Origin of the sequence: Pseudomonas sp. HMSC066A08, assembly GCF_001813025.1 — a bacterium.
Lineage (GTDB): Bacteria > Pseudomonadota > Gammaproteobacteria > Pseudomonadales > Pseudomonadaceae > Pseudomonas > Pseudomonas aeruginosa.
The window spans coordinates 1-53350 of the sequence record NZ_KV811348.1; the positions used below are offsets into that span (position 1 = coordinate 1).

At 66.8% G+C, this 53350-nt stretch carries 58 protein-coding genes and 1 pseudogene (1 of these 59 cut by a window edge); 27 read left to right on the forward strand and 32 right to left on the reverse strand.

Annotated elements, in window-relative coordinates:
* The 10 genes and pseudogenes from HMPREF2886_RS34400 to edd all read right to left on the reverse strand — a co-directional run.
* A pseudogene (locus tag HMPREF2886_RS34400) lies at nucleotides 1–142 on the reverse strand (porin); the annotation flags it as partial.
* Between the two features lie 43 nt (nucleotides 143–185).
* Nucleotides 186–1346 carry an ABC transporter ATP-binding protein gene (locus tag HMPREF2886_RS23755; RefSeq protein ID WP_033978717.1) on the reverse strand — a complete coding sequence of 387 codons (1161 nt, stop codon included), beginning with the start codon at nucleotides 1344–1346 and terminating at the stop codon, nucleotides 186–188.
* A 32-nt stretch (nucleotides 1347–1378) separates the two neighbouring features.
* A complete protein-coding gene (locus HMPREF2886_RS23760) occupies nucleotides 1379–2224 on the reverse strand; it encodes a carbohydrate ABC transporter permease (protein ID WP_033971634.1) in 846 nt (281 codons plus the stop codon).
* Nucleotides 2217–3149 carry a carbohydrate ABC transporter permease gene (locus HMPREF2886_RS23765; RefSeq protein ID WP_003091471.1) on the reverse strand — a complete coding sequence of 311 codons (933 nt, stop codon included), beginning with the start codon at nucleotides 3147–3149 and terminating at the stop codon, nucleotides 2217–2219. The genes HMPREF2886_RS23760 and HMPREF2886_RS23765 overlap by 8 nt, the downstream gene beginning before the upstream one ends.
* A gap of 100 nt (nucleotides 3150–3249) precedes the next feature.
* Nucleotides 3250–4512, reverse strand: coding sequence for an ABC transporter substrate-binding protein (locus tag HMPREF2886_RS23770; protein WP_033971636.1), 1263 nt, complete (start codon nucleotides 4510–4512; stop codon nucleotides 3250–3252).
* Nucleotides 4513–4531: 19 nt separating this feature from the next.
* Nucleotides 4532–5047, reverse strand: a complete 516-nt coding sequence (locus HMPREF2886_RS35350) for an endonuclease domain-containing protein (protein ID WP_079387377.1) — start codon at nucleotides 5045–5047, stop codon at nucleotides 4532–4534.
* A 39-nt stretch (nucleotides 5048–5086) separates the two neighbouring features.
* A complete protein-coding gene (gene gtrS, locus HMPREF2886_RS23780) occupies nucleotides 5087–6508 on the reverse strand; it encodes a two-component system sensor histidine kinase GtrS (protein ID WP_079387378.1) in 1422 nt (473 codons plus the stop codon).
* Between the two features lie 23 nt (nucleotides 6509–6531).
* On the reverse strand, nucleotides 6532–7260 hold the full coding sequence (gltR, locus tag HMPREF2886_RS23785; RefSeq protein WP_003091475.1) for a two-component system response regulator GltR: 729 nt from the start codon (nucleotides 7258–7260) through the stop codon (nucleotides 6532–6534).
* A gap of 34 nt (nucleotides 7261–7294) precedes the next feature.
* Nucleotides 7295–8290, reverse strand: coding sequence for a glucokinase (locus HMPREF2886_RS23790; RefSeq protein ID WP_070748500.1), 996 nt, complete (start codon nucleotides 8288–8290; stop codon nucleotides 7295–7297).
* Nucleotides 8291–8392: 102 nt separating this feature from the next.
* Complete coding sequence (edd, locus tag HMPREF2886_RS23795) at nucleotides 8393–10219, reverse strand: phosphogluconate dehydratase (protein WP_070748502.1); 1827 nt, start codon at nucleotides 10217–10219, stop codon at nucleotides 8393–8395.
* A gap of 129 nt (nucleotides 10220–10348) precedes the next feature.
* On the opposite strand from edd, the gene gap reads away from it, so the two are divergent.
* Nucleotides 10349–11353, forward strand: coding sequence for a type I glyceraldehyde-3-phosphate dehydrogenase (gene gap / locus HMPREF2886_RS23800; RefSeq protein ID WP_033978720.1), 1005 nt, complete (start codon nucleotides 10349–10351; stop codon nucleotides 11351–11353).
* A 6-nt stretch (nucleotides 11354–11359) separates the two neighbouring features.
* On the opposite strand, the gene HMPREF2886_RS23805 is transcribed toward gap, so the two are convergent.
* The 6 genes from HMPREF2886_RS23805 to HMPREF2886_RS23830 all read right to left on the reverse strand — a co-directional run bounded on the left by HMPREF2886_RS23805 (nucleotide 11360) and on the right by HMPREF2886_RS23830 (nucleotide 15845).
* Nucleotides 11360–11542: a DUF1289 domain-containing protein gene (locus HMPREF2886_RS23805; RefSeq protein WP_003091481.1), complete on the reverse strand. Its 183-nt coding sequence runs from the start codon at nucleotides 11540–11542 to the stop codon at nucleotides 11360–11362.
* Between the two features lie 114 nt (nucleotides 11543–11656).
* The gene (locus tag HMPREF2886_RS23810) at nucleotides 11657–12187 is read right to left on the reverse strand and encodes a hypothetical protein (RefSeq protein ID WP_039027973.1); all 531 of its coding nucleotides are present in this window, start codon (nucleotides 12185–12187) and stop codon (nucleotides 11657–11659) included.
* An 81-nt stretch (nucleotides 12188–12268) separates the two neighbouring features.
* Complete coding sequence (scpB, locus tag HMPREF2886_RS23815) at nucleotides 12269–13267, reverse strand: SMC-Scp complex subunit ScpB (RefSeq protein ID WP_033971644.1); 999 nt, start codon at nucleotides 13265–13267, stop codon at nucleotides 12269–12271.
* A gap of 139 nt (nucleotides 13268–13406) precedes the next feature.
* Nucleotides 13407–14159: a segregation and condensation protein A gene (locus HMPREF2886_RS23820; protein WP_003124353.1), complete on the reverse strand. Its 753-nt coding sequence runs from the start codon at nucleotides 14157–14159 to the stop codon at nucleotides 13407–13409.
* 172 nt (nucleotides 14160–14331) lie between these two features.
* Nucleotides 14332–14961 carry an L-threonylcarbamoyladenylate synthase gene (locus HMPREF2886_RS23825; RefSeq protein WP_003091486.1) on the reverse strand — a complete coding sequence of 210 codons (630 nt, stop codon included), beginning with the start codon at nucleotides 14959–14961 and terminating at the stop codon, nucleotides 14332–14334.
* Nucleotides 14958–15845 carry a PHP domain-containing protein gene (locus HMPREF2886_RS23830; RefSeq protein WP_003091487.1) on the reverse strand — a complete coding sequence of 296 codons (888 nt, stop codon included), beginning with the start codon at nucleotides 15843–15845 and terminating at the stop codon, nucleotides 14958–14960. The genes HMPREF2886_RS23825 and HMPREF2886_RS23830 overlap by 4 nt, the downstream gene beginning before the upstream one ends.
* A gap of 215 nt (nucleotides 15846–16060) precedes the next feature.
* Here HMPREF2886_RS23830 and HMPREF2886_RS23835 point away from each other — a divergent pair, with 215 nt between their 5' ends.
* The 7 genes from HMPREF2886_RS23835 to HMPREF2886_RS23865 all read left to right on the forward strand — a co-directional run bounded on the left by HMPREF2886_RS23835 (nucleotide 16061) and on the right by HMPREF2886_RS23865 (nucleotide 20718).
* The gene (locus tag HMPREF2886_RS23835; protein ID WP_003091488.1) at nucleotides 16061–16648 is read left to right on the forward strand and encodes a septation protein A; all 588 of its coding nucleotides are present in this window, start codon (nucleotides 16061–16063) and stop codon (nucleotides 16646–16648) included.
* A gap of 1 nt (nucleotide 16649) precedes the next feature.
* Nucleotides 16650–16949 (forward strand): YciI family protein, encoded by a 300-nt coding sequence (locus HMPREF2886_RS23840; RefSeq protein ID WP_003091489.1) that lies wholly within the window; start codon nucleotides 16650–16652, stop codon nucleotides 16947–16949.
* A gap of 175 nt (nucleotides 16950–17124) precedes the next feature.
* Nucleotides 17125–17487, forward strand: coding sequence for a translation initiation factor 2 (IF-2, GTPase) (locus tag HMPREF2886_RS23845; protein WP_070748504.1), 363 nt, complete (start codon nucleotides 17125–17127; stop codon nucleotides 17485–17487).
* Nucleotides 17488–17497: 10 nt separating this feature from the next.
* On the forward strand, nucleotides 17498–18175 hold the full coding sequence (locus HMPREF2886_RS23850; protein WP_039027972.1) for a response regulator transcription factor: 678 nt from the start codon (nucleotides 17498–17500) through the stop codon (nucleotides 18173–18175).
* 128 nt (nucleotides 18176–18303) lie between these two features.
* Nucleotides 18304–18744, forward strand: coding sequence for a Spy/CpxP family protein refolding chaperone (locus tag HMPREF2886_RS23855; RefSeq protein WP_003091492.1), 441 nt, complete (start codon nucleotides 18304–18306; stop codon nucleotides 18742–18744).
* 114 nt (nucleotides 18745–18858) lie between these two features.
* Nucleotides 18859–20196, forward strand: coding sequence for a sensor histidine kinase (locus tag HMPREF2886_RS23860; protein ID WP_033971646.1), 1338 nt, complete (start codon nucleotides 18859–18861; stop codon nucleotides 20194–20196).
* 42 nt (nucleotides 20197–20238) lie between these two features.
* Nucleotides 20239–20718, forward strand: coding sequence for a hypothetical protein (locus HMPREF2886_RS23865; RefSeq protein ID WP_033971647.1), 480 nt, complete (start codon nucleotides 20239–20241; stop codon nucleotides 20716–20718).
* Here HMPREF2886_RS23865 and HMPREF2886_RS23870 read toward each other — a convergent pair.
* The gene (locus HMPREF2886_RS23870) at nucleotides 20699–21259 is read right to left on the reverse strand and encodes a nitroreductase family protein (RefSeq protein WP_033978723.1); all 561 of its coding nucleotides are present in this window, start codon (nucleotides 21257–21259) and stop codon (nucleotides 20699–20701) included. The genes HMPREF2886_RS23865 and HMPREF2886_RS23870 overlap by 20 nt on opposite strands.
* 64 nt (nucleotides 21260–21323) lie before the next feature.
* Entirely contained in the window at nucleotides 21324–21695 is a 372-nt protein-coding gene (locus tag HMPREF2886_RS23875; protein ID WP_033971649.1) for a YkgJ family cysteine cluster protein, read from the reverse strand.
* A gap of 157 nt (nucleotides 21696–21852) precedes the next feature.
* Here HMPREF2886_RS23875 and HMPREF2886_RS23880 point away from each other — a divergent pair, with 157 nt between their 5' ends.
* The 5 genes from HMPREF2886_RS23880 (at nucleotide 21853) to HMPREF2886_RS23900 (ending at nucleotide 26891) form a co-directional block, all read left to right on the forward strand.
* The gene (locus HMPREF2886_RS23880; protein WP_003114825.1) at nucleotides 21853–23307 is read left to right on the forward strand and encodes a TrkH family potassium uptake protein; all 1455 of its coding nucleotides are present in this window, start codon (nucleotides 21853–21855) and stop codon (nucleotides 23305–23307) included.
* A 66-nt stretch (nucleotides 23308–23373) separates the two neighbouring features.
* Nucleotides 23374–24519: an MlaE family ABC transporter permease gene (locus HMPREF2886_RS23885; protein WP_033971650.1), complete on the forward strand. Its 1146-nt coding sequence runs from the start codon at nucleotides 23374–23376 to the stop codon at nucleotides 24517–24519.
* Complete coding sequence (locus HMPREF2886_RS23890) at nucleotides 24516–25310, forward strand: ABC transporter ATP-binding protein (protein ID WP_003114823.1); 795 nt, start codon at nucleotides 24516–24518, stop codon at nucleotides 25308–25310. Before HMPREF2886_RS23885 ends, HMPREF2886_RS23890 begins: the two co-directional genes overlap by 4 nt.
* A gap of 1 nt (nucleotide 25311) precedes the next feature.
* Complete coding sequence (locus tag HMPREF2886_RS23895; RefSeq protein ID WP_003091500.1) at nucleotides 25312–26250, forward strand: MlaD family protein; 939 nt, start codon at nucleotides 25312–25314, stop codon at nucleotides 26248–26250.
* A complete protein-coding gene (locus HMPREF2886_RS23900; protein WP_042168065.1) occupies nucleotides 26247–26891 on the forward strand; it encodes an ABC-type transport auxiliary lipoprotein family protein in 645 nt (214 codons plus the stop codon). The genes HMPREF2886_RS23895 and HMPREF2886_RS23900 overlap by 4 nt, the downstream gene beginning before the upstream one ends.
* A 22-nt stretch (nucleotides 26892–26913) precedes the next feature.
* On the opposite strand, the gene HMPREF2886_RS23905 is transcribed toward HMPREF2886_RS23900, so the two are convergent.
* Nucleotides 26914–27927, reverse strand: a complete 1014-nt coding sequence (locus HMPREF2886_RS23905) for an AraC family transcriptional regulator (protein WP_039027969.1) — start codon at nucleotides 27925–27927, stop codon at nucleotides 26914–26916.
* Between the two features lie 142 nt (nucleotides 27928–28069).
* Here HMPREF2886_RS23905 and HMPREF2886_RS23910 point away from each other — a divergent pair, with 142 nt between their 5' ends.
* Nucleotides 28070–28387, forward strand: coding sequence for an Mpo1-like protein (locus HMPREF2886_RS23910; protein ID WP_003114819.1), 318 nt, complete (start codon nucleotides 28070–28072; stop codon nucleotides 28385–28387).
* Nucleotides 28388–28603: 216 nt separating this feature from the next.
* Nucleotides 28604–29995, forward strand: a complete 1392-nt coding sequence (locus tag HMPREF2886_RS23915) for a protein CyaB (RefSeq protein WP_003124349.1) — start codon at nucleotides 28604–28606, stop codon at nucleotides 29993–29995.
* Here the strand turns inward: HMPREF2886_RS23915 and HMPREF2886_RS23920 are convergent.
* Nucleotides 29985–31040 (reverse strand): glycosyltransferase family 4 protein, encoded by a 1056-nt coding sequence (locus tag HMPREF2886_RS23920; protein ID WP_070748506.1) that lies wholly within the window; start codon nucleotides 31038–31040, stop codon nucleotides 29985–29987. The genes HMPREF2886_RS23915 and HMPREF2886_RS23920 overlap by 11 nt on opposite strands.
* Complete coding sequence (locus HMPREF2886_RS23925; protein ID WP_003091510.1) at nucleotides 31037–31849, reverse strand: UDP-2,3-diacylglucosamine diphosphatase; 813 nt, start codon at nucleotides 31847–31849, stop codon at nucleotides 31037–31039. The genes HMPREF2886_RS23920 and HMPREF2886_RS23925 overlap by 4 nt, the downstream gene beginning before the upstream one ends.
* Nucleotides 31850–31995: 146 nt before the next feature.
* On the opposite strand from HMPREF2886_RS23925, the gene HMPREF2886_RS23930 reads away from it, so the two are divergent.
* From HMPREF2886_RS23930 to HMPREF2886_RS23940, 3 genes are all read left to right on the forward strand, one after another.
* Nucleotides 31996–32760, forward strand: a complete 765-nt coding sequence (locus tag HMPREF2886_RS23930; protein ID WP_003114816.1) for a helix-turn-helix domain-containing protein — start codon at nucleotides 31996–31998, stop codon at nucleotides 32758–32760.
* A 64-nt stretch (nucleotides 32761–32824) separates the two neighbouring features.
* Entirely contained in the window at nucleotides 32825–33160 is a 336-nt protein-coding gene (locus HMPREF2886_RS23935) for a tRNA-binding protein (protein WP_003109191.1), read from the forward strand.
* Nucleotides 33161–33169: 9 nt separating this feature from the next.
* Complete coding sequence (locus HMPREF2886_RS23940; protein WP_033962407.1) at nucleotides 33170–34069, forward strand: DMT family transporter; 900 nt, start codon at nucleotides 33170–33172, stop codon at nucleotides 34067–34069.
* A gap of 103 nt (nucleotides 34070–34172) precedes the next feature.
* Here HMPREF2886_RS23940 and azoR3 read toward each other — a convergent pair whose 3' ends face one another.
* Complete coding sequence (gene azoR3 / locus HMPREF2886_RS23945; RefSeq protein WP_033971660.1) at nucleotides 34173–34814, reverse strand: FMN-dependent NADH-azoreductase AzoR3; 642 nt, start codon at nucleotides 34812–34814, stop codon at nucleotides 34173–34175.
* A 146-nt stretch (nucleotides 34815–34960) separates the two neighbouring features.
* The gene (locus tag HMPREF2886_RS23950; RefSeq protein WP_003091533.1) at nucleotides 34961–35278 is read right to left on the reverse strand and encodes a hypothetical protein; all 318 of its coding nucleotides are present in this window, start codon (nucleotides 35276–35278) and stop codon (nucleotides 34961–34963) included.
* 199 nt (nucleotides 35279–35477) lie between these two features.
* On the opposite strand from HMPREF2886_RS23950, the gene HMPREF2886_RS23955 reads away from it, so the two are divergent.
* The 5 genes from HMPREF2886_RS23955 to HMPREF2886_RS23975 all read left to right on the forward strand — a co-directional run bounded on the left by HMPREF2886_RS23955 (nucleotide 35478) and on the right by HMPREF2886_RS23975 (nucleotide 40218).
* On the forward strand, nucleotides 35478–36407 hold the full coding sequence (locus HMPREF2886_RS23955; RefSeq protein ID WP_003091534.1) for a PA3225 family LysR-type transcriptional regulator: 930 nt from the start codon (nucleotides 35478–35480) through the stop codon (nucleotides 36405–36407).
* Nucleotides 36408–36413: 6 nt separating this feature from the next.
* Complete coding sequence (locus HMPREF2886_RS23960) at nucleotides 36414–37241, forward strand: alpha/beta fold hydrolase (RefSeq protein WP_033971662.1); 828 nt, start codon at nucleotides 36414–36416, stop codon at nucleotides 37239–37241.
* Nucleotides 37223–37786: a peptidylprolyl isomerase PpiA gene (gene ppiA, locus HMPREF2886_RS23965; protein WP_070748508.1), complete on the forward strand. Its 564-nt coding sequence runs from the start codon at nucleotides 37223–37225 to the stop codon at nucleotides 37784–37786. The genes HMPREF2886_RS23960 and ppiA overlap by 19 nt, the downstream gene beginning before the upstream one ends.
* 62 nt (nucleotides 37787–37848) lie before the next feature.
* Nucleotides 37849–39681 carry an ABC transporter ATP-binding protein gene (locus tag HMPREF2886_RS23970; RefSeq protein WP_033978728.1) on the forward strand — a complete coding sequence of 611 codons (1833 nt, stop codon included), beginning with the start codon at nucleotides 37849–37851 and terminating at the stop codon, nucleotides 39679–39681.
* A gap of 270 nt (nucleotides 39682–39951) precedes the next feature.
* Complete coding sequence (locus tag HMPREF2886_RS23975) at nucleotides 39952–40218, forward strand: DUF2790 domain-containing protein (RefSeq protein ID WP_033971663.1); 267 nt, start codon at nucleotides 39952–39954, stop codon at nucleotides 40216–40218.
* Between the two features lie 32 nt (nucleotides 40219–40250).
* Here HMPREF2886_RS23975 and HMPREF2886_RS23980 read toward each other — a convergent pair whose 3' ends face one another.
* The 7 genes from HMPREF2886_RS23980 to HMPREF2886_RS24010 all read right to left on the reverse strand — a co-directional run bounded on the left by HMPREF2886_RS23980 (nucleotide 40251) and on the right by HMPREF2886_RS24010 (nucleotide 47482).
* Complete coding sequence (locus tag HMPREF2886_RS23980; RefSeq protein WP_033971665.1) at nucleotides 40251–41375, reverse strand: GNAT family N-acetyltransferase; 1125 nt, start codon at nucleotides 41373–41375, stop codon at nucleotides 40251–40253.
* A gap of 289 nt (nucleotides 41376–41664) precedes the next feature.
* Nucleotides 41665–41823 (reverse strand): DUF3309 family protein, encoded by a 159-nt coding sequence (locus HMPREF2886_RS23985; RefSeq protein WP_003109182.1) that lies wholly within the window; start codon nucleotides 41821–41823, stop codon nucleotides 41665–41667.
* A 108-nt stretch (nucleotides 41824–41931) separates the two neighbouring features.
* Nucleotides 41932–42558, reverse strand: a complete 627-nt coding sequence (locus HMPREF2886_RS23990) for a 3'-5' exonuclease (RefSeq protein ID WP_033971666.1) — start codon at nucleotides 42556–42558, stop codon at nucleotides 41932–41934.
* Nucleotides 42555–44354: a CBS domain-containing protein gene (locus HMPREF2886_RS23995; RefSeq protein WP_070748509.1), complete on the reverse strand. Its 1800-nt coding sequence runs from the start codon at nucleotides 44352–44354 to the stop codon at nucleotides 42555–42557. The genes HMPREF2886_RS23990 and HMPREF2886_RS23995 overlap by 4 nt, the downstream gene beginning before the upstream one ends.
* 89 nt (nucleotides 44355–44443) lie before the next feature.
* Entirely contained in the window at nucleotides 44444–46099 is a 1656-nt protein-coding gene (locus HMPREF2886_RS24000) for a cation acetate symporter (protein ID WP_033971668.1), read from the reverse strand.
* Entirely contained in the window at nucleotides 46096–46407 is a 312-nt protein-coding gene (locus HMPREF2886_RS24005) for a DUF485 domain-containing protein (protein ID WP_003091547.1), read from the reverse strand. The genes HMPREF2886_RS24000 and HMPREF2886_RS24005 overlap by 4 nt, the downstream gene beginning before the upstream one ends.
* Nucleotides 46408–46624: 217 nt before the next feature.
* Entirely contained in the window at nucleotides 46625–47482 is an 858-nt protein-coding gene (locus HMPREF2886_RS24010) for a glycine betaine ABC transporter substrate-binding protein (RefSeq protein ID WP_033978730.1), read from the reverse strand.
* A 293-nt stretch (nucleotides 47483–47775) separates the two neighbouring features.
* On the opposite strand from HMPREF2886_RS24010, the gene HMPREF2886_RS24015 reads away from it, so the two are divergent.
* From HMPREF2886_RS24015 to HMPREF2886_RS24030, 4 genes are all read left to right on the forward strand, one after another.
* Nucleotides 47776–47997, forward strand: a complete 222-nt coding sequence (locus HMPREF2886_RS24015) for a DUF2061 domain-containing protein (RefSeq protein WP_070748511.1) — start codon at nucleotides 47776–47778, stop codon at nucleotides 47995–47997.
* Between the two features lie 142 nt (nucleotides 47998–48139).
* On the forward strand, nucleotides 48140–49501 hold the full coding sequence (locus HMPREF2886_RS24020; RefSeq protein ID WP_033971673.1) for an alpha/beta fold hydrolase family protein: 1362 nt from the start codon (nucleotides 48140–48142) through the stop codon (nucleotides 49499–49501).
* Nucleotides 49502–49504: 3 nt separating this feature from the next.
* A complete protein-coding gene (locus HMPREF2886_RS24025) occupies nucleotides 49505–50308 on the forward strand; it encodes an MlaA family lipoprotein (protein ID WP_033971674.1) in 804 nt (267 codons plus the stop codon).
* A 139-nt stretch (nucleotides 50309–50447) separates the two neighbouring features.
* Nucleotides 50448–51305, forward strand: coding sequence for a pirin family protein (locus tag HMPREF2886_RS24030; RefSeq protein WP_033971675.1), 858 nt, complete (start codon nucleotides 50448–50450; stop codon nucleotides 51303–51305).
* Between the two features lie 63 nt (nucleotides 51306–51368).
* On the opposite strand, the gene HMPREF2886_RS24035 is transcribed toward HMPREF2886_RS24030, so the two are convergent.
* Entirely contained in the window at nucleotides 51369–52538 is a 1170-nt protein-coding gene (locus HMPREF2886_RS24035) for a patatin-like phospholipase family protein (RefSeq protein ID WP_003091575.1), read from the reverse strand.
* Between the two features lie 67 nt (nucleotides 52539–52605).
* On the reverse strand, nucleotides 52606–53350 hold the 3' portion of the coding sequence (locus HMPREF2886_RS24040) for a lipid A biosynthesis lauroyl acyltransferase (protein ID WP_033971676.1). Its footprint extends 194 nt past the window's final position; only the last 745 of its 939 coding nucleotides appear in the window; the start codon falls outside the window, past its right edge; it ends in the stop codon at nucleotides 52606–52608.

A 53350-nucleotide genomic window follows, 5' to 3' on the forward strand; every position in this document is an offset into this window, starting at 1 on the left:
CGCCCCAGTCGCCGAGCATCCATTTCGAGTTCGGCGAGAACGCCTCGGCGGCGTGCGCCGCGCTCCCCAAGCCCAGCGCTCCAAGGGCAAACAGGCAGCCAACGGTCCTGGCGGCCGGTCTGGTTTTCTTGTTCTTGTACATTTCCAGCATCCTCGTGGTTGTGGTCTAGGCAGTACGAAAGGAATCAGGAGTTCTTCTGGCGATTGCCGTTCAAGGCAGTGACCTTCTCCGCCGCCGCGCCCGCCGTGCGCACGGCCACGCGCTCGCCGCTCTGCGCGTCGAACAGCAGGACCCGCGCGGGATCGAAGCGCAGGCTCATGCCGCTGCCCGCGGCCGGCGCGACGTCCGGCGCCAGGCGGCAACAGACCTTGACCTGGTTGACGCTGACGAAAACCAGGGTGTCCGGCCCGGTCGGTTCGAGCACCTCGACCTCGGTACGCAGGTCATGGGCAGCGCTGCCATCGCCCAGGGCGATCTGCTCCGGCCGTACGCCGAGGATCAGCTCGCGTCCCTCCTCCAGGCCGGGCTCCAGGCTCAGCGGCAGTTCGATACGGTCCTGGCCGCTATCGAGCAGGCCGGTCCAGCGTCCGTCCCGGCGCTGCAGGCGCAACGGAATGAAATTCATCGGCGGCGAACCGATGAAGCTGGCGACGAACAGGTTGGCCGGGTCGTTGTAGATCTGCTGCGGCGTGCCGAACTGCTGGATGACGCCGTCCTTCATCACCGCCACCTTGTCGCCGAGGGTCATGGCCTCGATCTGGTCGTGGGTGACATACACGGTCGTGGTCTTCAGCCGCTGGTGCATCAGCTTCAGCTCGGTGCGCATTTCCACCCGCAGCTTGGCATCGAGGTTGGACAGCGGCTCGTCGAACAGGTAGACCTTGGGCCGCCGCGCCAGCGCCCGGCCCATGGCCACCCGCTGCTGCTGGCCGCCGGAGAGCTGAGAGGGCTTGCGTTCGAGCAGGTGCTCGATCTGCAACAGCCTGGCCACCCGCGCCACCTCCTCGTCGATGGCGGCCTGGGGCATCTTGCGGATCTTCAGGCCGAAGGCGATGTTCTCGCGCACGCTCATGGTCGGGTACAGGGCGTAGGACTGGAAGACCATGGCGATGTCGCGGTCCTTGGGGCTCATGCCGCTGATATCCTGGCCGTCCACCAGGATCGCACCGCCGGTGATGCTCTCCAGCCCGGCGATGCAGTTCATCAGGGTCGACTTGCCGCAGCCCGAGGGCCCGACGAGGATCAGGAATTCGCCGGAGTCGATCTTCAGCCGGATGTCCCTGAGGGTATCGGCCAGGCCGCTGCCGTAGCTCTTGTGCAGGTTGCGCAGTTCGAGGGTTGCCATGTTTCGTTCGTCTCCGGGGTCAGCGACCCGTCTCAGCCTTTCACGGCGCCGGCGGTGAGGCCGCGCACGAAGTACTTGCCGGCCAGTACGTAGACCACCAGCGTGGGCAGCGCGGCGATCATCGCCGCGGCCATGTCGACGTTGTATTCCTTGACCCCGGTGGTGATGTTCACCAGGTTGTTCAGGGCCACGGTGATCGGTTGCGCATCGCCGCTGGCGAACACCACGCCGAACAGGAAGTCGTTCCAGATCTGGGTGAACTGCCAGATCAGGCAGACCATCACGATGGGCGTGGACATCGGCAGCAGGATGCGCAGGAAGATGGTGAAGAAACCGGCACCGTCCAGGCGCGCAGCCTTGACCAGGGCATCCGGGATCGCCACGAAATAGTTGCGGAAGAACAGCGTGGTGAAGGCCAGGCCGTAGATCACGTGGACCAGCACCAGGCCACTGGTGGTATTGGCCAGGCCGAGCTTGCCGAGGGTGAAGGACATCGGCAGGAGGATCACCTGGAACGGCAGGAAGCAGCCGAACAACAGCGCGCCGAAGAACAGCTGGGAACCGCGGAAGCGCCACATCGACAGCACGTAGCCGTTCAGCGCACCGATGAAGGTGGAGATCAGCACGCCGGGCACGGTGATCAGCACCGAGTTCCAGAAGAACGCGCCGACGCTGTCCCAGGCCTTGATCCAGCCGATGACGGTGAAGGTGTCGGGCAGCGACAGCAGGTTGCCGGTGCGGATGTCGTCCGGCGTCTTGAAGCTGGTCAGCAGCATCACCAGCAGCGGCACCAGGTAAAGCGCGCAGGCGCCCCAGAGGGTCAGGTGCACGGCCAGGCGGCTGACGCTGAAGCTCGGGTTCAGGGACGCGTCACGCATGGCGCTTGCCTCGCAGTTCGGAATACAGGTAAGGCACCACGATCGCCAGTACCGCGCCGAGCATCAGCATCGCGCTCGCCGCGCCGAGCCCCATCTGGCCGCGGGTGAAGGTATGCGCATACATGAACATCGCCGGCAGGTCGGAAGAATAACCCGGGCCGCCGGCGGTCATCGCCGCCACCAGGTCGAAGCTCTTGATCGCGATATGGGCGAGGATCATCAGCGCGCTGAAGAACACCGGGCGCAGGCTCGGCAGGACGATGCGCAGGTAGATGGTCGGCAGGCTCGCACCGTCGACCTGGGCGGCGCGCACGATGGCCGGGTCGACCCCGCGCAGGCCGGCGAGGAACAGCGCCATGACGAAGCCGGAGGCCTGCCACACGGCGGCGATCACCAGGCAGTAGACGACCCGCTCCGGGTCCACCAGCCAGTCGAAGCGGAAACCTTCCCAGCCCCAGTCGCGGAGCAGCTTGTCCAGGCCCAGGCCCGGATTGAGCAGCCACTTCCAGGCGGTGCCGGTGACGATCATCGACAACGCCATGGGATACAGGTAGAGGGTACGGATGAAGCCTTCGCGGCGGATGCGCTGGTCCAGCAGCACCGCGAGGAACACTCCGAGCACCAGGCAGATGGCGATGAACGAGCCGCCGAAGAGCAGCAGGTTCTTGCTCGCCACCCACCAGCGGTCGTTGTCCCACAGGCGCTGGTACTGGCTCAGCCCGGCCCACTTGTAGCTGGGCATGAAGCGCGAGTTGGTGAAGGACAGCAGCAGCGTCCAGCCGATGTAGCCATACATGCAGAACAGCACCACGACCACGCTTGGCGCCAGCACCAGCTTCGGCAGCCAGCCTTGCAGGCGATCGAGCGGCGAGACGCGACGAGGCGCTACCGGAGCCGTGGGATAGACAGGGGAATTGGTCGCCATGCGTTTTCTCGCGTGCGAAGGAACCCACCCGTGCCGCTCGGCGGCACGGAGCCAGTCGGGAGGATCGAGCGGAGCCCAGGCCGGGCTCCGCGCCAGGGACTTACTGCGCCGCCGCCTCGATGGCGGCCGCCAGTTGCTGGGCGGCCTTCTGCGGATCCGCGGCGGGGTCGTTGAAGAAGTTGGTCACCACGTCGAAGATCGCCCCCTGCACGTAGCTGGAAGCAGCCATGCTGTGGGCCATGCTCGGCACCAGGTTGCCGTCCTGGGAAGCCTGCTTGAAGTCCTTCATCGACTGCTGGGCGCAACTGTCGAACGGCGCCATGTCGGCGTCCAGGCGAACCGGGATGGAGCCCTTGTTGAGGTTGAAGTCCTTCTGGAAGGACGGATCGAGCACGCTGCGCGCGAGATCTTCCTGGGCCTTGCGGTTCTCCGCGTTGCTCAGCTTGAACATCACCAGCGAGTCGATGTTGTAGTCGAAGGCCTTCTGCGTGCCGGGGAACGGCAGGCACTGGTAGTCCTTGCCCGGCACCTTGCCGGCGGCGGTGAATTCGCTCTTCGCCCAGTCGCCCATGATCTGCATGCCGGCCTTGCCGTTGATCACCATCGCCGTGGCGGCGCTCCATTCGCGACCGGCGGCGTCGGCATCGACGTAGCCGCGGAGCTTCTTCAGCGCGGCGAACACCTCGACCATCTGCGCTCCGGTGAGGGTTGCCTTGTCCTGTTCGACGAAGGCCTTGCGATAGCCTTCCGGGCCCATCTTGCTCAGCACCAGGTTCTCGAACACGGTACCGTCCTGCCACGGTTGGCTACCATGGGCCAGCGGTGTGAAACCGGCGGCCTTGAGCTTGTCGGCGGCGACGAACAGCTCGTCGAGGGTGGTCGGCGGGGTCGCGCCGGCCTTCTTGAACACTTCCGGGTTGATGTAGAGCCAGTTCACCCGGTGTACGTTGATCGGCACTGCTACGTAGTCGCCGTCGTACTTCATGATCTGCGCCACCTGCTTCGGCAGCAGGGTGTCCCACTTGCCTTCGGCGGCCACCGCGTTGAGGTCGGCAAGCAGGCCCAGTTCGCCCCACTCCTGGATATCCGGCCCCTTGATCTGCGCCGCGGCCGGCGGATTGCCGGACACCGCGCGGGTCTTCAGCACGGTCATCGCCGCCTCGCCGCCACCGCCGGCCACGGCGAAGTCCTTCCAGGTGTGGCCCTTGGCTTCGACCAGCTTCTTCAGGGTTTCGGCGGCGCGCTTCTCGCCGGCGGAGGTCCACCAGTGCAGCACTTCGACTTCGCCGGCCTGGGCCAGCAGCGGGGAGAGACAGAGGGAGGAAAGACAGATGACGGCAGAGAGGCGACGGATCGCATTCATGAGGAAAACCTTCTTCTTGTTATTCGGAGCAAGTCTGCGCTTGCAATGCTCCGAGTCTATTCAAGCGTTCCGCGTCGCGGGTAACGAAGCGATCCGGGTTTGTCACGGAGTGGTTACATTGGGATTGAGGCAGAGCAGGAAAATCTAGGCTTGGACTCGGCAAAGCGGTTTCGCGACAGAAACCTCCGACAACACGAGAAGGTTCCTTCGTGCCGCCCTCTCCCCACGACTCCACAGCCCTCAGAATGACCTCCAGCACCACCTCCCTGCGCGCCAGCACGTTGTCGTTCCAGAATGACCCCCGGCTCTCCAGCCAGGCATCGGCCGGCGAACCCACATGCTGCCCGCCATCCCGTTCGATCACCAGCATCCGCTCACGGCAGACGAAATCGACGATGTACGGCCCGAGAACCTTCTGCCGACGAAACTTCAGCCCGAGCAATCGATGCCCGCGCAAGCACTGCCATAGCGCCCGCTCCGCCTCTGTCTGCCGCTGCCGCAGAACGCGGGAAAAACCGTTTCGGGAAAACCTCATGCCTACCTGCCTCGTTCAAGGGCCCGGCAGGCCAGCCCATCACTCCAGCCCCAGGCGCGGCAGGCGCAGGCTGACCCGCAGGCCGCCCTCGCGACGGTTCTGCAAACTGACCTCGCCGCCATGGGTGTGCGCGATGTTGCGCGCGATGCCCAGGCCCAGCCCGTAGCCCTGCCCTCGCGGAGACAGGCGGAAGCGCGGCTCGAAGATCTGTTCCAGGCGCTGCTCGGGCACGCCGGGGCCGTCGTCGTCGACATGCAGCACCACCGCTTCCGGCCCGTCCTCCAGGCTCAGGCGGGCGCGTTCGCCGTATTTCAGCGCATTGTCCAGCAGGTTGCCGATACAACGCTTGAGCGCCAGGGGCTTGCCCGGATAAGGCTCCGCGGCGCGACCGACGACCTCCACCCGGCCATCGGCCAGGTAGGGCTCGGCGATGTGCTGGAGCAACAGGTCGAGGTCGACCGGCTCGACGTTCTCGTGGATATCGGTGTCTTTCACGCACTGCAGCGCGCCCTTCACCAGCAGTTCCAGCTCGTCCAGGTCGCGCCCGAACTTCTCCTGCAAGCGCTCGTCCTCGAGGAGTTCTACCCGCAGGCGCAGGCGGGTGATCGGCGTGCGCAAGTCATGGGAGATGGCGCTGAACAACTGCCCGCGCTCGTTCAGGTAGCGGTCGATGCGCTCGTGCATGGTGTTGAAGGCGCGCGCCACCTCCACCAGTTCGCTGGCGCCGCGTTCCTCCAGCGCTGCCGACGGACTGCCCAGGGCCAGGTCGCGGGCGGCGCGCGCCAGGCGCTTGAGCGGACGGCTCTGCCAATGCATCAGCAAGCCGGTGAAAAGCAGCAGCAACAGGCTGGTGAAAACGATCGAGAGCACCTGCTGCGACTGCAATCCCTCGGGTTCCAGGCTGACGTACGGCGCCGGCATCAGGCTGGCGATGTACAGCCACTCGCTGTCGCCGATGCGGATCTGGGTAACCAGCACCGGCGGGTTCACCGGTTCCAGGGTCAGCGCGTAGTGCGCCCAGGAACGCGGCAGCTCGTCGAGCTTCAGCGCGCCGTTGAACAGGCGCAGCTCGTCGGGACTGACGAACTCGACCTGCAGCTCGACCTCCTTGCCCAGGCGTTGGTGCAGCACATCCCGGACGATCTCCAGCACCGCCTGCTTGTTCGGCGTGTCCGGCAGGGCGCGCATCTCCAGCGGCCGGTCGTTCAGCGAGACGAAGAAGCGCGTACCGCCCATGCTGCGCAACTGGTCGAGCACCAGCGGACGGTAGCCGAGCGGCAGGGAACGGAAGTAGCTGACGCTGGCCGCCATCGAGTAGGCCAGGCTGCGCGAGCTGGTGAGCAGGCCCTCGCGCTGGCTGGAGCGCAGGTGCGACAGCCAGAACAGGCTGGAAAGCCCTTGCGCGACCAGCACCGCGAGCAGGGTCAGGAGCAGCATGCGCCCGAGCAGCGAGCGCGGCACCGGCGACCAGCGCCGCCGTTCGCTCATGGCTGCAGGTGCGGCCGCACCTGCGCCGCCAGCAGGTAGCCACTGCCGCGCACGGTCTGGATCAGCCGCGGCGCCTTGCCGGTATCGCGCAGGCGCTGGCGCAGGCGGCTGACCGCCATGTCGACGATACGCTCCAGCGGCAGCACCTCGCGGCCGCGGGTGGCATTGGCGATGGTGTCGCGGTCGAGGATCTGCTGCGGATGGTCGAGGAACAGCTTGAGCAGGGCGAAATCCGCACCGCTGAGGAAGAACTCCTCGCCGTCCTCGTGGAACAGTCGGTGGCTGACCGTGTCCAGCCGCCAGTCCTCGAAGGCCAGTACGTCGCCACCACGCACCTGGGTGAACTGCGCGCGGCGCAGCAGGGCCTTGATCCGCGCCAGCAGCTCGCGCGGGCTGAACGGCTTGCCCAGGTAGTCGTCGGCGCCCAGTTCCAGGCCGATCACCCGGTCGGCCTCGTCGGAACTGGCGGTGAGCATGATGATCGGCATGCAGGCCAGGCGCTGGTGGGAGCGAATCCAGCGACAGAGGCTGAAGCCGTCCTCGTCCGGCAGCATCACGTCGAGGATCGCCAGGCTCGCCTCCTCCTCGCACAGCGCCTGGCGGAAGTCGGCGCCCCGCGAGACGCTGCGGACCTGGAAGCCGGCACGGCTCAGGTAGGTCTCCAGCAATTCGCGGATCTCCTGGTCATCGTCCACCAGCAGGATCGATCGTCCGTTCGCGCTCACGAGGTTCCTCCTTATGCGGTTGCTCGACGCCGACTCAGCCCTCGGCGTCCAGGGCCTGCTGCAGGGCGACACCGGCGCCGAGCAGGCCCGGATGTTCGGCGGTCATGACCCACACCGGTACGTCCTGCAGGTAAGCGCCGCTGGTCTTGCCACGGCTGGCGAAGGCCTCGGCGAAGCCGCTGGCGATGAAACGCTCGAGGAAACGCGGGACGATGCCGCCGGTAATGTAGACGCCACCGAGCGCGCCGACGGTGAGCACCGCGTTGCCAGCGACCCGCGCCAGCCACAGGAAGAAGCGCTCCAGCACGGCGTCCGCCTGGGCGTCGCCGGCCATGGCCAGGGCACCGACTTCCGCCGCACTGCTCGCGCGGACGGCGACCCCGTCCAGGGTACAGCTGATTTCATAGAGGGCGAGCAGGCCGTTGCCGGACAGTGCGCGCTCGGCGGAGACGTGTCCGTAGCGCGCCTGCAGGCCCTGCCAGAGCGCGAAGTCGCGCGGCGAAGTGACCGGCAGGTCGACGTGCCCGCCCTCGCAGGGCAGCACTTCCCAACGTCCCCCGCCCAGCGGCAGCAGGCTGCCGACGCCAAGGCCGGTGCCGGGACCGATGATCAGCCGGGCGCGATCCGCCTGGGCGCTGCCGGCGCGGACCTGCACCAGCTCGTCCGCGCCCAGCCGCGAGGCGGCCCAGGCCATGGTGCTGAAGTCGTTGACCAGCAGCAGGTGATCCAGCCCCAGCTCCTCGCGGAACGCGGCACGATTGATCACCCAGTGGTTGTTGGTGAAACGGAAATCCGCCGCCCCGACCGGACCGGCGCAGGCCAGGCAGACCGAGTCGATGTTCGCCACCGATTCGCCGATCCGCGCCAGGTAGTCGCGTACGGCCAGTTCAGGCCGCGGGTAGTCGGCACAGGCGAGCACCTCGATGGATTCCAGGCGCTGCCCGCGCCAGAGCGCGAAACGCGCATTGGTGCCGCCGATATCGCCGACCAGGCCGAGGCCGCCGGCGCTTCTCTTGTTGTCGTTATTCATCGTCGTTGAACCGCAATGCCCCGCGCCAGGGCGGGGCGGTCGGCAGATGTTGCCGGAGAGACAGCCGCCAGCCAAGCGCCGGCGGACATCGACCTATCAGAATCAGCGCCAGCCGGTGAGGCTCTCGGTAAAGCTGCAGGCGCCCTCTTCCGCGCTGCTCATGGCGTTGCGCATGAAGGCGAACAGCTCGCGACCGCAACCCAGGTTGCCGTCCTGCGGCGCCGGCTCCAGGCTGCGCGCCTGCCATTCGGCGTCGTCGACCAGCACCCGCAGCTCGCCGCTCACCCCATCCACCCGTACCCGGTCGCCGTCGCGCAGGCGCGCCAGGGGACCGCCGGCGATGGCTTCCGGACTCACATGGATGGCCGCGGGCACCTTGCCCGACGCCCCGGACATGCGCCCATCGGTGACTAGCGCCACCTTGAAGCCACGATCCTGCAGGACCCCGAGGAAAGGGGTGAGCTTGTGCAGCTCCGGCATGCCATTCGCCCGCGGACCCTGGAAGCGCACCACGGCGACCAGGTCGCGCTCCAGCTCGCCGGCCTTGAAGGCCGCGGCCAGGCTGGCCTGGTCGTGGAAGATCCGCACCGGTGCCTCGACCACCTGGTGTTCCGGCGCCACCGCCGAGACCTTCATCACGCCGCGACCGAGGTTGCCCTCCATCAGGCGCAAGCCGCCTTCGGCGGAGAACGGCTTGTCCAGCGGACGCAGGATGGCTTCGTCGAGACTCCGTTCAGGCCCTTCGCGCCAGACCAGCCGGCCATCCTCGAGGAACGGCTCACGGGTGTAGCGGCGCAGGCCGGGGCCGGCGACGGTCTGTACGTCCTCGTGAAGCAGCCCGCCGTCGAGCAGTTGGCGGATCAGGAAGGACATGCCGCCGGCCGCCTGGAAGTGGTTGATGTCGGCCTGGCCGTTCGGATAGATGCGCGCCAGGGTCGGCACCACATGGGACAGCTCGGACATGTCCTGCCAGGTCAACTGGATGCCCGCCGCCTGGGCGATCGCCAGCAGGTGCAGGGTGTGGTTGGTCGAGCCGCCGGTGGCGAGCAGCGCCACCACCGAGTTGACGATGGCCTTCTCGTCGACGATCTCCGCCATCGGCACGTAGTTGCCGTTCTCGGGGGTCAGCCGGCTGGCCTGGCGCGCCGCTTCGCGGGTGAGTTCGTCGCGCAGCGGGGTGTTCGGGTTGACGAAGGAGGCACCGGGCAAGTGCAGGCCCATCACCTCCACCAGCAACTGGTTGGTATTGGCGGTGCCATAGAAGGTGCAGGTGCCGGGTGCATGGTAGGAGGCCATTTCCGAGGCCAGCAACTCTTCGCGAGTGGCCTTGCCCTCGGCGAACAGTTGGCGCACCGCGGCCTTTTCCTTGTTGGAGATGCCGGTCGGCATCGGCCCGGCCGGGACGAACACGGTGGGCAGGTGGCCGAAGCGCAGCGAGCCGATCAGCAGGCCCGGCACGATCTTGTCGCAAACACCCAGGCACAGCGCCGCATCGAACATGTTGTGAGACAGCGCGATGGCGGTGGACATGGCGATCACGTCGCGGCTGGCCAGCGACAGTTCCATGCCCGGCTCGCCCTGGGTCACACCGTCGCACATGGCCGGCACGCCGCCAGCGAACTGGCCGACCGAACCGATCTCGTGCAGCGCCTGCTTGATCAGCCCCGGAAAGCGCTCGAACGGCTGGTGCGCCGAGAGCATGTCGTTGTAGGCGGAAACGATGGCCACGTTGGCCTGGTTCATCAGCCGCAGGGTCTGCTTGTCGCTTTCGCCACAGGCCGCGACCCCGTGGGCGAGGTTGCCGCACGGCAGGGTGCCGCGGTGCGGCCCCTTGCTGGCCGCCGCCCGGACCATCTCGAGGTAGCGCTGGCGAGTGGCCGCGCTACGGGCCTGGAGGCGGCGGGTGACTTCGAGCACACGAGGGTGCATGGCAGATTCTCCTACAGACTATCAATTGTTGTTTTTACAACATAATCATCGGTTGAAGGATGTTTACTTTTCTTTCTGGACGAAATGTAATGGTTTTTACCACAACAATAGAAAAGAGACGACCTCATTATGACTATCCGCCTGGCCATCAACGGCTTCGGTCGCATCGGCCGAAACGTTCTTCGCGCCCTGTATACCGGCCACTACCGCGAACAGTTGCAGGTAGTGGCGATCAATGACCTCGGCGACGCCGCGGTCAACGCCCACCTGTTCCAGTACGACAGCGTCCATGGACGCTTTCCCGGCGAGGTCGAGCACGATGCCGAAAGCCTGCGGGTGATGGGCGACCGCATCGCCGTCAGCGCCATCCGCAACCCGGCGGAACTGCCCTGGAAGAGCCTCGGCGTGGACATCGTGCTCGAGTGCACGGGGCTCTTCACCCGCCGCGACAAAGCCGCCGCCCACCTGCAGGCCGGCGCCGGCAAGGTGCTGATCTCGGCGCCCGGCAAGGACGTCGACGCCACCGTGGTCTACGGCGTCAACCACGAGGTGCTGCGCGCCTCCCATCGGATCGTCTCCAACGCCTCCTGCACTACCAACTGCCTGGCACCGGTGGCCCAGGTACTGCATCGCGAACTGGGCATCGAGCACGGCCTGATGACCACCATCCATGCCTACACCAACGATCAGAACCTCTCCGACGTGTACCACCCGGACCTGTACCGCGCACGTTCGGCGACCCAGTCGATGATCCCCACCAAGACCGGCGCCGCCGAGGCGGTCGGCCTGGTCCTGCCGGAACTCGCCGGCAAGCTTACCGGGCTGGCGGTGCGGGTGCCGGTGATCAACGTGTCGCTGGTCGATCTCACCGTGCAGGTGGCCCGGGATACCAGCGTAGACGAGGTCAACCGCCTGCTGCGCGAAGCCAGCGAAGGCTCTCCGGTGCTCGGTTACAACACCCAGCCACTGGTGTCGGTGGATTTCAACCACGACCCGCGCTCGTCGATCTTCGACGCCAACCACACCAAGGTCAGCGGTCGGCTGGTCAAGGCGATGGCCTGGTACGACAACGAGTGGGGCTTCTCCAACCGCATGCTGGACAGCGCCCTGGCGCTGGCCGCCGCCCGCGACTGACGCGCCTCAGCGGAACTTGCGCCGACCGCGCGCCTGCAACGCCAGCAGGCGCAGGTCGGCCTCGGCGAGGATCAGTCGCTGCTCGGCCTTGTCCGCGCGCTTCCAGGCGCGGATTTCCTGGCGCGTACGCCCGCAGCCGCGGCACACGTCGGCATCGAACTCACAGATATTGATGCAAGGACTCTTCAAGCGTTCCCCCTTTTTCGGCGCGGACCGCAACCGGTCCTCGCCCGTCACTTCACGACAGGCGGCGGGCCGGCGTCCAGGAGGGAATGACTATCGGGCCGATCGAGCGGCCCGCGGTCACTCGGCCTCGGCGTCGCGCAGGCTTTCGTAGGCAGGTGCGGCATAGATGCCGGCCTCGACGCAGAGCGCCATGACCCGCGGCAGGTCCTGGGTATAGACCAGCACCGCCTGCAACTCGTCGTCCAGCGGCTCGCTGAAATCCACCAGCACGTAGCCGCCCTTTTCCGGATACATGCTGTTCAGTTGCACCTGGATACGGTTGAGGGCGACCAGCGGCTCGGTCTTGAGCAACTGCTTCGGCTTGATGTTGAACGCCACGTCCTTGCCGAAGGAGGCGACGATCCGGGCGAACAGCTCGGCATAGGTGTCGGCCTGGAACAGCACGATATCCGGCAGGCTACCGACCACCACCCACTCGCCGAGCGGGATCGGGAAGCTGTCGTCGTAGTTGATGTCCGGGTTGGCGGCGAGGAACCCTGCCGGATCGGCGTAGGCCTGGGCCGCCTCGTCGGCGATCCGCCGGATCTCCTCGGCGCCCATGCAGCCGGTGCTGATGAGGGTGATCAGTTCGTTCAGGGTCTCTTTCATGGGTGGGTTCCAGGGTCGATGAAACGGAGCGGGCCAGACTCGCCGGCGCGTCCGGATGAATTCTACAGGGTGGAACGACGGTCAGCGGCGCGGCCAGTCGTCGTCGGCGTCCAGTGCCTCGCGCTCCTCGCGCATGGCCTCCGCCAGGGCACGCTCTTCGTCATCGGGATCGGCGCCCGCGACAGCCTCCGCGACGGCAGGCTCGACGGCTTGCTCCGCGACCACGGGAATCGGCCCAGCCGCTGGCTCGGCGGACTCGTCGCCCTGCTCCGAGGGCTCCGGAGGGTCGAGCAGGTCGTCGAAGTCGGTCTTCAGGCCCTGCTCCATCTCGTCCAGTTCCAGCAGCAGGCTGCGGAAGCTGGTTTCCTCGCGCGGTTTCTCCGGCTCACCGGCCTCCCCCTCGATCTCCTCGAGGCTTTCCCCGGCCTCGGCGATGGCGCGATCGGCCAGGGCCTGGATCGAGGCGGGAATCGCATCCTCGTCGAGACCGTCGCGCGGCGGCTGCGCCACGGGCGCCACTTCGACCGGCGGTTCCGGCTCGGGCTCCATCTCGCGCAGCGCCGACAGCGGCGGCAGCTCGTCGAGGCTCTTCAGGTTGAAATAATCGAGGAACGCCTTGGTGGTCGCCAGCATCGCCGGGCGCCCCGGCACCTCGCGGTAGCCAACGATGCGGATCCACTCCCGCTCCATCAGCGTCTTGACGATCTGGGTGTTCACCGCCACGCCGCGGATCTCCTCGATCTCGCCACGGGTGATCGGCTGGCGGTAGGCGATCAGCACCAGGGTTTCCAGCAGCGCGCGCGAATAGCGCTGCGGACGCTCCTCCCAGAGGCGGCCGACCCACGGCGAGAAACGCTCGCGAATCTGCAGGCGATACCCGGACGCGACTTCCTTCAGCTCGAAGGAACGCCCTGCGCAGGACAGCGCCAGGATCGCCAGGGCGTCGCGAAACTGCCCCGGCTCCGGCCGCTCGGCCTCGTCGAACAGCTCGGCCAGGCGTTCCAGCGACAGCGGCTTGCCGGCCGCGAGGAGGATGCCTTCGAGCAGGGTGGCGAGTTCGTGGGGATCGGACAGGTTCATCGTCGCAACGGATACCGGAGCCAGGAAGAGGAAAAGATAGCGGAATCGGGCATGCAGCTTAACAGGCCACGGCAGGGAGCGAAGCCAGAAGCGCGGAAAAGCTGACCGTCCGCAGGGGGACGAGCGGCCAGCGGCGCGTTCACTCGAAATCGTCTTCCAGGGCTTCCTCCAGGGTTTCGCCTTCCTCCGCTTCGCGGGCTATCCGCAGGCGCACATGGATGGCGCCGAAAGCCTCGTTCTGCACCAGTTCCACCATCTGCTCCTTGACCAGCTCGAGGATCGCCATGAAGGTGACCACCACGCCGAGCTTGCCCTCCTCCAGGGTGAACAACTGGATGAACGGCACGAAGGCGCCGCCTTTCAGGCGTTCCAGCACTTCGCTCATGCGTTCGCGGGTGGACAGTACCTCGCGGGTCACCTGGTGGCTCTCGAACAGGTCGGCGCGGCGCAGCATCTCGCCCATCACCAGCATCAGCTCTTGCAGCGCCAGCTCCGGCAGTAGCTTGCGCGCCCGCGCCTCCGGCGCAGCCACCGCCGGCACCAGCACGTCGCGGCCGACCCGGGGTAGTTCGTCGAGGTCTTCGGCGGCCTTCTTGAACCGTTCGTACTCCTGCAGGCGGCGGATCAGCTCGGCCCGCGGATCTTCCTCTTCCTCCTCGGCTTCCGCCGAGCGCGGCAGCAACATGCGCGACTTGATCTCCGCCAGCATCGCCGCCATCACCAGGTACTCGGCGGCCAGCTCCAGGCGCACCGCCTTCATCAGCTCGACGTAGCCCATGTACTGGCGGGTGATTTCCGCCACCGGGATATCCAGGATGTCGATGTTCTGCTTGCGGATCAGGTACAGCAGCAGGTCGAGCGGGCCCTCGAAGGCCTCGAGGAAGACCTCCAGCGCGTCCGGCGGGATATAGAGGTCCTGCGGCAGCTCGGTGACCGCCTCGCCGTAGACCAGCGCCAGTTGCAGCGGCACCCGCTCGGCGGCGGGCTCGGCTGGTGGGGTGTCGGCGTTGGCCGGGTTATCGTCCTGCATCGGTAGGCTCGTGGTGGGCGGATTCGGGCGGCGCTCAGGCCGGCTGCATGAACGGCGCCGGATCGCCGCAACCCACGCGGATCACTTCGGGATCGGTGTCGGTCAGGCTGATCACGGTGGAGGCCTCGCCGCCACCATAGCCCCCGTCCACGATCAGGTCGACCTGGTGTTCCAGCACCTGGCGCATTTCATAGGGATCGTTCAGCGGCTCGCCGCTGCCGGGCATGATCAGGCTCACGCTCATCAGCGGTTCGCCCAGTTCCTCCAGCAGCGCCCGGGCGATCGGACAGTTCGGCACGCGCAGGCCGATGGTGCGGCGCTTGGGGTGCAGGAGCATGCGCGGCACCTCGCGGGTGGCGCTGAGGATGAAGGTGTAGGGACCGGGGGTGTGCGCCTTGAGCAGGCGGAACAGACCGGTGTCGACCTTGGCATAGACGCCCAGCTCGGAAAGGTCGCGGCAGACCAGGGTGAAGTTGTGCTTGTCGTCCAATTGGCGGATGCGGCGGATGCGATCCACCGCGGTCTTTTCGCCGATGCGGCAGCCCAGGGCATAGGACGAGTCGGTGGGATAGACGATCACCCCACCCTGGCGGACGATCTCCACCGCCTGCTTGACCAGCCGCGGCTGGGGATTTTCCGGATGGATCTGGAAGAACTGGCTCATTCGGCCCCCTTGGCTTCGGAATGACGTTCGGTATCGCGAAAATGCCTGGCGAAACGCGGCCACATGGCCGGAAGGTCCTCTGGAACCGCACGGTACATGCCCAGTTCGGACCAGTCGCCCGGCGCGTGGAAATCGCTGCCGGCGGTGACCATCAGGCCGAACTCGCGGGCCAGGATCGACAGGGTACCGACCTGTTCGGCCGGCTGCACGCCATTGACCACCTCGATGGCGTGTCCGCCTGCCTGGAGAAAGTCGGCGACCAGGCGCCGGCGCTTGGTCCGGGTGAAATCATAATGGTACGGGTGCGCCAGGCTGATCCAGGCGCGCGCCTCGCGCAGGCAGCCGACCACTTCCTCCAGGGTCGGCCAGTGCTGCTTGACGTCTCCCAGCTTGCCGGCCCCCAGCCACTTGCGGAACGCGTCGGCGCGATCCTTGACCCAGCCGCCCTGGACCAGGAACTCGGCGAAATGCGGCCGCGCCGGCGCGTTGCCGCTGTCGCCCAGGGCCCGCTGGATCGCCCGCGCACCCTCCAGCGCACCGGGCATACCCTTGGCCGCAAGCCGCCGGTCGATTTCCTCGGCGCGCGCCCAGCGGCCCCGGTGCAGGGCTTCGGTCGCCTGGCGCAGGGGAGCGGCGTCGAGGTCGAAACCGTAGCCCAGCACATGGATGGTGGCACCGCCCCAGGTGCAGGACAGCTCGACACCGTTGACCAGTTCGATACCGAGTCGAGCGGCCGCCTGGTGGGCTTCCGGCAGGCCTTCCAGGGTGTCGTGGTCGGTCAGCGCCAGCAGCCCGACGCCTTTCTCGTGGGCCCGCTGCACCAGGGCGGCGGGCGCGAGCACGCCATCGGAGGCGGTACTGTGGCAATGCAGATCGACACGCATGGCTGAATCCTGATTCCAGTGAAGAATGGTGATGAAGCAGCGCCGATTCGCTGCCTCGCGGTATCGAGACGTACCGTTCATGGGTCCGGGGAGCCTGCTCCACCTGGCGAATGCGCCTGCGGCACAGGCCTGACGCATTCGGAAAGACAGGATGACTGTTTCAGAACATCCAGAGGTTGCTATTATGCCGCTTCAACCGTGTCCTGACTGCCACCATGAAGCAATTCATCGATTTCATCCCACTGATCCTGTTCTTCATCGTCTACAAGATAGACCCTCAGAACGTCGAGTTCGCCGGGTTCAATCTGAGTGGCATCTACGGCGCGACCGCGACCCTGATCCTCGCCTCGGTGATCGTCTACGGCGCCCTCTGGCTCAAGCACCGCCACCTGGAAAAGAGCCAGTGGTTCACCCTCGGCGCCTGCCTGGTCCTCGGCGGCCTGACCCTGGCCTTCCACGAGGACACCTTCCTCAAGTGGAAGGCGCCGCTGGTCAACTGGCTGTTCGCCCTGGCCTTCGCCGGCAGTCACTTCATCGGCGACAAGCCGATGATCCAGCGCATCATGGGCCATGCCATCCAGTTGCCGCAGGGCCTCTGGGTGCGCCTGAACATCGCCTGGGTGGTGTTCTTCCTGGTGTGCGGCTTCGCCAACCTCTACGTGGTCTTCACCTATCCGAACTTCTGGGTGGACTTCAAGGTGTTCGGCAGCCTCGGCATGACCTTGCTGTTCCTGATCGGCCAGGGCCTGTTCCTGGCTCGCCACCTGCACGACGCCGATACCGGCGAAAAGCCCAAGGACTGACATGCTCTACGCGATCATCGCCCGTGACATCCCCGCTTCCCAGGAACGCCGCCTGGCCAGCCGCCCGGCCCACCTGGCCCGTCTCGAACAGCTGAAGGAAGAAGGCCGCCTGGTACTCGCCGGCCCGCACCCGGCGATCGACAGCAACGACCCGGGCGCCGCCGGCTTCACCGGCAGCCTGATCGTCGCCGAATTCGATTCGCTGGCCGCGGCGCAGAGCTGGGCCGAGGCCGATCCCTACCGGGCCGCCGGGGTGTACGCCGAGGTGGTGGTCAAGCCGTTCAAGAAAGTCCTGCCCTGAGGCAGTCGCCGGGTACCGGCGGCCGGCCCGGTCGCCCTCCCGGCAAACGTTTTCGCACCGGACGTCGCTTTCCGGTGCCCGCCGCAGTGCAACCAGGCCGGCCCGGCGCTTTCGCCAAGCCGGAAGGGCGAACCGGAAGACAGTGCAATCCGTCGCTTCATCGGTACAAGGAGTCATGATGCGTCCATCCACTGCCCACTGCCTGCTGCTGAGCCTGGGAGCTTCGCTGGCCCTGGCCGAGGAACCCGCGCCAGCACCGCTTCCAGCCGCGCAGCCTTCCATTGCGCAGGCTACCGCCGAACTGGAGCGCCGCCTGGTGGAAACGGAACGCCAGCGCGACGAACTGGTCAGTCGTATGCGCCAGGAGAACCGCCAGTTGCGCGAGCAATTGCAGGCGGCCCAGGCGCAACGGCAACCGCCGCTGCTCACGGAAGAGCAGACCTGGTATGTCGCCGGCGCCGCCACCGCCCTGCTCGCGTTCGTCCTCGGCGCCCTGAGCCGCGGCCGCCGGCGACAGCGACGCGAATGGATCAATTGAGCGACACTCGATGAGCGAACTGCTGTTGATCGACGATGACCGGGAGCTCTGCGAGCTGCTCGGTACCTGGCTGGTCCAGGAAGGTTTCTCCGTGCGTGCCAGCCACGACGGCGCCCAGGCCCGTCGCGCCCTCGCCGAGCAGACACCGGATGCCGTGGTGCTCGACGTGATGCTGCCGGACGGTAGCGGCCTGGAACTGCTCAAGCAACTGCGCGGCGACCATCCCGACCTGCCGGTGCTGATGCTGTCCGCCCGCGGCGAGCCGCTGGACCGCATCCTCGGTCTGGAACTGGGCGCCGACGACTACCTGGCCAAGCCCTGCGACCCGCGCGAACTCACCGCACGGCTGCGCGCCGTGCTGCGGCGAACCCATCCGGCGCAGCCCAGCGCGCAGATGCAACTGGGCGACCTGTCGCTGAACCTGACGCGCGGCTTGGCACAGATCGACGGCCAGGAGATCAGCCTGACCCTTTCCGAAAGCCGCATCCTCGAAGCGCTCCTGCGCCAGCCCGGCGAGCCGCTGGACAAGCAGGCCCTGGCGCAACTGGCGCTGGGCCGCAAGCTGACCCTCTACGACCGCAGCCTGGACATGCACGTCAGCAACCTGCGCAAGAAGCTCGGCAGCCACCCCGACGGCAGCCCGCGCATCCTCGCCCTGCGCGGCCGCGGCTACTACTACAGCCACTGAGCGGGTTTCGTCAGCCCGCCGACACAAGGTCTTTACCCAAGCTTTACCCAGGGCTGACCGCGCTTGACCTTGACCTCCCTAGACTGGGCTCATCCGGTAAATGGCCGGACCCAGAAAGGAGAAACACCATGCGCAAGACGCTAACCGCCCTGTTCATCGCCGCCGCCCTGCCGACCTTCGCCATGGCCGCGCCCGCCGCCAACGACCTGCCGCCCCCGCCGATGGAAGGCGGCCACATGATGGGCCAGCACGGTCCCCGACATGGCGGCCCGATGAAGGAACTGAATCTGACCCGCGAACAGCGCCAGCAGATGGGCAAACTGATGGGCGAACAAATGAAGGCCCGCCACGAGATCACCCAGCGCTACCTGGCCAAGCTGCCGGCGGCCGAGCAGAAGGCCCTGAAGGACGAACTCAAGGCCAGCCACGAGAAGACCCAGAAGGACATCCGCGCCCTGCTCACCCCCGAACAGCAGAAGAAGTTCGACGAACTGCAGAAGAAGCGCGAGCAGCGCAAGGCAGAGTGGGCCGAATTCCAGCAGTGGAAGGCCGACAAGAAGTCCAACTGACGTCCGAGCCACCGCTACCGGGTCCTCCGGTAGCGGTCTTCCGACCAGCCGGAATCGCATATCCTAGGGGTTTACCCACGCGGCCGGCCCGATATGCGATTCAACAGGAAAACCATGCGTTCACTCTTCTGGCGAATCCTCGCCGCCTTCTGGCTGGCCCTGCTGCTGGTCGCCGGGCTGTCCATCCTGCTGGGCCGTGCGCTGAACCAGGACACCTGGATCATCGCCCGCCATCCTGGCCTGAAGGACCTCGCCGAGCAGTGGACCGCCCTCTACGAAGAACAGGGCAGCTACGCGGCCCAGGGTTTGCTGGAGCAACGCCGCCGCGACTACGGGATTTCCATCCAGGTGCTCGATGAAAGCGGCCAGCGCCTGGTCGACGGCACCTACCTGCCGCGCCCCCACCACCGCCCGCCGCGCACCAGCGACCGCAACCTGCCGCGCTTCCCCTGGCGCCAACTGAGCCAGGAATACGTCAGCCCGCAGAGCAACCATACCTATCTGTTCATCTACCGCATCCCGCACCCGGAACTGGAGGCCTGGCACCGCGGCAGCCTGCTCTGGCCGCTCAGCGCGCTGGGCATCGCACTGGTGGTGCTGACCCTCTTCAGCCTGCTGCTGACGCTGTCCATCACCCGTCCGCTGAACCGTCTGCGGCGCGCCGTACACGACCTCGGCCAGACCGCCTACCAGAAGGACAGCCTGGCCCGACTGGCGCGGCGCGGCGATGAACTGGGCACCCTGGCACGCGATTTCAACCGCATGGGCGAACGCCTGCAAAGCCTGATCGGCAGCCAGCGCCAGTTGCTCCGCGACGTGTCCCACGAACTGCGCTCGCCGCTGGCGCGCCTGCGCATCGCCCTGGCCCTGGCCGAACGCGCCGAACCGGAAGCGCGGGCGCAGATGTGGCCGCGCCTGGAACAGGAATGCGACCGCCTGGAAGCGCTGATCGGCGAGATCCTCGCCCTCGCCCGGCTCGACGCCGAACCCGGCGCGAGCCAACGGATCGCCCTGCTGCCGCTGCTCCAGCGGCTGCGCGAAGACGCCCTGCTGCTGGCTCCGGAGCAGGATATCCGCCTGGAAGTGACGCCTGACCTGAGCATCGACGGTTGGCCGGACATGTTCGAGCGCGCGGTGGACAACCTGCTGCGCAACGCCGTGCGCTTCAACCCCGTCGGCCAACCCCTGGAGGTGCGTGCCAGCAGCGCCGGCGACTACCTGCGCCTGAGCGTCCGCGACCATGGGCCAGGCATCGCCGCCGAACTGCAGGAGCAGTTGGGCGAACCGTTCTTCCGCGCACCCAACCAGAGCAGCCCGGGACACGGCCTGGGCCTGGCCATCGCCCGCCGCGCCATCGAGCGCCACGGCGGGCACCTGCGCCTGGGCAACCATCCCGACGGCGGCTTCATCGCCACCCTCAGCCTGCCGCTACGGCGCAAGGCGACCGAATGACGCCGCGCCCAGATGAACGGCAATTCCCCAGGAGCATCCGGCATGACTCTTCCCGCTTCGTTGTTCCTCGATGAACGCCCTTTCGCCCAGGCCATCGCGCCGCCGCCGGAACCTCCCGGCGACGAACCGCAATCGCTGGTGCTGGCGGTCGAACTGGGACAGGTCGCCCAGCAACTACGGCAACGCTGGGCGCGTCTCGACCTGAGCCTGCCGGAACGCGGTACCTGGCCACTGGAAAGCTGGCGCCCGGCCTTGCACGAAGCGCTCTACGGCCTGCTCGGCGGCGCCGCGCAGGCCCGCCCGTGGCAGCGCATCACGCTGAATCCGGCGCTGGACGCTCGCCGCGGACGGCTGCGCCTGGACATCCTCGGCCAGGCGGAAGAAGGCCGGCGCTGGCTGCCGGCGGCCGTGGAAGCCGCCCGAAGACTGGCCGGCTGGCAGGGCGGACGACTGCTCTGGCACGCCCAGGGCGCGCATTGGTGCGTACGCCTGCTGTTGCCGCTCAGCCCGGCCAGGAGCTGACGAAGGCCGCCGGATCGAGTTCCGTCGGCGTGCGCAACTCGCCCATCGGCGTCCCCAGGTAGACGAAGCCGATGATCCGCTCCTGCTCGCCGAGCCCCAGGCCGGCGTGCACCACCGGATCGGTGGCCATCTCGCCGGTCCGCCACATCGCCCCCAGTCCCTGGGCATAGGCGCCCAGCACCAGGCCGTGGGCGGCGCAGCCGGCAGCCAGCAGTTGCTCGCCGTGCGGCACCTTCGGGTGGTCCTGCAGGCAGGCGACCGCCACGACCAGCAGCGGTGCGCGCAGCGGCATGTTGCGGGCCTTGGCCAGCGCTTCCTCGGCAGCGTCCGGCTGGCGGCTCGCCAGGGCGCGGGCGTAGAGGTCGCCCAGGGCCCGGCGACCTTCGCCCTCTACCAGGATGAAGCGCCAGGGCCGCAACTGTCCGTGGTCCGGGGCGCGCAAGGCGACCCGGAACAGCCGGTCGAGCTGCTCCGGCGAGGGCGCGGGATCGCTCAGGCGGGCGTGGGAAACGCGAGTGAGCAAGGCGTCGAGAGCCTCCATGGGCGAACTCCTGTCAGAAACGAAATCGCCATTGTAGACGCAATCGCCAGGCTCACGCCCGCTCTCAGGCGACCCGTCCCGGCGCCAGGTGCGGCTGCAGCGGCGGGGTCAGCGGCGGCAGGCCGTAGGCGGCGCGCGCGGCATCGCAGGCCGGATTGGGCTGGCCGTTGGCCCAGGCCGCCTCGAACTCGCGGCAGGTACCCGAGCGCTGCTCGTAGACGGTGCAGCGAACGCCGCAACCGACCTCGCCGAGCAGTCCGACGCAGCGTGCCGGCTTGTTCTCGGTACCGCTCATGGCGACCATCTGCGGGCTGATGCGGACGGTCAGTTCGTCGGGTACGACGCCGCCTGCGGAACGGCACTCGCCCCAATAGAAGGACACACGAAAATGCGCACAGCAGGCGCCGCAGGTAAGACACGGATTGTCAGTGGACATGGTTGGCAGAACACCAGAGAAACCGGCGAGCGCCGGCGGGCGAAGCGAGATTCTAGCGATTTCGCGGCAGCTGTGAAGAGGGGCGCAGCGGCAGATTTACTCTCCGCGGACGGCTGGTAGAATGGCCGGTCCGCCACAGCCCAGAGCCCCACGATCCATGGCCTTGCCGACCCTACGTATCCTCGGTTTCATCATCGGCATCTTCCTGATCACTCTGGCCGCCAGCATGCTGGTCCCGATCCTGACCATGCTCGCCTTCGACCGTACCGAAGGCATCCAGGCATTCATCTGGTCCAGCGTCGCCACCTTCGTCACCGGCCTCGGCCTGGTCCTGCCGGGGCGTCCCGAGCATGTCCACCTGCGCCCGCGGGACATGTACATGCTCACCGTATCGAGCTGGGTGCTGGTATGCATCTTCGCCGCCCTGCCGTTCGTCCTGCAGCAGCACATCAGCTACACCGATGCCTTCTTCGAAAGCATGTCGGGAATCACCGCCACCGGCTCCACCGTCCTCAGCGGGCTGGACGACATGTCCCCGGGCATCCTCATCTGGCGCTCTCTGCTGCACTGGCTGGGCGGCATCGGCTTCATCGCCATGGCCGTGGCGATCCTGCCGATGCTGCGGATCGGCGGCATGCGCCTGTTCCAGACCGAATCCTCGGACCGCTCGGAAAAGGTCCTGCCACGCTCGCACATGGTCGCCAAGTACATCGTCGCCACCTATGTCGGTATCACCCTGCTCGGCAGCCTGGCCTTCTGGGGCGCCGGCATGAGCCCGTTCGACGCGGTCAACCACGCCATGTCGGCGATTTCCACCGGCGGTTTCTCCACCTCCGACCAATCCCTGGCCAAGTGGAAGCAGCCAGCGGTGCACTGGACCGCGGTAGTGGTGATGATCCTCGGCAGCCTGCCGTTCGCGCTCTACGTCGCCACCCTGCGCGGACACCGCAAGGCGCTGATCAAGGACCAGCAGGTCCGCGGCCTGCTCGGCCTGCTGCTGGTGACCTGGCTGCTGATGGGCACCTGGTACGCGGTAACCTCCAAGCTGCCCTGGATGGATGCTTTCCGCATCGTCGCAGTGAACGTCACCTCGGTGGTCACCACCACCGGCTTCGCCCTCGGCGACTACAGCATGTGGGGGCACTTCTCGATCATGCTGTTCTTCTACCTCGGCTTCATCGGCGGTTGCTCCGGCTCTACCGCCGGCGGTATCAAGATCTTCCGCTTCCAGGTCGCCTACACCCTGCTCAAGGCCAACCTCTACCAGTTGATCCATCCGCGCGCGGTGCTCAAGCAGAACTACAACGGCCATCGCCTGGACGAGGAAATCGTCCGCTCGATCCTGACCTTCTCGTTCTTCTTCGCCATCGTTGTCTGCCTGCTCGCCCTCGGCCTGTCGCTGATCGGCCTGGACTGGATGACCGCGCTCACCGGCGCCGCCAGCACCGTGGCCGGCGTAGGCCCGGGGATGGGGCCCATCATCGGCCCCTCGGGCAACTTCGCCAGCCTGCCGGACGCCGCCAAGTGGCTGCTGGCCGCCGGCATGCTGCTCGGTCGCCTGGAGATCATCACCGTGCTGGTCCTGCTGACCCCGGCGTTCTGGCGCCACTGAGCGCTCACGGGCCTGTCTGCAATGGCTCTACTCAGGGACTGAAAAGCCGGTGTAAGCTTCTGCACCATGACGACACAGCCGCAACCCGGCCACGTGAGCCTGGATAGCTCCACCCAGCCCGCCCGCGTCAGAGCCATAGGTGATTGGACGCTCGCCCACTACACGGCCCTGGAGCGCGAAGTGACGCGCCTGCGCAGCGAAGTGGCGGCCAACGTCAGCTTCGACCTGAGCCAACTGGGCGCCCTGGATACCGCCGGTGCCGCCCTGCTCGCCGAATTGCTCGGTGCCGAGCGCCTGGCCGACCTCGCCGAGCTGGAGCCCGGTCTGCCGCGCGAGCGCCAGGCCCTGCTGAAGACCGTCGGCCACGCCCTGCACGACTTCTGCGAGCCGGAGAAACCCAAGCCGCCCACCACCGCCATCGAGCTGCTGGCTCGCATCGGGTGTGCCATGGAGACCTTCTGGCTGCACCTCAAGGCACTCCTCGGCTTCATCGGCCTGACCCTGGAGACCCTGCTCCGCAGCCTGGTCCGCCCGGCCAGTTGGCGGGTCACGCCGCTGGTGGCGAACATCGAGAAGAGCGGCCTGGACGCGGTGCCGATCATCGCTCTGCTGACCTTCCTGGTCGGCGCGGTGATCGCCTTCCTCGGCGCCACGGTGCTGGCCAACTTCGGCGCGACCATCTACACGGTCAACCTGGTGGTGTTCTCCTTCCTCCGCGAGTTCGCCGTGCTGCTCACCGCGATCCTCATGGCCGGCCGCACCGCCAGCGCCTTCACCGCGCAGATCGGTTCGATGAAGGCCAACGAGGAGATCGACGCGATCCGCGCCCTCGGCCTCAACCCCATCGAGCTGCTGGTGCTGCCGCGGGTGCTGGCGCTGCTGGTATCGCTACCGATGCTGACCTTCGTCGGCATGCTCTGCGGCATCGTCGGCGGCATGACCGTCTGCGCCTGGACCCTGGACATCCCGCCGGCGATGTTCCTGTCGATCATGGAGGACGGAATCGGCGTACAGCATTTCCTGGTCGGTATCAGCAAGGCCCCGCTGTTCGCCTTCCTGATCGCCGTGATCGGCTGCCTGGAAGGCTTCAAGGTCAGCGGCAGCGCCCAGTCGGTGGGCGAGCACACCACCACCAGCGTGGTCCACTCGATCTTCGTGGTGATCCTGCTCGACGCCCTCGCCGCGCTGTTCTTCATGGAGATGGGCTGGTGAACCAGGACAACCCGCAAGCGATCATCCAGGTCCGCGACCTGTGCAACCGTTTCGGCGCCCAGGCGGTCCACGAGCACCTCGACCTCGACGTCCGTCGCGGCGAGATCCTCGGCGTGGTCGGCGGCTCCGGCACCGGCAAGTCGGTGCTGCTGCGCAGCATCGTCGGCCTGCGCCGGCCGACCTCCGGCAGCGTGCGGGTGTTCGGCGAAGACCTGCTGCAACTGCCGGAGGAACGCCGCTCCCTGGTCGAACGGCGCTTCGGCGTGCTGTTCCAGCAGGGCGCGCTGTTTTCCTCGCTTACCGTGGTGGAGAACGTCGCCCTGCCGCTGATCGAGAACGCCGGCCTGCCGCGCGCCGACGCAGAGCACCTGGCCCAGGTCAAGCTGGCCCTGGCCGGGCTACCGGCCAACGCCGGCGACAAGTATCCTGCCTCGCTTTCCGGCGGCATGATCAAGCGCGCCGCCCTGGCCCGCGCCCTGGCGCTGGACCCGGACATCCTGTTCCTCGACGAGCCCACCGCCGGCCTCGACCCGATCGGCGCGGCGGCCTTCGACAACCTGATCCGAACCCTGCGCGACGCCCTCGGCCTGACCGTATTCCTGGTCACCCATGACCTGGACACCCTGTACACCATCTGCGACCGGGTCGCCGTGCTGTCGCAGAAGAAGGTCCTGGTGGTCGATACCCTGGAACGGGTCGCCGCCACCGACGACGCCTGGGTCCGCGAATACTTCCACGGGCCGCGCGGGCGCGCCGCCCACCAAGCCGCCGCCGTGCCGGAGAATCACTGAGATGGAAACCCGAGCCCACCATGTGTTGATCGGCCTGTTCAGCGTGATCGTGATCGGCGCCGCCCTGCTCTTCGGCCTGTGGCTGGCCAAGTCCGGCTCGGAGGGCAAGTTCAACTACTACGACATCGTCTTCAACGAAGCGGTCAGTGGCCTTTCCCAGGGCAGCTCGGTGCAGTACAGCGGGATCAAGGTCGGCGACGTGGCCTTCCTTCGCCTCGATCCGCAAGACCCACGCAAGGTCTGGGCACGCATCCGCGTGGTGGCCAGCGCGCCGATCAAGCAGGACACCACCGCCAAGCTGGCGCTCACCGGGATCACCGGCACCTCGATCATCCAGCTCAGCAGCGGCACGCCCGCCAGCCCGATGCTGGAGGGCAAGGACGGGAAGATCCCGGTGATCGTCGCCACGCCCTCGCCGCTGACCCAGTTACTCAGCAACGGCGAAGACCTGATGGGCAACATCAACCAGCTCATCGCGCGCTTCAGCAACCTGCTCTCCGAGGAAAACACAGCGCGCATCAGCCGCACCCTCGACCATCTCGACCAGGCCACCGGCGCACTCTCCGCCGAGCGCGAGAACGTCAGCGCGGTGATGCAGCAGCTGGCCCAGGCGAGCAGGCAGGCCAACGCCGCCCTGGCCCAGGCCAGCGAGTTGATGCGCAGCGCCAACGGCCTGCTCAACGAGCAAGGCAAGGGGATGCTGGAAAACGCCAACAAGACCATGGCTTCGCTGGAGCGCACCAGCGCCACCCTCGACCAGTTGATCAGCGAGAATCGCCACTCTCTGGACGGCGGCATCCAGGGACTCGCCGAGCTGGGCCCGGCGGTCAGCGAACTGCGCGATACCCTGGCGGCACTGCGCGGAATCAGCCGGCGCCTGGAAGAAAACCCGGCGAACTACCTGCTGGGCCGGGAAAAAACCAAGGAGTTCACCCCATGAGGCTCGCCCTTCGCCCGCTCCGTCGCCTGTCCCTGGCCGCCGGCCTGGCCGCGTTCGCAGCCCTCGGCGCCTGCTCGATCCTGCCGGAGGCGCAGGTCCTCCAGGTCTACCTGCTACCGGTGCACAACCCTCCGGCCAGCGCCGCCGCCAGGCCGGTCGACTGGTCGCTGCGGATCGCCCGGCCGCGTACCAGCCTGGTGCTGGAGAGCCCGCGCATCGCGGTGCGTCCGCACGGCGACGAGATCAGCGTGTACCAGGGCGCACGCTGGAGCGATCCGGCGCCGTCGCTGCTGCGCGACCGTCTGATGCAGGCGTTCCAGGCCGACGGCCGGGTCCGCGGCCTGAGCAGCGACGACAGCAACCTGCAGGCCGATTTCGAACTGGGCGGCGACCTTCGCGCCTTCCAGACCGAGTACCCGAACGGCCAGGCCAGCGCGCTGATCCGCTACGACGCGCGCCTGGTGCGTACCGACGACAAGCGCGTGGTCGCCAGCCGGCGTTTCGAGGTCAGCCAGCCGGTGGACGGCAAGAAGGTCGCGGCGGTGGTCAGCGCCTTCGGCAAGGCCGGCGATACGCTGTCGGCCCAGGTTCTCGACTGGACCCTACGCCAGGCCTCGGCGCAACCCGCCGTGCAGCCCTGAAGCGTCCCGCCTGGCCTGGCGACTAGCCCGGGGGCTCCTGGCGGCGCGCCCGGTATTCGTTGGGCGTGCAGCCGAACCAGCGACGGAATGCCCGGAAGAAATTGCTCGGATCGGCGAAACCCAGCAGATAGGCGACTTCCAGCAAGGTCAGGCCGGGCTGCTGGAGATACTGCTCGGCCATATCCCGGCGCGTGTCGTCGAGCAGTTGCTGGTAGCTGGTGCCTTCTTCCTGGAGGCGCCGTTGCAAGGTGCGCTGCGACAGGTGCAGCGCCTGGGCCACCCGTTCGCGCCTGGGTTCTCCCTGCGGCAGCAGCCGGCACAAGGTCTGCCGGGCCAGATGGGTGATGCGGCTGGTACTGAAACGCGCCAGGTATTCGCCGGCGAAGCGATCGTGCAACTGGGCCAGCGCCTCGTTGGCCGAGGGTAGCGGCGTCTCGAGGTCGACGCGGGAAAACACCAGCGCGAACTCCTCGGCGTGAAAGCGCAGCGGCGCGCGGAACAGCTCGACATAGGGTGCCAGCGGCTCGCGGGGCGCGCCGGGCAGTTCCACCGCCAGCGGATCCAGCGACCGGCCGGTGATCCAGCGGACCATGTCCACCAGGTAGGCCAGCGAGCATTCGGCACTCTGCGGTGGCGCCGGCAGGCGATCGCCATGCACCGTGACGCCGATTCGATAGCCCTGCGGCGTGCGGCGGAAAGTCAGGTCGGACGCTTCCGCGATGATCCGCTGGTAGCGCTCCAGGCGCGCGAAGCCTTCCGCCAGGTTGCGGCTCGACATCAGCGCATAGCCGACGACGTGGAAAGCCGGGCGCCGGACCCGGGCGATGTTCAGGGCGATCGCCGGGTTGCCGCTGAGCGCCACCGCACGCTGCCACAGACGGCTCATGGCGTCCTGCGGGAAGCGCGCGTCGGGGTCCTGCAGGGCCTGGTAGTCGAGGCCCAGCTCGGCGAACAGCTGGCGTCCGTCGAGGCCTTCCAGCTCCAGGGCGATGACGATGCCCTGGACCCAGCTGGACAAGGTTGTACGTTCCGGCATCGGTCTCTTCTTGTTCTGGCGGGAGGCACGCCGACCGTCGACCGGCCTGGCGGCCCAAGGATACTAAACTGGCCCTGTATGTCATCCGCGACATCGTGCGGCCCGCACTACACTGCGTGGACACAACGAGAGGAGGCATTCCATGAGCAGCCCTGACGACGAGCGTTTCCACAGTTTCGCCGAGTTCTACCCCTACTACCTGCAGGAACACAGCAACGCGGTCTGCCGCCGCCTGCACTACGTCGGCAGCCTGCTGGTGCTGGCGGTGCTCTTCCACGCCGTGGCCAGCCAGCAGTGGCTATGGCTGCTGGCGCTGCCGCTGGTGGGCTACGGCTTCGCCTGGGTCGGCCACTTCGTCTTCGAGAAGAACCGCCCGGCCACCTTCAAGTACCCGCTGTGGTCGTTCATGGGCGACTGGGTGATGCTCAAGGACGCTTTCACCGGCCGCATCCGCTTCTGACCCATCCGCGCGGCTGGCCCCCGGGCCGGTCGCTCCCCCGGGACGACCGTCGGTCCCGGATCGGCGCGCTTTCCTGAACTATCGATCAGCTGTCACTGGCCGCCGCGCAAACGCTTGGTTAAGATTCCGCCAGCAACCTGGCCACCCGCCATTCCCCAGGCGGAAAGCTCACGAGGCCGAGCCGGGACGAAAATACACAGGGATCCTCTCCAGCGCATGAAGCCTACCCTCCCCGACCGCTCGCCGACGAGCCGGTCCGTCGCGTCCATGCGTGAATACTATTCGCGCGTGCTGGCCTATATCGCCTGTGGCGCCAGCATCGCGGCGGGAACCTACACCCAGTATTTCAGCTACGGCATCCTCTGGATGGTGCCCTATGCGCTGCTCTACCCGCACCTGGCGTACCACCTCGGCCAGCGCTTCCGCCAGCACGACCCGCGCAAGGTGACCCGCGCCCTGCTCGCGGTCGACGCCGTGCACTGTGGCCTGGGCATGGCGCTGCTCGGCTTCTCCGTGGTACCCAGCCTGATGTTCCTGCTGGTGCTGAGCTTCACCGCACTGGTCATCGGCGGCCTGCGCCTGCTCGGCATGGCCTTGCTGGTATCGGCCAGCAGCGCCCTGCTGGTCGCCGTGCTCGTCGCCCCGCCGCTGCTGGGCAATACCCCGGTCGAGGTGGCCGCGGTCAGCATCCTGTTCTGCGGCCTGTACATCTGCATCACCGCCTTCTTCGGCCACCAGCAGGGTCTGCGCCTGGCCCAGGTGCGCCAGGAGATCGCCCGCGAGCAGGAGAAGGCCGCGCGGCTCGCGCGCAACCTGGCCAAGTACCTATCGCCGCAGGTCTGGGAAATGATCTTCAGCGGCAAGAAGAGCGTGCGCCTGGAAACCCAGCGCAAGAAGCTCACCGTGTTCTTCTCCGACATCCGCGGCTTCACCGAGCTATCCGAGGAACTGGAAGCCGAGGCCCTGACCGACCTGCTCAACAACTACCTCAACGAAATGTCGAAGATCGCCCTCAAGTACGGCGGCACCATCGACAAGTTCGTCGGCGACTGCGTCATGGTGTTCTTCGGCGACCCCAGCACCCAGGGCGCGAAGAAGGACGCGGTGGCTGCGGTATCGATGGGCATCGCCATGCGCAAGCACATGAAGGTGCTGCGCCAGCAGTGGCGGGCCCAGGGCATCACCAAGCCGCTGGAAATCCGCATGGGCATCAACACCGGCTATTGCACGGTGGGCAACTTCGGCGCCGACACGCGCATGGACTACACCATCATCGGCCGCGAGGTGAACCTCGCCAGCCGCCTGGAAAGCGCCTCGGAAGCCGGCGAAATCCTCATTTCCCACGAGACCTACTCGCTGATCAAGGACGTGATCATGTGCCGCGACAAGGGCCAGATCGCGGTCAAGGGCTTCAGCCGCCCGGTGCAGATCTACCAGGTGGTGGACTCGCGCCGCGACCTCGGCGCCGCGCCCAGCTATGTCGAGCACGAATTGCCCGGCTTCTCCATGTACCTGGACACCAACAACATCCAGAACTACGACAAGGAGCGGGTCATCCAGGCCCTGCAACAGGCCGCCGAACGCCTGCGCGACAAGGTCATCCTCTAAGTTCGTCGAACGCCGCCGGCAGTTCGTCGCGCCATTCCGGCGCAGTCCGCGGGCCGCTTGCCTGCAGCGCCAGGAACTCCTCCGCCGAACCCCGCCAGGACTGCTCCCGCGCCCAGCGCCCGCAGGCCTGGCGATCCAGCGCCAGCGCCTGGCGGCAGGCTTCGCCAAGATCCTCGTGCATGACCCCGGTCACGCCCTGCTGCAATACATCCAGCGGCCCCGGCACGGCGAAGGCCGCCACCGGCACGCCACAGCCCAGGGCTTCGAGCATCACCAGGCCATAGGTATCGGTCAGCGAGGGGAACACCAGCACCGAGGCCGCCCGGTAGGCGTCGGCCAGCGCGCGGCCATGGCGGTAGCCGAGAAAACGCGCCTGTGGATAGCGCTGCTCCAGCGCCGCCCGCTGCGGGCCGTCGCCCACCAGCCATTTTTCGCCCGGCAGTTCGAGATCGAGGAACGCCTCCAGGTTCTTTTCCGTCGCCAGCCGCCCGACATACAGGAACACCGGCGGCCGCTCTTCCGCCGGGGGTGTCTCGGCGGGATGGAACAGTTCGGTATCGACGCCCTTGCGCCACAGCCGCAGGTGCTGGAAGCGCCAGGCGCAGAACTCGTCGCGCAGGCGCGGGGTGCTCACCAGCACCGCCCGGCTCGGCCGATGGAAGGTGCGCAGGAAGGCATAGCCCCAGGACAGCGGCAGCCACGGACAGCGGTCACGCAGGTATTCGGGAAAGCGCGTATGGATCGCCGAGGTGAATTCCAGGCCGCGCTTGCCCAGCCAGCGCCGCGCGGCCCAGCCGAGCGGCCCCTCGGTGGCCAGGTGCACGGCATCCGGGGCGAAGGCCTCGATCAGCCCGCCGAGGCGCCAGAGGTTCCAGGCCAGGGGGATTTCCGGATAGCTGGGACAGGGCAGGCAGCGGAAGTCGGCGGGCGACAGCACCCGTACCTGGTGGCCCAGCAGTTCCAGCTCGCGCTGCAGGGCCAGCAGGCTGGTGACGACTCCGTTGACTTGCGGTAACCAGGCGTCGCTGACGATCAATAGCCTCATGCCGCCGGCTCGACCGCCGCGGCCTGCGCCGCCAGCCGCGCCTGCTCCTCGGCCAGGCGGTAGAGCTGGATGCTGCCGTCCCAGTGTTCGATCAGCGCCGTGCAGGACTCCACCCAGTCGCCGCAGTTGAGGTAATCGACGCCCTCGATGCGGCGGATCTCGGCATGGTGGATGTGCCCGCAGACCACCCCGTCGAGCCCGCGCTTGTGGCACTCGTGGGCGATGGCTTCCTCGAAGTCGCTGATGAAATTCACCGCGGTCTTGACCTTGTGCTTGAGGTACGCCGACAGCGACCAGTAGCCGTAGCCCCAGCGCCGCCGCCAGTGGTTCAGCCAACGGTTGAGGAGCAGGGTGAACTCGTAGGCGGAATCGCCGAGGAAAGCCAGCCAGCGGTGGTAGCGGGTGATCACGTCGAACTGGTCACCGTGTATCACCAGCAGCTTGCGGCCGTCGGCGGTACTGTGCACCGCCTCGTCGACCAGGCGGATGTTGCCGAGGATCAGGCTCGAATAGCGGCGCAGGAATTCGTCATGGTTGCCGGTGACGTAGATCACTTCGGTGCCGCGCTTGCTCAGGGTGAGCAGGCGACGGATCACATTGGTGTGCGCCTGCGGCCAGTAGATGCCGCCGCGCAGCTTCCAGCCGTCGATGATGTCGCCCACCAGGTAGATGCGATCGGCGTGGTAGCGCTTGAGGAACGCCGCCAGGTGTTCGGCCTGGCAATCCCGCGTCCCCAGGTGGACATCCGAGATCCACAGGGTCCGGACCCGCTGCTTGCGGTTCGAGGTGAAGCGTTGCGCGGTGCTCATCGGCGGGTCTCCGACGGTGTTTTTCCGATCTTGGCCGGCGCCGGTGAAACGACTGTGACAGGCCGGCGACCGTTGCGTGACAGGGCCCGGCTGTCTGTCGCCGGCGCCAGCGGGTAGACTGGGCGCCTGCCTCCGGGAGCTTCGCCATGGGTTCGATCCTTTCCCTGCGTCACTACAGCCACGACCAGATCGTCCACAGCCATGACCATGCCCAATTGGTCCTGGGCCTCAGCGGCTGCCTCGACTTCGAGGTCGAGGGGCGCGGCAGCCGCGTGTTGCGGCAGACCTTCGCGGTGGTTCCGGCGCAAGCCCGGCATGCCTGCTCGAGTCCCTCCGGCAGCCGCTGCCTGGTCCTCGACCTGCCCTGCGACGGCAGCCTGCTGCTGGGCCTGGGCGAACACGCCGAAGCCGGTCGGCGGCTGTTCGAGCGACCGCAGGCGCTGTCGCTGACGCCCGCCCAGGGCCAACTGGTGAACTGGCTGGCCAGCGGCCCGATCAACGACCCGGTGATCGCCCACCAGGGCGCCGGCCTGCTCCTCGCCAGCCTGGCCAGCGAGCGCCAGCCGCCGCGCCAGCAGCCCCGCCTGCCACTGGCCAGCCTGGACGCCTACCTCGACCGCCATGCCGCCCATCCGCTACAGGTAGCCGACCTGGCGCGGCTGGCCGGCCTTTCGGTGGCGCGCTTCCACAGCCTGTTCCTCGCCGAGACCGGACAGACGCCCATGGACTACGCGCGCAGCCGACGCCTGCACCAGGCCCACGAACTGTTGCTGGAGAGCAGCCTGGCGGTGGGCGAGATCGCCGCCCGGGTCGGCTACGCCTCGCAGAGCGCCTTCACTGCAGCGCTGGTCCGCGAGTTCGGCGTCACCCCGCGACAACTGCGTCGCGAGTCCCGCGACAAAACCGGCTAGCCGCACGACAGACAAATCCGTCACGACTCCTTACTCTCTGCCCATCGACAGACCAGGAGTCAGCATGGACATCATCGAATGGCAGGATTTCGAACGCGTCGAACTGCGCGTCGGCACCATCCTCAGCGCCGCTCCCAACCCCAAGGCACGCAAACCCGCCTATGTCCTCGAGGTCGACCTCGGACCGCTCGGCCTGCGCACCTCCAGCGCGCAACTGACCGCACACTACCAGGCCGAGCAACTGGTCGGACGCCAGGTCCTCTGCGTCTGCAACTTCGCTCCGAAGCAGATCGCCGGGGTGCGCTCGGAGGTCCTGGTCACCGGGGTCTACGATAGCGAGGACAAGGTGGTCCTGGCCGGCTTCGACAAGCCCCTGCCCAACGGTGCGCGCCTGGCCTGAAGGATCCCCATGAATCGACGTTCCGCCCTCGCCGCCCTGCACGGCGGCGCCCTCCTCTTCGGCCTGACCGGGGTGTTCGGCAAGCTGGCCAGTGCCTCCCCCGGGGTGATCGTGTTCGGCCGTGCGCTGTTCGCGGTGCTCGCCCTCGGCCTCTTCGCCCGCCTCGCGGGCCAGGCCTGGCGCGCCCTGGGACCCGCGCAATGGCTGCGCCTGGCGCTCTGCGGCCTGCTCCTGGCCGGGCACTGGGTGAGTTTCTTCATCGCCGTGAAGACCGCCGGCGTGGCCATCGCCACCCTCGGCTTCGCCAGCTTCCCGGCCTTCACCGTAATCCTCGAAGGGCTGCTCTTCCGCGAGCGCATTCATCTCGCGGAAGGACTGCTGGTGGTCCTGGTCAGCCTTGGCCTGGTGCTGGTCACGCCGAACTTCGACCTCGCCAGCGGCGCCACCCTCGGCCTGCTCTGGGCGATCCTTTCCGGCCTTCTGTTCGCCCTGCTGTCGCTGGCCAACCGTAGCAACAGCGGGCAGGTCGGCCCGGTGCAGGCGGCGCTCTGGCAGAACCTGGTAGTCGCCCTGTGCCTGCTGCCGTTCGCGGTCGGCGAACTACCGGCGCTACCCGCTCTCGACTGGCTCTGGCTGGCCCTGCTGGGCGTCTTCTGCACCGGCCTGGCGCACAGCCTGTTCGTGGCCAGCCTGGCGGTGGTCAAGGCCCGCACCGCGGCGCTGGTATTCGCCCTGGAGCCGGTCTACGGGATCGCCTTCGCCTGGCTGCTGTTCCATGAGACGCCGGGGCCGCGGATGTTCCTCGGCGGTGCCCTGATCATCCTCGCCATCGTGCTGTCGGCGCGCCTCGGTACACGGGGCAGGAAAACCGCAGTCGGCGACGAACGAGGCGATCCCGAGCGCGCCTGAATCCGCCCCGGCCGTCACACCGGCAACCATCGAAAGTCCGCAGGGAATAAAAAACCCGGTCGAACACGCGGGGGGAAGGGGTTCGACCGGGTGCTGCGTCCGATCACCGGAGCGTTGGCAGAGGGACGCAAAGGGAGGTGTCGGTTTCCAGCGCCTGCCGCATCCGCTCGCGGGCTCGCGCCAGGCCTTTCTCACGGAATTCCGGGCCCATGTTCATGCCCTCCGCGTGGACGAAGGTGACGTCGTGGATGCCGACGAAGCCCAGCACCTGGCGCAGATAGGGTTCCTGGTGATCGAGACCGCCGCCGGCGTAGATCCCGCCGCGGGCGGTGAGAACGAAGGCGCGCTTGCCCTGTAGCAGGCCTTCCGGACCCTGCTCGGCGTAACGGAAAGTCAGGCCGGCGCGCAGCACATGGTCGAACCAGCTCTTCAGGCTGCTGGGAATGGCGAAGTTGTACATCGGTGCCGCCAGCACCAGCACGTCCGCCATCCGCAACTCCTCGGTCAGGCGATTGGAACGCTCGAGGGCGCGCCTTTCCGCAGCGCTATGGCCATCACAGGGGGTGGTCCAGGCTCCCAGCAATAATTCATCGAGGTGCGGCAGCGGCTCGCGCGCCAGGTCGCGGACCTGGAAGCGATCAGCGGGATGCGCGGCTTTCCAGTGGGAGATGAATTCCGCCGTCAGCAGGCGGGAAACCGAGCCCCGTTGGCGGGCACTGCTCTCGATAACCAGGACACGGGACATGACTCGACCTCCACCCACTGCGCTACAACGATGGAGGTGAGGGTAGAGAATGATTAATCGATTAAAAAGTTGAAAAAACCGCTGTTAAATATCGACCAGGTTGATTTATAAACAGGCACCACCTAGTCTTTCGGTGAGAGAACGCTCTATTTCGCGATCTTGCAGGTCAGCTTGATCCGCAACTTGATGATGTCGCGGCCGAACTGCGCGGTGAAGTTGCTGTTCTGCCCGGGCTGGATCACGCCCTTGCGCACTTTCGGGGTCTCCGGGCCGTTGCGGAACACCGCCGTGCACTCTGCCGCCTGGCCTCCCAGGTTGGTGAGGAGGATCGCGCCCATGTCGCGACCGATGTCCTGGGTGCTGTAGGAGACCTCGGTGCCGTTGAGTTGCGGGTCGACCTCGATCGGATAGGCGAAAGCGGACAGGGGCAGCAGCGATAGTGCGAAACAGCAAAGCCTTTTCATGGCCGGACTCCCGGTAGCGACAGATGGAAAAATGGCAACACCCTGAAAACCACGGCATCCCGTACGTCAAGAGAATGGACAGCTACCCCGTACAGGACGCCGACGACACGATAAGCGAAGTCGCCCCTCCGGCGCACTCGTCATCGCCTGCCGGCCGCGGAAACGCCGGCGAGGCATCCCTGCATTCGAGGAGGCGGAAATGAAAGCGCCACGCGTAACCCTGGACCAATGGCGGACCCTGCAGGCGGTGGTCGACCACGGCGGCTTCGCCCAGGCCGCGGAAGCCCTGCACCGCTCGCAATCATCGATCAGCTATACCGTGGCGCGCATGCAGGAACAGCTCGGCGTGCCGCTGCTGCGCATCGACGGACGCAAGGCGGTGCTGACCGAGGCCGGCGAAGTGTTGCTGCGCCGTTCGCGGCAACTGGTCAAGCAGGCCGGGCAACTGGAGGAACTGGCCCACCACATGGAACAGGGCTGGGAACCCGAGGTGCGCCTGGTGGTGGACGCCGCCTACCCCACCGCGCGGATCGTCCGCTCGCTGTCCGCCTTCATGCCGCAGAGCCGCGGCTGTCGCGTGCTGCTGCGCGAGGAAGTGCTCTCCGGCGTCGAGGAAGCGCTGATCCAGGGCGCCGCCGACCTGGCGATCAGCGGCCTGATCATTCCCGGCCACCTCGGCGCCGACCTCAGCGTGGTCGAGTTCGTCGCCGTGGCCCACCCCGACCATCCGCTGCACCGCCTGCAACGCGAACTGACCCACCAGGACCTGGAAACCCAGATGCAGGTGGTGATCCGCGACAGCGGCCGGCTACAGCCGCGCGACCACGGCTGGCTGGGCGCCGAACAGCGCTGGACGGTGGGCAGCCTGGCTACCGCGGCGACCTTCGTCGGCAACGGCCTGGGCTTCGCCTGGCTGCCGCGGCACATCATCGAGCGCGAACTGCAGAGCGGCCAACTCAAGCCGCTGCCGCTGAGCCAGGGCGGCGTGCGGCAGAGCCGCTTCTACCTCTACACCAACAAGGAAAAGCCGCTCGGCCCGGCCAGCCAGATCCTCATGGAAATGCTCAAGTCGTTCGCCAACGTACCGCTCAACGCGCCCTTCGCGGCGCCCGAACCGGCCGCCGAGTGAGCGCAGATGCCTGACTTCCAGCACCGCGACTGCACCCTCGTCTACGACGACCACCCCGGTCCCGCCGAGCGCGCGCCGGTCCTGCTGCTGCACGGTCTCGGTTCGAGCGCCCGCGACTGGGAATACCAGTTGCCGGCCCTGCTGGGCCGCTACCGCCTGCTGATCCCGGACCTGCGCGGCCACGGCCGCTCCGGCAAGCCGCGCGGCGGCTACAGCATGGCCGGCTTCGCCGAGGACTGCGCGGCGCTGCTCGACCGGCTCGGCTGCGGCCCGGTACACCTGGTCGGCATCAGCATGGGCGGGATGATCGGCTTCCAGCTGGCCTGCGACCGACCCGACCTGCTGCGCAGCCTGACCATCGTCAACAGCACTCCGGAAGTCATCCCGCGCAAGCCTCGCGAGCATCTGGAGGTGGCCAAGCGCAAGCTCCTCTCGCGCCTGCTCAGCCTGCGGACCATCGGCCGCGCCCTCGGCCGGCTGTTGTTTCCCAAGGCGGAACAGGCCGTGCTGCGAGAGAAGATCGAGGCGCGCTGGGCGGAGAACGACAAGCGCGCCTACCTGGCCAGCCTCGACGCGATCATCGGTTGGGGCGTGCAGGAACGATTGGCCGAGATCGCCTGTCCGACCCTGGTGATCAGCGCGGATCGCGACTACACGCCGGTATCGCTGAAGCAGGCCTATTGCGAGCGGATCGCCGACGCCCGCCTGGTGGTGGTGGAGGACTCCCGCCACGCCACGCCGATGGACCAACCCGAGATTTTCAACACCACCCTGCTCGGCTTCCTCGCCGATATCGACAAAACCAAGGAACAACCATGCTCAAACGTCTCCTGATCGCCGCCTGCACCCTGCTCTTCGCCGGTTCCCTGCTGGCCGCCACGCCTGCCGCCAAGCCGCACGTCCTGATCGCCACCAGCCTCGGCGAGATCGAGGTAGAGCTCGATCCGGCCAAGGCGCCGATCAGCGTGAAGAACTTCCTCGAGTACGTCGACAGCGGCTACTACGACGGCACCCTGTTCCACCGCGTGATCCCTGGCTTCATGGTGCAGACCGGCGGCTTCAGCGCCGGCATGCAGGAAAAGAAGACCCGCGCACCGATCAAGAACGAGGCCGACAACGGCCTGCTCAACGAGCGCGGCACCCTCGCCATGGCCCGTACCGGCGTGGTCGATTCGGCCACCAGCCAGTTCTTCATCAACCTGACCGACAACGACTTCCTCAACCATGGTGCCCGCGACTTCGGCTATGCGGTGTTCGGCAAGGTGGTGCGTGGCATGGGCGTGGTCGACCAGATCGCCAAGGTTCCCACCCCCCGCCGCAACGGCTTCGCCGACGTGCCGAGCGACGACGTGGTGATCCTGTCCGCCAAACGCCTCTGAGTTCAGCCGCAGGGGCTTGATCCGGCGGGCCCAGGACGGGCCCGCTCCAGAAGAGAGCCATCATGCTTTATCGTCGTTTCGAACGTCTGATCGACCCGTTCCGCAACGCTTCCGAACGCATGCCGCCCAGCGAAGTGCTGCGTTTCTATGTCTACTTCCTGCGCCAGGTCTGGCCGGTGTTCCTGGCTCTGCTGGTGGTCGGCCTGATCGTCGCGCTGATCGAGGTAGCGCTGTTCAGCTACCTCGGCCGCATCGTCGATCTCGCCCAGAGCACGCCCAGCGCGGAGTTCTTCCGCGTGCACGCCAACGAACTGATCTGGATGGCGGTGGTGGCGCTGGTTCTGCGCCCGCTGTTCAACGCCCTGCACGACATGCTGGTGCACCAGAGCATCAACCCGAGCATGACCAACCTGATCCGCTGGCAGAACCACCGCTACGTGCTCAAGCAGAGCCTCGGCTTCTTCCAGAACGATTTCGCCGGGCGCATCGCCCAGCGCATCATGCAGACCGGCAACTCGTTGCGCGATTCGGCGGTGCAGGTGGTAGACGCACTCTGGCACGTGCTGATCTATACCGTCAGCGCCCTGGTGCTGTTCGCCGAGGCCGACTGGCGCCTGATGATCCCTCTGGTGCTGTGGGTGTTCGCCTACGTCGGCGCCCTCGCCTACTTCGTTCCCCAGGTCAAGCGCCGCTCGGTGGAGGCCTCGGATTCGCGCTCGAAGCTGATGGGGCGGATCGTCGACGGCTACACCAACATCACCACGCTGAAGCTGTTCGCCCACACCCGCCAGGAAGAGGACTACGCCCGCGAAGCGATCGGCGACCAGACCCTCAAGTCGCAACGCGCCGGGCGCGTAGTGACCTCCATGGACGTGACCATCACGGTGATGAACGGCGTGCTGATCACCGGCACCACCGGCCTGGCCCTGTGGCTGTGGAGCCAGGAGCTGATCTCGGTGGGCGCCATCGCCCTGGCCACCGGGCTGGTGATCCGCATCAACAACATGTCCGGCTGGATCATGTGGGTGGTCGGCGGCATCTTCGAGAACATCGGCCAGGTCCAGGATGGCATGCAGACCATCGCCCTGCCGCGCAAGGTGGTCGACCGCGAGGACGCCCGGCCGCTGCGGGTAGAGCGCGGCGAGGTGGAGTTCGAGCACATCGCCTTCCACTACGGCAAGGGCAGCGGCGTGATCCAGGGTCTCGACCTGAAGGTCCGGCCCGGCGAGAAGATCGGCCTGGTCGGACCTTCCGGCGCCGGCAAGTCGACCCTGGTCAACCTGCTGCTGCGCCTGTACGACCTGGAGAGCGGACGCATCCTGGTCGATGGCCAGGACATCGCCGGGGTGACCCAGGAAAGCCTGCGCGCGCAGATCGGCATGGTCACCCAGGACACCTCGCTGCTGCACCGTTCGATCCGCGACAACCTGCTCTACGGCCGCCCCGGCGCCAGCGACGCGGAACTCATGGAGGCGGTGCGCAAGGCCCGCGCCGACGAGTTCATCCCGCTGCTCAGCGACGCCGAGGGCCGCCGCGGCTTCGACGCCCATGTCGGCGAACGCGGAGTGAAACTCTCCGGCGGCCAGCGCCAGCGCATCGCCATCGCCCGGGTGCTGCTCAAGGACGCGCCGATCCTGATCCTCGACGAAGCGACCTCGGCGCTGGACTCGGAAGTCGAATCGGCGATCCAGGAAAGCCTGGAGACCCTGATGCAGGGCAAGACGGTGATCGCCATCGCCCACCGCCTGTCGACCATTGCGCGCATGGACCGCCTGGTGGTGCTTGACAAGGGCCACATCGCCGAAAGCGGCACGCATGCCGAGTTGCTCGCCCATGGCGGCCTCTATGCGCGCCTCTGGCAACACCAGACCGGCGGCTTCGTCGGCGTCGACTGAAGGGCGGCGGCTCGCGCCGCCCGACCTGGGTGACCTTGTCAAAGGCTCTGCAACGGGCCTTTGCGCGGCAATCATCACCGCCGTCGATCTCGACTAGCACGCGCTTCGATTTTTTCCGCCAGCGAAACGGTGTTCTTATCGAACCCGTGCCCCGGCTCGATCCCGACGCCTGCCGCATCGTCCCCGTCCACCTGGCGTCGGCCACGGACGACCAAGGATGCCAGTGCTCGGTACCGGGGATTTCGCCCCATCGCTACGGAGAATCACAGAATGAAACTTGCCTCTGTCGTGTCCGCCGTCATCACCAGCCTCGCCCCCATGGCCTTCGCCCAGGACGTGGACAAGGACCCGGGCCGCGGCCTGCCGGTCGAGGAATACCACTACGGCATGCAACTGGACGTGAAGACTGTCCTGCACCGTACCGACAATTCGACCAGGACCGGCGTAGTGCCGGTGACCGTGGTCTACGAGGACCATAGCGGCGAACTGCACAAGATCCGCTTCCTCGAATGGGGCGGCAGCACCAGCAACGGCTGAGCGGACGCCACGCCCTATCGTTCCGGCCCCCTTCAGGCCTGGCGATAGGGCAACAGGCCGTGGGCCTCCTCGGCGTAGGCGCGCACTCCCGCCCGCTCCTGTTCGAGGAACTGCGCCACGGCATCGCGCAGACCGGGATGCGCCAGGTAGTGCCAGGAGCGCGTCAGCACCGGCTCGAAACCGCGGATCAGCTTGTGTTCGCCCTGGGCACCGGCGTCGAAGCGCGCCAGGCCGGCGCCGATGGCGAATTCCAGGCCCTGGTAGAAGCAGGTCTCGAAGTGCAGCCGGTCGAACTCGGCCAGGCATCCCCAGTAGCGCCCGTACAGGGTGTCTCCAGCGACCAGGCTGAACGCCATCGCCACTGGCTTGCCACGCTGGTGGGCGAAGACCACGCGGATCGCCTCCGGCATGCGCTCGGCCAGCAGGCCGAAGAACTCGCGGCTCAGGTAGGGATCGCGGTCGCGCACCAGGTAGGTGTTGGCGTAGCAGAGATAGACGAAATCCCACTCCAGTTCGGACAACTGGCCGCCTTCCCGCCATTCGAACTCGATGCCCTGTCCGCCGACCTGTTCGCGCTCCTTGCGCAGTTGCTTGCGCTTGCGCGAACTGAGGGCCTCGAGGAAGTCCTGGAAGTCCCGATAGCCGCGGTTGTGCCAGTGGTACTGGCAACCCAGGCGTTCGAGCCAACCGTCACGCGCGGCAAGCAAGGTGTCCGCCCGGGCGTCGGTGAAATTCACATGGATGCTCGACAGACCGCTCGCCTCGGCCTCCTCGCCAAGGGACGCGAGCAGCCCCTGCAACCCTTCGTCCTCGCCCAGCAGGCGCGCACCGGCGACCGGGGTGAAGGGTACCCCCACCAGCAGCTTCGGGTAGTAGCGGATACCGGCCCGCTGGCAGGCGTCGGCCCAGCTCCAGTCGAACACGTACTCGCCGTACGAGTGCGCCTTCACATAGGCCGGCAGCGCCGCGCACAGGCGCCCTTGCGGATCGCGCAGCACGCGATGGGCCGGGCGCCAGCCGGTGGCGGGCGTTACGCTGTGGCTGTCTTCCAGCGCGGACAGGAAAGCATGACGCAGGAATGGCTGGGCGGGAGGCAGCAAGGCGTCCCACTCGGCGGCATCGATATCGGCAAGGGTGTCAAGCGTCTGGATCGGCATGCGCGCCAGTCTGGCGCGAGACGCAAGGCAAGTGAAGCCGGTCGATGGAAAAAAGCGCCCGGCGGACCCGCAATGAAACCGCCTTTCACCAAGCGAAGGCTTCGAACCATTTTACGTAGAGCGCATAACGCCAACGGCGTTATCCGCCGATACCTCGCCTTACCCCAGCGCAGAGCGAAAGCTTGGAACCCTCCGCGTAGGGCGCATAACGCCGGAGGCGTTATCCGCCGATACCCGTCGCGACGGCGGACAACCGCGACGGCATTCCCGATCGGACCCTCCTCGGGCCCTAGATCATGCCCAACAGCAACAGGACCAACAGTACCACCAGCAATGCGCCGATGATCCCCGAGGGCCCGTAGCCCCAGTTGCGCGAATGAGGAAAGACCGGCAGGCCGCCGATCAGCAGCAGGATCAGGATGATCAGAAGAATCGTACCGAGACTCATGGGCGTCGCTCCTGTTCGGCTCATGGGGCAAAGGACGGGAGATTCCGCCCTTGTAGTTCTCGACCCCCGCCGAGCAATGAAGATTCAATAAATCCGCGCCCTCCAGCCTCAGTGGATGACCTTGGGCGCCGGCCCCTTGAGCAGACGCATGAACATCAGCGCCACCGCCTGGGCGTCGCCGAGGGCGGTGTGGCGACCGCTCACCGGCACATCCAGGGCCCGCGCCAGGGTGTCGAAGCGCAGGTCGATGTGTGCGTCGGGAAAATGCCGGCTGACCTTCCGGTGGTACAGCGACGAAATCTCGATGGAGGGGTTGTGCAACTGTCGGTCGAGGAGCTGGCGCAGGTGCCGGTTCAGCACGGCGACATCGAACGACAGGTAGTAGCCCAGCAGCGGCCGGTCGCCGATGAACGCCAGCACCTGGCGCAGGGCATGCTCCAGTTGCAACTGTCCCTCCAGGTCGGCGCGGCGCAGCTTGTGGATGCGGATCGACTCCGCGTCCAGGCTCGGCGGCGGCTCGACGTAGAGTTCCAGGCGCTCGCCCATGACCAGTTTGCCGCGCCGCACCAGCACCGCGCCGATGCTGAGGATGTCGGCACGACGCGGGTCGAGGCTGGTGGTCTCGAGATCGAGGGAGATCACTTCCTCCGCCTCGACCGCCTCGTGCATCCACCAATACAGCCGGCGGCGCCAGCCCGGCCAGCGGCTGTCGGGCAACTTGACCATGGTGTTCATCGGGTCTCCAGGTGGAATTGACGGGCCACGCTCTGCTTGAATTTCTTCACCACATGCAGGCCGTAGCGCAGCATGTCGCGATCGTGGCGGCTCATGCCACTGACGTCCAGGCCCTGCTGGCGACCATCGCGTTGGCCGGCCAACTGGCGGGTCAGGCGCAGTTGCAGGAACAGCTCGAAAGACTCGCTCAGGTCGTCCGCCAGGCGTGCTTCGAGGACCTTGTGTCGCTTCAGTGCCTCGATCCGTGCCAGGGTCCCGCGGGTCTCCAGGCCTTCGCGCAGGGCCAGGGTGCGGATGCCGTGGACGATGGGGAAGATCCCGCCGCGCTTGAGATCGAGGCGGGCGCCCTGGGTTTTCAGTTGGCCGAGGAAGGTCAGCGGCGTATCGAATTGCAGGGCCGCCGCCGCGATATCCGCCAGCCAGCGCTCGCCGCCGTCGGCGAAACCGCGCAGTTGCCGACGCAACGGCTCGAACAGTTGCAGGTTGCCGGCCACCGGCCAGGCATCGGCCAGGATCGACAGGCGCAACAGCTGCTCCGGCTTGCCCTCCAGCAGCGTCGCGCGCAGCTCCGCCTGCCAGGCCGCCAGCGGCTTGCACCATTCCGGCCGACTGGCCATCACCCCTCCGGGACAGGGCGGATAACCGAACTCCAGCAAGGCCGCGCTGAAGCGCTGCATCATCGCCAGGGCCTGTTCCTGCGGCAGATCGTCGGCCAGGACCAGGGCATTGTCCTGGTCGGTCTTCAGCAACTGCTCGCCGCGTCCTTCGCTGCCCATCACCAGCAAGCAGCAGCGCCCGCGCAGGGTCGGCGGCAGCAACCATTCGAAAAGCCGTTCGAGCAATTGCTCGTTGAGCGCGCTGACCAGCTGCATGATGAAGCGCAGGCGGATACCGTTGCCGGCCAGGGTCGCGATCAGGGTGTCCAGGGTTTCCGCGCAGCGGCGCAGGTCGCCGAGGTCGTCGGCGCGGGCGATGCGCAGCGCCAGGACGTGGGAATGGGTGGAGAACAGGCTGAGCACCTGGGTCAGGTGCAACAGGCCGATCACCTGACCGTCCTCGGTGACCGCGACCCGCTCGATACGCTGGCGCGTCATGAGGATCATCGCGTCGAACAGGAAATCGCCCAGTTCGACGCTGGTCAGCGGACCATGGGCCAACGGCCCGATCGCCTCCAGCTCGCTGCGCCCGTCGCGGAAGTGCGCGCTCATGAGGTCGGTGCGGGTGACGATGCCGAGCTCGGGCCCGTCCCTCTCCAGCCGCACCAGCAGGGCATCGGCGCCATGGCTCAATTGCAGGCGCGCGGCGTCGCCGAGGGACAGCGAGGCCTCTACCTCCAGCGCCGGCAGCAGATGCTCGCGGGCGATGCGGGTAAGGATGAACTCGGCAAGGTTCTGCCCGTCGCGCTGGGCCAACTGGCGCTTGGCCGCCAGGTCGGCCTGGAAGAAGCGGGCGAAACCCGGGTTCTCCCCGCACAACTGGTGGAAGCAGCTGGCCGGCAGCTCGTAGACGATGCTTTCCTCGATCGCCAGGTAGCGATGCTTGCTGCTGCCGGAGAACAGCCCGCGAACGTCGAACAGGTCGTCCGCGGCGTACTGGGCGAACACCCGCCCGTCGTCGCCGCGCTCCTCGACCACGCCCTTGAGCAGGACGAACAGCCCGGGGACCGCCGAACCGGCCTCCAGCAAGGTTTCCCCCGGCGCGTAGTAACCGACGCTGAGGGCCTGCTTGAGGGTCTCGCGCTGATGGGGACGCAACTGGTCGAAGGGCGGCGAGGCGAAGTTGAAACTGTCAGGCATGGATCATCTCGCTGTGACCGGGACGCTGAAACGAAAGGCGGCGGACCGGAAATCCGGCCGCCGCCTCGGGCTACGCCTTCACGTAGCGCTTAGTGGGCCACCGCGCCAGAGGCGCCGAGGCCGGTCTGGGAACGGATGAACTGCGGGAAGAAGCGCGCCCGCTCCTCGTCGGCCGCCGCCGACTTGTCGGTGATGGAGAAGAACCAGATACCGGCGAAGGCGACGATCATCGAGAACAGCGCCGGGTACTCGTACGGGTAGATGGCTTTCTCGTGGCCGAGGATCTGCACCCAGATGGTCGGACCGAGGACCATCAGACCAACCGCGGTGACCAGGCCCATCCAGCCGCCGATCATGGCGCCGCGGGTGGTCAGCTTCTTCCAGTACATGGAGAGCAGCAGCACCGGGAAGTTGCAACTGGCGGCGATGGAGAAGGCCAGGCCGACCATGAAGGCGATGTTCTGCTTCTCGAAGAGGATGCCGAGCACGATGGCGACCACGCCCAGGGCCACGGTGGTCATCTTCGAGACCCGCAGCTCGTCCTTCTCGTTGGCCTTGCCGCCCTTGAACACGCTGGCGTACAGGTCATGGGAGACGGCCGAGGCCCCGGCCAGGGTCAGCCCGGCGACCACCGCGAGGATGGTGGCGAAGGCCACCGCCGAGATGAAGCCGAGGAACAGGCTGCCGCCCACCGCGTCGGCCAGGTGCACCGCCGCCATGTTGTTGCCGCCGATCAGGGCGCCGGTGGCGTCCTTGAAGTCCGGGTTGGTGCTGACCAGCAGGATCGCGCCGAAACCGATGATGAAGGTCAGGATGTAGAAGTAGCCGATGAAACCGGTGGCGTAGAACACGCTCTTGCGTGCTTCCTTGGCGTCGCTGACGGTGAAGAAGCGCATCAGGATGTGCGGCAGACCGGCGGTGCCGAACATCAGCGCGAAGCCCAGGGAGAATGCCGAGATCGGATCCTTGACCAGGCCGCCCGGACTCATGATCGCCTCGCCTTTCGGATGCACCTTGATGGCTTCGGAGAACAGCGTGCTGACGTCGAAGTTGACGTGCTTGAGCACCATGATCGCCATGAACGAGGCGCCGGAGAGCAACAGCACGGCCTTGATGATCTGCACCCAGGTGGTCGCCAGCATGCCGCCGAACAGCACGTAGAGCACCATCAGGATGCCCACCAGGACCACCGCGACATGGTAGTTGAGGCCGAACAGCAGCTCGATCAGCTTGCCGGCGCCGACCATCTGCGCGATCAGGTAGAACGCCACCACCACCAGCGAGCCGCAGGCCGACAGGGTGCGGATCTGCTTCTGCTTGAGGCGGTAGGAGGCGACGTCGGCGAAGGTGTACTTGCCCAGGTTGCGCAGGCGCTCGGCGATGAGGAAGAGGATGATCGGCCAGCCGACCAGGAAGCCGATCGAGTAGATCAGGCCGTCGTAGCCGGAAGTGAAGACCAGCGCCGAAATACCCAGGAAGGATGCCGCCGACATGTAGTCGCCGGCGATCGCCAGGCCATTCTGGAAGCCGGTGATGCGGCCGCCTGCGGCATAGTAGTCGGCCGCCGAGCGGTTGCGCTTGGATGCCCAGTAGGTGATGCAGAGGGTCGCGCCGACGAAGGCGACGAACATGACGATGGCCGAGACGTTCAGCGGCTGGCGCTGCACGTCGCCGGTCAGCGCGTCGGCCCAGAGGGCCGGAGCGAAGGCCGCAAGGCCGAGCGCGGCAAGGAGACGAGCGATCATTGCTGCGCCTCCTTGAGGATTTCCTGGTTCAGGCTGTCGAACTCGCCGTTGGCGCGACGCACGTACAGGCCGGTCAGGATGAACGCGGCAAGGATCAGTCCGACACCCATCGGGATGCCCCAGGTCACGGACGAATCGGGACTGATACGCGCGCCCAGCAGCTGCGGCTGGAAAGCGATCAGCAGGATGAATATCACGTAGAGGCCAAGCATGATCGAAGAAAGTATCCAGGCGAAACGCTCTCGCTTGGCCACCAACTCCTTGAAGCGCGGATTGGTATCAATCCGCTGGTAGATGCTGTCGTTCATTGTTTTTATCCTCACAGCGGGGTGACGCGGAATGTCGTCGATATCCACTGTAGGACGCTGGTGCAAGCGCTCCAGACGACTTTAGTCGTAGCGGTTCGCCAGCCGCTCTAGACCGGTATTCCCGGGCCTTCCGGCAGATTCCGGAGCCAGCCTTCGGCAAGGAAAAACGCCGTGCCCGGTTGCCCGGGCACGGCGTTCCCCAATCGAACCAGCCGTGCTACTGCACCCAGTCCTTGACCCGTCCCGGGTTGGCCGCCACCCACTGCTTCGCCGCATCCTCGGGTTTGGCGCCCTCCTGGATCGCCAGCATCACCTGGCCGACCTCGTTGCCATCCTTCCAGCCGAACTTCTTCAGGAACTCCCAGACCGGCCTGGCCTTGGCTTCCAGCGCCGGGTTGGCGACGGTGTCGACATGCTCGGTATCGCCATAGACCTTCTTCGGATCGTCGAGGAACTTCAGCTTCCACTTGGCGAACATCCAGTGCGGAATCCAGCCGGTCACCACCACCGGCTTCTTCTCGTTCTCGGCACGGGTCAGCTCGGCGATCATGCCGCTGCCGGAACTGGCCACCAGCTTGTAGTCGAGGCCATATTGCTTGATCGCCTCGTCGGTCTTGATCATCACCCCGGCGCCGGCATCGATACCCACCACGCGGCCGCCGAAAGCGTCCTTCTGCGCCTGGAGGTCGGCGATGCTGTTGGCGCTCACGTATTCGGGGACGATCAGGCCGATGCGTGCGTCGGGGTAGTTGATGGCAAGGTTGACCACCTTGTCCTTCATCTTCTCGTAGTAGGCGCCGTGAGTGCCCGGCAGCCAGGCCGAGAGCATGGCATCGAGCTTGCCGCGCGCCACTCCCTGCCACATGATCCCCGCCGCCACCGGCATCAGCTTCACCTCGTAGCCGAGCTTCTCGCGGATCACCTCGGCGGCCACATGGGTGGTCGCCACGCTGTCCGACCAGCCGTCCACGTAACCGATGGTGATCACCGGCTTGTCCGCCGCGGCCGCCATCCCCACAGCCGCCGACATTGCCAGGCCCGCACTCCAGCACAACAGTCGTCGCATCATTCGCATCAGACGTACCCCTTGTTCTATGCCGACGGGGACGCTCCCCGGCGGTCGCGGCACTCTGCGGTGCCGCCGTCCATCATCGGCGCGCCCGGACGGCGGACTGCTCTGAGAACGACACCCATCGCACCCGATAACGACATGCCTCGAACTGCGCTGCGGCACGCTGCGGGTGTGCTCCGAGACAGTGCGATCGAAGCGCTCTATGCACTCGATTGGACAGGCCGATTTCCGCTTGGCCGAGCGCCTGGATAGGCTTTCGCCAAAGAGGAATGATTCTCGATTAAAGGAGAGCAGCCATGCTCAAGACCCTGACCTTCACCGTCATGCACTTCATGATCGCCTTCAGCGTGGCCTATGCGCTGACCGGCAGCATCGCGGTCGGCGGGCTGGTGGCGGCGGTCGAGCCGCTGTGCAACTCGGTCGGTTTCTACTTCCACGAGAAGATCTGGAAACGCTTCGAGAAAGACGGCGCGCCGCGCCCGGCTGGCACCCACGGCTGGCTGCACCGCCACGCCTGAAGGGATATTCGCGAGGCACGGCAAGAGGCGGGAAAGGCCGATTGGAACGCTGGCTGCAATAACCCACTGCACTACTGAGGCTTGCAGTTGTCATAGCGGCAGTATATTCACTCAGTACTTTTCCCTCGAAGGGATTCCCCCGATGCCCCACTTCCTCCGTTTCGCTGCCCTGCTCGGCGGCCTCGCCCTCGGTTGTGCCAATCTGGCGCAGGCCCGGGACGTCGACGCCGCGAGCTACGGCTATCCATTGACCAACCCGTTCGAGGCGACCATCGCCACCACGCCGCCGGAACTGCGTCCCGAGCTTCCGCACAGCGAGGACATCGACCAGAAGGACTACAGCCTGAAATTGCGCCCGGAGCGCGAGTTCGCCCTGCCGGACAACTTCTGGCCGGTGAAGAAGCTGCGCTACCGCCTGGCCCGCCAGGATCATGCGGCGCCGCTGATCTTCATCATCGCCGGGACGGGCGCGCACTACGCCAGCAGCTTCCCGGAATACCTGAAGAAGCTCTTCTATCAGGCCGGCTACCACGTGGTGCAGCTGTCCTCGCCGACCAGCTGGGACTTCATGGCCAGCGCCTCGCGCTTCGCCACGCCGGGCTTTTCCAGCGACGACGCCGATGACCTGTACCGGGTGATGCAGGCGGTGCGCGCACAGCAGCGCGACCTGCCGGTGACCGGCTATTACCTCACCGGCTATAGCCTGGGGGCGCTGAACGCCGCGTTCGTCAGCCACCTCGACGAAAGCCGCCGGAGCTTCAACTTCAAGAAAGTGCTGCTGCTCAACCCACCGGTGAACCTCTACACCTCGGTGAGCAACCTCGACAAACTGGTGGAAACCCAGGTCAAGGGCATCACCGACTCGCGCACCTTCTACGAGGTGGTGCTTAGCAAGCTGACCCGCTACTTCCGGCAGAAAGGCTACGTCGACATCAACGACGCCATGCTCTACGACTTCCAGCAGTCGAAGCAACGCCTGAGCAACGAAGAAATGGCCATGCTGATCGGCACCTCTTTCCGCTTCTCCGCCGCCGACATCGCCTTCACCTCGGACCTGGTCAACCGTCGCGGCCTGATCACCCCGCCGAACTATCCGATCAACGAAGGCACCAGCCTGGAGCCCTTCTTCAAGCGCGCGCTACAGTGCGACTTCGAGTGCTACATGACCGAGCAACTGATCCCGATGTGGCGAGCCCGTTACGACGGCGGCAGCCTGACCCAACTGGTCAACCAGGTCAGCCTCTACAAGCTGCAGGACTATCTGCACGACAGCCCGAAGATCGCCGTGATGCACAACGCCGACGACGTCATCCTCGGCCCGGGCGACCTCGGCTTCCTCCGCCGGACCTTCGGCGAACGCCTGACCGTCTATCCCTATGGCGGTCACTGCGGCAACCTCAACTACAAGGTCAACGCGCAGGACATGCTGGACTTCTTCGCCACGCCCGCTGCCGGACAGACCCAGGTCGCCAGCGCGGCCCTCACCCAGCAGGCAGGAAACTGATCGATGAGCCGAACCGCACACTGGATGTTCGCCCTTCTGCTGAGCGCTGCCGCCAGCGCCCAGGCCGACGAGGCCGCCGCACCGGCCGAATTGCCGCCACGCCAGCTCGACGGCGACGGTTTCAGCCGTCCGCTGGACCAACTCAAGTTCAATCCCGGCCTGGATCAACGCGAATTCGAACGCGCCACCCTCGACGCACTGAACATGTACGATCCCTGGGAATCCTGGAACCGCCGGGTCTACCACTTCAACTATCGCTTCGACGAGTGGGTGTTCCTGCCCGTGGTACGAGGCTACGAATACGTCACCCCGCACTTCGTCCGCAGCGGCGTGAGCAATTTCTTCGACAACCTCGGCGACGTGCCCAATCTGCTGAACAACCTCGCCCAGTTGAAGGGCAAGGCGGCGATGGAAACCACCGCGCGGCTGCTGTTCAACACCACCTTCGGTGTGCTCGGCCTGTGGGATCCTGCGACCAAGATGGGCCTGCACAAGCGCAGCGAGGATTTCGGCCAGACCCTCGGCTTCTATGGCGTGGGCAGCGGCCCCTACCTGGTGCTGCCGATCCTCGGCCCGTCCAACCTGCGCGACACCGGCGGACTGGTGGTGGACTACGTCGGCGAATACCAGGTGAACTACCTCAACGTTCCCCAGGCCAGCGGCGACCACCCGGAGATCACCGCCCTGCGCGTGGTGGACAAGCGCTACAACACCAGCTTCCGCTACGGCCAGATGAACTCGCCGTTCGAGTACGAGAAACTGCGCTACATCTATACCGAGGCGCGCAAGCTGCAGATCGCCGAGTGAGACGAAGAACCGTCGCCCTGTGCGGCGGTTTCTTTTCCTCAGAACAATCCAATAAATCGATAGGAATCACATAAAACTCGCATCCATATATCGACCATAGAGGACTATCATCGAGCCATACACGAACCAGGAGGTTCCCATGACCCGCTACCGTGATGTCCTCGAACTGCATACCGGCCACCCCGCCTCCGATGGCGCCGGCGTCCGCCTGACCCGCGTGATCGGCGGCCCGTCCCCGGAACGCTTCGACCCGTTCCTGATGCTCGACCAGTTCGATACCCAGAACCCGGATGACTATGTCGCCGGTTTCCCTTCGCACCCGCACCGCGGCTTCGAGACCGTGACCTACATGCTCGAAGGGCGTATGCGCCACGAAGACCACCTCGGCAATCGCGGCCTGCTCAAGCCCGGCGGCGTACAGTGGATGACCGCCGCCCACGGCATCATCCACAGCGAGATGCCGGAACAGGTGGAAGGCGCGATGCGTGGCTTCCAGCTGTGGGTCAACCTGCCGGCGAAGAACAAGCTGGCTCCGGCCGGCTATCGCGATATCGAGCCGGAAGACGTGCCGCGCCTGGAAACCGCCGGAGGCGTGAAGGTCACGGTGATCGCCGGTCGCTTCGACGACGGCCAGGCGCAGCAGATCGGCGCCGTGGAAAGGCCGGACACCGAGCCACACTACTACGACCTGCAACTGCCTGCCGGCGGCCGCATCGCCCCGCGCCTGCCGGACGGCCATCGCGTGCTGCTGTACGTCTACGAAGGCAGCCTGACGGTGGAAGGCGAACGCCCGGTGGAAATCTCCACCAACCGCCTGGCTCGGCTGTCCGAAGAAGGGGAACTGAGCCTGCGCAGCGAAGCCGGCGCCCGCGTGCTGGTTCTCGCCGGCAAGCCGTTGCGCGAGCCGATCGTCCAGTACGGCCCGTTCGTGATGAACAGCCGCGAGGAAATCGAGCAGGCGCTACGCGACTATCGCGACGGTGTCCTGGCCGTCTGAGCCGTACGCGAGCCGCCCTTCAGGGCGGCTTTTTCCTTCCGCCTGTCCCGTTCCGAATAAGGTTTACCGCTCGATCCGCAGGAAGCGCTCCAGCTCCGCCCGCTTGCCCATCGCATCGTGGTAGCCCAGTTCGATCAGTTCGCTGCAATAGCCGCGCTCGAACAACAGGTAGCTCAATACCCCCGCCCCGCTGGCGCGGGTCGCTCCGGGACCGCGCAGGAAAAGCCGCAGCACCCGCGACAGCTCCCGGTAGTGCCGCGCGGCGATCTCGTCCAGCGGCCGGCTCGGCGACACCAGCAATACCTCCACCGGCTCCAGCCCACCCGCCTGGCGGCGCACCTCCGGCGCCACCAACTGGCCGATCTGGTTCATCCGCTGCAACTGCTCGATGTCGCCTTCCAGGCTGTCGATGAAGGTGCTGTTCAACAGGTGGGCGCCGATCTGCGCCAGGCTCGGCGGTCGGTCGGACGGCGGCAGCCCGGTCATGGCACTGTCGCCACCGGTGGCCGGGTTGCCGCTGACGCCGATCACCAGCACCCGCGTGGCACCCAGGTGCAACGCCGGACTGATGGGCGCCTGGGAACGCACCGCGCCGTCGCCGAAGTATTCGCGGTTGATCCGCACCGGCGGGAACAGCAGCGGGATCGCCGCGCTGGCCAGCAGGTGCCGAAGCTCCAGGCGGGTGGGAATGCCCAGGCGCCGATGGCGTACCCAGGGATCGATGGTCGCGCGCCCCTGGTAGAAGGTCACCGCCTGCCCCGACTCGTAGCCGAACGCGGTCACCGCCACCGCGCGCAACTGGCGCTGGCGCACCGCCGCATGAATCCCGGAAAAATCCAGCTCACGTGCCAGCAGCTCATGCAACGGCCGGTTGTCCAGCAACGCCACCGGCACCCGCCGCCCCAGACCGAGCAGGCTATGGCCGAGGAAGCGCGAGGCCTGGCGGGTCACGCCCGGCCAGTCGCTGCGATAGACATGTTCGGTGCGGAACCCCTGCCAGACCGCGGTCAGGCGCTGGATCGCCTGGCGGAATTGCAGGGCGCCGCAAGCCAGGCCAACGGCGTTGATGGCGCCGGCGGAGGTACCGACGATGACCGGGAAAGGATTGCCGGCACTGTCCGGCAGCAGGTCGGCGATGGCGGCCAGGACCCCGACCTGGTAGGCCGCGCGGGCGCCGCCCCCGGAAAGGATCAGGCCGGTGAGCGGCGGACGTGGGGCAAGGGGATCGGACACAGCGGGGCTTCCGTCATGAACTGCGGCGAGTATAGCCAGGCCCCGCGCGCATCCGGAATGCCCGTCCTCAGCGCTTGCGCCGTTTCGGATAGAGCTTGGCTTCGCCTGGCGGGCGGGTCTTGAAACGCCGGTGCGCCCACAGGTACTGCTCGGGCTGCTGGCGCACGCAGCATTCGACCCACTGGTTGATCCGCAGGCAATCGGCTTCCTCGCTCTCGCCGGGGAAGTCCTCCAGCGGCGGGTGGATGGTCAGGCGGTAACCGCTGCCATCGGCCAGGCGGCTCTGGGTGAACGGCAACACCCGCGCCCGGCCCAGGCGAGCGAACTTGGTAGTGGCGGTGACGGTGGCCGCCGGGATGCCGAACAGCGGCACGAACAGGCTCTGCTTGGCGCCGTAGTCCTGGTCCGGTGCGTACCAGATGGCGCGGCCGCCACGCAGCACCTTGAGCATCGAGCGCACGTCCTCGCGCTCGATGGCGGTGGCATCGAGGTTATGCCGCTCGCGGCCACGGCGCTGGACGTAGTCGAATACCGGGTTGTCGTGCTCACGGTACATGCCGTCGATGGTGTGCACCTGGCCGAGCAGCGCCGCGCCGATCTCCAGGGTGGTGAAATGCAGGGCCATGAGGATCACCCCCTCGCCCTGCGCCTGGGCCTCGCGCAGATGCTCGAGGCCTTCTATATGGGCAAGACGGGCCAGGCGCGCCTTCGGCCACCACCAGCTCATGGCCATTTCGAAGAAGGCGATGCCACTGGAGGCGAAGTTCTCCTTCAGCAGACGCTCGCGTTCGGTGGGCGACTTTTCCGGAAAG

What these genes read in the sequence shown, in the direction of transcription:
- HMPREF2886_RS24015 (WP_070748511.1), top strand. Translation starts at nt 47,776, where the DNA reads ATGCTCAAGACCCTGACCTTCACCGTCATGCACTTCATGATCGCCTTC.
- HMPREF2886_RS24020 (WP_033971673.1), top strand. Translation starts at nt 48,140, where the DNA reads ATGCCCCACTTCCTCCGTTTCGCTGCCCTGCTCGGCGGCCTCGCCCTC.
- HMPREF2886_RS23985 (WP_003109182.1), bottom strand. Translation starts at nt 41,823, where the DNA reads ATGAGTCTCGGTACGATTCTTCTGATCATCCTGATCCTGCTGCTGATC.
- HMPREF2886_RS23840 (WP_003091489.1), top strand. Translation starts at nt 16,650, where the DNA reads ATGCTCTACGCGATCATCGCCCGTGACATCCCCGCTTCCCAGGAACGC.
- HMPREF2886_RS23915 (WP_003124349.1), top strand. Translation starts at nt 28,604, where the DNA reads ATGAAGCCTACCCTCCCCGACCGCTCGCCGACGAGCCGGTCCGTCGCG.
- azoR3 (WP_033971660.1), bottom strand. Translation starts at nt 34,814, where the DNA reads ATGTCCCGTGTCCTGGTTATCGAGAGCAGTGCCCGCCAACGGGGCTCG.
- ppiA (WP_070748508.1), top strand. Translation starts at nt 37,223, where the DNA reads ATGCTCAAACGTCTCCTGATCGCCGCCTGCACCCTGCTCTTCGCCGGT.
- HMPREF2886_RS23865 (WP_033971647.1), top strand. Translation starts at nt 20,239, where the DNA reads ATGACTCTTCCCGCTTCGTTGTTCCTCGATGAACGCCCTTTCGCCCAG.
- HMPREF2886_RS23885 (WP_033971650.1), top strand. Translation starts at nt 23,374, where the DNA reads ATGACGACACAGCCGCAACCCGGCCACGTGAGCCTGGATAGCTCCACC.
- HMPREF2886_RS23950 (WP_003091533.1), bottom strand. Translation starts at nt 35,278, where the DNA reads ATGAAAAGGCTTTGCTGTTTCGCACTATCGCTGCTGCCCCTGTCCGCT.
- HMPREF2886_RS23925 (WP_003091510.1), bottom strand. Translation starts at nt 31,849, where the DNA reads ATGAGCACCGCGCAACGCTTCACCTCGAACCGCAAGCAGCGGGTCCGG.
- HMPREF2886_RS23970 (WP_033978728.1), top strand. Translation starts at nt 37,849, where the DNA reads ATGCTTTATCGTCGTTTCGAACGTCTGATCGACCCGTTCCGCAACGCT.
- HMPREF2886_RS24030 (WP_033971675.1), top strand. Translation starts at nt 50,448, where the DNA reads ATGACCCGCTACCGTGATGTCCTCGAACTGCATACCGGCCACCCCGCC.
- HMPREF2886_RS24010 (WP_033978730.1), bottom strand. Translation starts at nt 47,482, where the DNA reads ATGCGAATGATGCGACGACTGTTGTGCTGGAGTGCGGGCCTGGCAATG.
- HMPREF2886_RS23790 (WP_070748500.1), bottom strand. Translation starts at nt 8,290, where the DNA reads ATGAATAACGACAACAAGAGAAGCGCCGGCGGCCTCGGCCTGGTCGGC.
- HMPREF2886_RS23825 (WP_003091486.1), bottom strand. Translation starts at nt 14,961, where the DNA reads ATGAGCCAGTTCTTCCAGATCCATCCGGAAAATCCCCAGCCGCGGCTG.
- scpB (WP_033971644.1), bottom strand. Translation starts at nt 13,267, where the DNA reads ATGAACCTGTCCGATCCCCACGAACTCGCCACCCTGCTCGAAGGCATC.
- HMPREF2886_RS23930 (WP_003114816.1), top strand. Translation starts at nt 31,996, where the DNA reads ATGGGTTCGATCCTTTCCCTGCGTCACTACAGCCACGACCAGATCGTC.
- HMPREF2886_RS23755 (WP_033978717.1), bottom strand. Translation starts at nt 1,346, where the DNA reads ATGGCAACCCTCGAACTGCGCAACCTGCACAAGAGCTACGGCAGCGGC.
- HMPREF2886_RS23935 (WP_003109191.1), top strand. Translation starts at nt 32,825, where the DNA reads ATGGACATCATCGAATGGCAGGATTTCGAACGCGTCGAACTGCGCGTC.
- HMPREF2886_RS23880 (WP_003114825.1), top strand. Translation starts at nt 21,853, where the DNA reads ATGGCCTTGCCGACCCTACGTATCCTCGGTTTCATCATCGGCATCTTC.
- HMPREF2886_RS23760 (WP_033971634.1), bottom strand. Translation starts at nt 2,224, where the DNA reads ATGCGTGACGCGTCCCTGAACCCGAGCTTCAGCGTCAGCCGCCTGGCC.
- HMPREF2886_RS23870 (WP_033978723.1), bottom strand. Translation starts at nt 21,259, where the DNA reads ATGGAGGCTCTCGACGCCTTGCTCACTCGCGTTTCCCACGCCCGCCTG.
- HMPREF2886_RS24025 (WP_033971674.1), top strand. Translation starts at nt 49,505, where the DNA reads ATGAGCCGAACCGCACACTGGATGTTCGCCCTTCTGCTGAGCGCTGCC.
- HMPREF2886_RS23995 (WP_070748509.1), bottom strand. Translation starts at nt 44,354, where the DNA reads ATGCCTGACAGTTTCAACTTCGCCTCGCCGCCCTTCGACCAGTTGCGT.
- HMPREF2886_RS23910 (WP_003114819.1), top strand. Translation starts at nt 28,070, where the DNA reads ATGAGCAGCCCTGACGACGAGCGTTTCCACAGTTTCGCCGAGTTCTAC.
- gap (WP_033978720.1), top strand. Translation starts at nt 10,349, where the DNA reads ATGACTATCCGCCTGGCCATCAACGGCTTCGGTCGCATCGGCCGAAAC.
- HMPREF2886_RS23960 (WP_033971662.1), top strand. Translation starts at nt 36,414, where the DNA reads ATGCCTGACTTCCAGCACCGCGACTGCACCCTCGTCTACGACGACCAC.
- HMPREF2886_RS23835 (WP_003091488.1), top strand. Translation starts at nt 16,061, where the DNA reads ATGAAGCAATTCATCGATTTCATCCCACTGATCCTGTTCTTCATCGTC.
- HMPREF2886_RS23770 (WP_033971636.1), bottom strand. Translation starts at nt 4,512, where the DNA reads ATGAATGCGATCCGTCGCCTCTCTGCCGTCATCTGTCTTTCCTCCCTC.
- HMPREF2886_RS23845 (WP_070748504.1), top strand. Translation starts at nt 17,125, where the DNA reads ATGATGCGTCCATCCACTGCCCACTGCCTGCTGCTGAGCCTGGGAGCT.
- HMPREF2886_RS23855 (WP_003091492.1), top strand. Translation starts at nt 18,304, where the DNA reads ATGCGCAAGACGCTAACCGCCCTGTTCATCGCCGCCGCCCTGCCGACC.
- HMPREF2886_RS23860 (WP_033971646.1), top strand. Translation starts at nt 18,859, where the DNA reads ATGCGTTCACTCTTCTGGCGAATCCTCGCCGCCTTCTGGCTGGCCCTG.
- HMPREF2886_RS23990 (WP_033971666.1), bottom strand. Translation starts at nt 42,558, where the DNA reads ATGAACACCATGGTCAAGTTGCCCGACAGCCGCTGGCCGGGCTGGCGC.
- HMPREF2886_RS23900 (WP_042168065.1), top strand. Translation starts at nt 26,247, where the DNA reads ATGAGGCTCGCCCTTCGCCCGCTCCGTCGCCTGTCCCTGGCCGCCGGC.
- edd (WP_070748502.1), bottom strand. Translation starts at nt 10,219, where the DNA reads ATGCACCCTCGTGTGCTCGAAGTCACCCGCCGCCTCCAGGCCCGTAGC.
- HMPREF2886_RS24005 (WP_003091547.1), bottom strand. Translation starts at nt 46,407, where the DNA reads ATGAACGACAGCATCTACCAGCGGATTGATACCAATCCGCGCTTCAAG.
- HMPREF2886_RS23920 (WP_070748506.1), bottom strand. Translation starts at nt 31,040, where the DNA reads ATGAGGCTATTGATCGTCAGCGACGCCTGGTTACCGCAAGTCAACGGA.
- HMPREF2886_RS23895 (WP_003091500.1), top strand. Translation starts at nt 25,312, where the DNA reads ATGGAAACCCGAGCCCACCATGTGTTGATCGGCCTGTTCAGCGTGATC.
- HMPREF2886_RS23765 (WP_003091471.1), bottom strand. Translation starts at nt 3,149, where the DNA reads ATGGCGACCAATTCCCCTGTCTATCCCACGGCTCCGGTAGCGCCTCGT.
- HMPREF2886_RS23940 (WP_033962407.1), top strand. Translation starts at nt 33,170, where the DNA reads ATGAATCGACGTTCCGCCCTCGCCGCCCTGCACGGCGGCGCCCTCCTC.
- HMPREF2886_RS23875 (WP_033971649.1), bottom strand. Translation starts at nt 21,695, where the DNA reads ATGTCCACTGACAATCCGTGTCTTACCTGCGGCGCCTGCTGTGCGCAT.
- HMPREF2886_RS23850 (WP_039027972.1), top strand. Translation starts at nt 17,498, where the DNA reads ATGAGCGAACTGCTGTTGATCGACGATGACCGGGAGCTCTGCGAGCTG.
- HMPREF2886_RS23975 (WP_033971663.1), top strand. Translation starts at nt 39,952, where the DNA reads ATGAAACTTGCCTCTGTCGTGTCCGCCGTCATCACCAGCCTCGCCCCC.
- HMPREF2886_RS23955 (WP_003091534.1), top strand. Translation starts at nt 35,478, where the DNA reads ATGAAAGCGCCACGCGTAACCCTGGACCAATGGCGGACCCTGCAGGCG.
- HMPREF2886_RS35350 (WP_079387377.1), bottom strand. Translation starts at nt 5,047, where the DNA reads ATGAGGTTTTCCCGAAACGGTTTTTCCCGCGTTCTGCGGCAGCGGCAG.
- HMPREF2886_RS23810 (WP_039027973.1), bottom strand. Translation starts at nt 12,187, where the DNA reads ATGAAAGAGACCCTGAACGAACTGATCACCCTCATCAGCACCGGCTGC.
- HMPREF2886_RS23905 (WP_039027969.1), bottom strand. Translation starts at nt 27,927, where the DNA reads ATGCCGGAACGTACAACCTTGTCCAGCTGGGTCCAGGGCATCGTCATC.
- HMPREF2886_RS24000 (WP_033971668.1), bottom strand. Translation starts at nt 46,099, where the DNA reads ATGATCGCTCGTCTCCTTGCCGCGCTCGGCCTTGCGGCCTTCGCTCCG.
- HMPREF2886_RS23830 (WP_003091487.1), bottom strand. Translation starts at nt 15,845, where the DNA reads ATGCGTGTCGATCTGCATTGCCACAGTACCGCCTCCGATGGCGTGCTC.
- HMPREF2886_RS23980 (WP_033971665.1), bottom strand. Translation starts at nt 41,375, where the DNA reads ATGCCGATCCAGACGCTTGACACCCTTGCCGATATCGATGCCGCCGAG.